Origin of the sequence: Paenibacillus sp. FJAT-26967 (assembly GCF_001541095.1) — a bacterium.
In the GTDB taxonomy this organism is placed as follows: Bacteria; Bacillota; Bacilli; order Paenibacillales; family NBRC-103111; genus Paenibacillus_F.
Window position 1 is genome coordinate 46847 of the sequence record NZ_LMXH01000002.1, and the last position, 57281, is coordinate 104127.

Consider the following 57281-nt stretch of genomic DNA (forward strand, 5'->3'; position numbering starts at 1 on the left):
CCAATGCAAAAACACCTCCAAAGTTGTCCTCCATATCTTACGACATGAAGCATTTTCTTGAAGGTGTTTTGTTTTGTCTCACATTACGGGGTCAGTCCCCTTCAACGAAGCAGGCGCCAAGTCTTTTTATTGAATCCATCCCGTCCCTTAAGAGGACCGTGATATGAGAATGATTATTTCAGAGATTCCATCTGCTTAACCGCTGTAGATTGGATCGGCAGGTTCTTCGAATCGATGACTTTTACTACAAAGTGATAAGGCTTCTCGGAATCCGATGCCAAGTCTTTAGGGATAACGGCACTGAGGGATTGCCGGTTCTCATAGGTTGTTTTGAGTGCTTTGTCGTTGAGATAAACGACACTGCTCGGTGCAAAATTCTTGCCTGAAATCTGTACGCTGGATTCTCCTCCGTTTCCGCCTGCCGTGTTCTGATGCAGAGGCGATACAGAATCGATAACCATCTCGCCGTACCCTAACGTGAATTTCGGGTTGATGATTTTATCCCGGAATCCGCCGAATGCGTATTGTTCTCCGAACAGGATATCATATTGCATCATCTGATATTCCTTGACATCCGCATCGCTAATGTTGAGCCGTTCATAATGATTGCGGGGCGGAATAACCGGGAATTTCTTGGACAAAGAGAAGAGATAGTCCGTATAAGGTGTCCCTTCACGTTTGGCCAGATCCAGAATATACGGTCCCAGGAATGCAGAACTGATATCAAGTTTATCTTGGTGCGCAGGCAAGTAATTATTCCATACAACGACCGGCAGTGTATACATTTTGTTCAGTACAGTTGCGGAGTCATCTGTGTCGCTTAAATATCCGGTATCTTTGTAGGCCTTAAAATTGTTGCCCATCGAGGGCAGATGATCTCCAAATAGGACAACGATCGTAGGCTCGCCCTTCTTCTCATAATGCTCGACCAGCATCTTGAGCGCTTCATCGGTATTACGGACTCCCTGAGCCAGAGATTCAAGCATTCCCTTGGTGTCTTCCGGGAAATCTCCGCTCACTTTGATCGAATTCTTAGCAAACTTGTCCGGTGTGAAAGGCGCATGGTTCTCCATCGTATTGGCGAAGACGAAATCAGGTCCGGCCGAAGTATCGGTCTGCTCGATGATCTTCTTCATGACGGCCTTATCCTGAAGATAGGGACCGTTATAATCCGCCTCGAAATATTCGCTGGAGATAAATTTCGAGAACCCGAAATTCTGATATACGTTCCGGCTGTTAAAGAACCAGTTGTGGAACGGGTTAACCGAGGCCGTCTGGTATCCTTGACGGGCGAGTATGCTCGCTAGAGAATCTACGCGACGGTTCATGTACTGGTTGTAAGCAATCGCGCCTTCCGGAAGGAAGCGGACTGTATTGCCTGATAAGACTTCGAACTCTACGTTCGCTGTACCGCCGCCGAACTGTGGCGACATCATATCCCCGCTTGAGTAATTCTTCTGCAGATGGTGGATGAACGGAACCGGATCTTCACTGAAGGTTACGTTCTTCATCCGTGTAGGATCCCAGAAAGCTTCACCCAGAATGACAATAATATTCGGTTTGACATTCGGGTCGATATTCGTGCGGCGTTCGACACGCTTCATGAAATTCTCCATGTTAGCCTGACTGTAGCCTTGGGGAGCATCGATAATAATCTGCTCAATGTTGAGAACGGTGGATAGCATGAAACCGTTCACTTTGTAGTTATCCGCCTGATTCCAAGGAATCGTCGAGATGTTCAGGGCTGATTTTACCGGGAATGGTTTATCCAGGTATACGCCTGCTGCAACAAGTACGGCAAGTACTCCAAGCACAATGTTCTCTTTCCAGCGGAAGCGGGCATGGGTCCAAGGAACAAAATAGAGCAGGGCCACGCTTGCCGCAAAGAATAGGACAATCCCGATGACTGTTTTAAAATCAAACAAGCCATTTAAATATTGAACGATATCGGTCGTTTCGCTGCTGAGGAACAAATCCCAGGGAAGCAGGGGAACACCGAGTATTTTAAATTTCACGCCGCTGATAAGACCGGCGACCAGGACGAACACGGACATAATCCAGAAAGAAATCCGGCTGCGGCCTGTCAAAGCGGTGAAAAACAGGAAAAGGCAGAAGATCACTACATAATTCAGCACCATTTCGCCTGGATTGCGTATGATCCATTCCAGAGTCGATGTTAAACTCCCCCGGTTTAAAAATTCAATAAAAATAACAAGTAGCACGGGCCAGACGAATAAGTGCAACCGACGGCTGATGATACGTACACCTTTCTGCATTACCAATCTCCTGTTCATGTAATTTACAAACATTTTACAACTGAATAACTATGCCATTATACCATGTAGGTCCCGGCCCTGAAAGAGATTTCCATGTAACAAAATCGTTACAATTTCATCATTCATTTGTGATTTTAATCACATGAGACCCCCATGCTCCAAGAGTAAGATAAAGCCAGTAAATACCTGTGATTGGAAAAGGGGGATGTAGGATGGCTGAGCTCATGCCTGCAAAGGGGAAACAGAAACCAAAAGCCCATGTGAAAGAGGGGGATACCGTTAAGGAGCCCGAACTGAAGGGTGCTTTTGCATCCGTAATGATCGTAGGTTTTTTCATTCTGATTACTTGGTTTGGCGTGTTTGCGCTGTTTCTGGCCCGCAATTAAGGAGTCCGCATACAGGCTGACTATTAAATGAAAGTTCACACTATTGTTGAAAAGAGGGAAGTCGCATGCACATTCATCGTCTCGAGAAAATATGGATCGGATTCGGGATTTCTATGCTGGTTGTCTTTTTATCCGTTATCGGGATTTCGGCATTTGCAATGGGGATGGACCCTCCAACGGGTCATTCGCACGGCATTGATCCGGCTAAAGTAGATTCGACAGCTCCATTCGACCAACCTGGACTGAAGCAGGTCGGCGAGAATGAATACGAGGCTGTCATGACGGCGTTCGCTTTCGGTTATGCACCGGATAATATGGAGATCCCCGCCGGGGCAACGGTTCATTTTACAATCACCAGTAAAGATGTCATTCACGGGTTCCAGATTCCGGGCACCAATGTCAACATGATGGTGCTTCCGGGAGAAATTAATCATCTGACGCATACGTTCGACAAACCGGGGACTTATCTCGTGCTCTGCAACGAATACTGCGGCGGAGCCCATGAATGGATGAAAACAACAATTATCGTGAAATAAAGGCTAGGCAGTCATGTCCGGTTGAAAGGATGATAGAGAAATGTCAACTACACAAACGGCCGCTTCGCCGGCCAAGGCCTATAGTCCCAAGGACGCCAAACTGGTGCTCGCCCATATCCTGTTCGCATTCGCTGCCCTGCTGCTCGGAGGGATCGCCGGTGTGCTTCAGGGTCTCGTACGCGGAGGGATGATCAAACTTCCTGCCGGAATCGGATATTACCAGCTGCTGACCGCACACGGTGTGCTGATGGCTTTAATATTTACGACTTTCTTCATTATAGGCTTCCTTTATTCCGGTATGTCAAAGACACTTGGAGGAGAGCTGCTGGCGCTGCCCCGCCGCCTCGGATGGCTCGGATTCGTGCTGATGGCGTCGGGTACGGTAATCGGAACGATTTTTATCCTGCTGAATAAAGCGACCGTCTTGTACACATTCTACGCGCCGCTCAAAGCCTCGCCGTATTTCTATATAGCCCTGACACTAATCGTGATCGGCAGCTGGATGAGCGGGCTTGGCATGTTTATGAACTACAGGTATTGGAAAAAAACTCACAAAGGCCAGATGTCTCCGCTGTTTTCCTTTATGGCCGTTATAGTGATGCTCCTGTGGCAGGTAGCGACAATAGGCGTAGCGGCCGAAGTTCTGCTGCAGCTGATACCTTGGTCGTTCGGATGGGTAGAAACCGTTAATGTGCTGCTCAGCCGTACACTGTTCTGGTATTTCGGCCATCCGCTGGTGTATTTCTGGCTGCTTCCCGCTTATATTTGCTGGTATGTCATTATTCCTAAAATCATCGGCGGCAAAATGTTCAGTGATGCGCTTGCCCGGTTGTCCTTTATTCTGTTCCTGCTGTTTTCGATTCCCGTCGGGTTCCATCATCAGCTTACGGAGCCGGGTATCAGCTCTTTCTGGAAGTACCTTCAGGTCGTGCTGACCTTCATGGTTATTGTGCCTTCCCTAATGACCGCGTTCTCGATGTTTGCCATGTTCGAGACGACAGGCCGCGCCAAGGGTGCCAAGGGGTTGTTCGGGTGGGTGAAGGTACTGCCTTGGAAGGATGTGCGTTTCTTCGCCCCCTTCATGGGTATGCTCATGTTCATTCCGGCCGGAGCTGGCGGTATCATTAATGCGAGTAATCAGATGAATCAAGTGGTTCACAATACGCTATGGGTAACCGGACATTTTCATCTGACCGTGGCCACCAGCGTGGCGCTGACCTTCTTCGGCATCACGTATTGGCTGATTCCTGCGATCACAGGCAGGCAGCTCACGCAGCGTCTGCACAAGCTTGGCATCTGGCAGACGGTAATCTGGAGCGCCGGCATGCTGGTGATGTCCGGTGCGATGCACGCAGTCGGACTTCTCGGCTCGCCGCGTCGTACTTCGTACACGACATACGATGATCATCCGGCTACTTTCCTGTGGATGCCGTATCATGTATCGATGGCGGTTGGGGGCATGATCGTTTTTGTCGCCGTCCTGCTTATGGTGTACAACATCATTGCCCTGCTCAGAGCGCCCAAAGGCGAGACGGAGTATCCGATCGCAGAGGTCCGGGATGCTTCCGAGCCTACACCGAAGCTATTCGAACGCTGGGGCTTATGGATCGGGGTTACCGTTGTCCTTATTCTGGTCGCTTATACGATTCCGGTTTCTCAGATGATCGGTGGAGATTCGCCTGGCTCTATCCCATTTGTGACTTGGTAATTGATCGGCCGAAAACGCGCTGCTTAGGCACAGGCGCCCAAATTAAGTCAGCAGCTAATCGTTAAGAAACCGTCCTCCATTATATGGAAGGCGGTTTTTTCCGTGTTGATAAAAGTTCAATAACGGGTAATGACCACTATCATTTACCTTACATAAAGGAGCCGAGTACGATGGATCTTGTTACTGGACATACCTATTGGCCACATACACTTGAGAAGAAACCCGTTTACCCTGCCGTAGAAGAAGATTTGGAGTGCGATGTTCTCGTCATAGGGGGAGGAATGGCTGGTGCCATGAGTTCGTATATGCTGCATAAGAGCGGCTTGGACACAATTCTGGTAGACGGGACTACAGTAGCGGGAGGAAGCTCTAGCGCCAATACGGGGCTGATTCAGTTTTTTAATGATAAAACGTTAACAAGCTGTATTCATACATATGGAGAACAGAACGGTGTTACTTTCTATAAACTGTGTGAAGAAGCAGTAAATACACTGGCGGATATTATGACGCTAGAGAATATCGAAGGGGCGGTCACCCGTAGAGAATCTCTCTATTTAGCTTCTTCTGATTCCGACTTGTCTATGTTAAAAGAAGAATACGATAACCTCCGGAAATACGGGTTTGATGTCGAGTTCTGGGAAGCGGCAGACTTAGCCGATAAATTTTCATTCACCAAGCCCGGGGCAATTTTTGCAAAAGGAGATGCGGCGCTTAATCCGTTCAGATGTGTTCATGGTCTCGTGTCGTCCTCCGCCTCCAGTGGGATGCGAGTCTACGAACATACCAGAATCGAATCAAGGAAGGATACGGAAGAAGGGATTGTATTCTATACGAAAGACCGTCACCGCATCCGTGCGAAGCATGCAGTCTACGCGACAGGGTATGAAACCCAGGAAATGAAACCGAATGCGAATGCTAAACTGCTTACCTCGTATGCCCTTGTGACGGAGCCGCTGCCGGAGATCACAAACTGGTACAGGGAATGTATGATTTGGGAGACCGCAAGACCTTATCTGTATATGCGCACAACGGATGACAACCGGATTGTGATCGGCGGAGAGGATGAGCCTATGATGGGGGAGCATGACCGGATAAATCGTCTTCCGGTGAAGCAGAAGCTTCTCCTGGATCAGGCAAGAGCTATGTTTCCCCATTTGGATCTGCGCGTCGCCTATGCGTGGTCCGCTGTTTTCGGTGAAACGCATGACGGGTATCCTCTGATCGGTAGCCAGCCTGAATTTCCGAACAGCACGTTTGCCTTAATATATGGCGGCAATGGCGCCGTTTACGCAACGATAGCGGCGGATATCATCAAACGTAAGCTGTGTGGAGAAGAGCCTCATCCTGCAGCCCATTATTTCCGGTTTAACCGGCCGAGCCGTACCCTCCCTTTCACAATTAGCAGAGAACGGAAGGAAGCACCTTCTGCAGCGGGGAAAGCTTAAAAAGTAAACTAGTTATTTGGGTCATGTTATGGTCGGCTCCAATCCGCTATAATAAAGGGGAGCTGCTGTCAGCCCAGATTCTTACTAGTGAGAGGAGTACCGGACATGAAAGTCGCCGTAATCGGCTGTGGAACAATGGGAACCGTGCATATTAGGGATCTCTATAAGCTTCCCGGCATAGAACTAACAGGAGTATGCGATCTCGATTTGAAAACGGCCCAATCCTTAGCCGAAGGTACCGATGCCCAAGCTTTCGCTTCATTCGAAGAAATGATGGCGGAAGTAGAGGCCGATGTGATCAACGTATGCCTCCCGACTTATCTTCACAAGGAATATGTAATGAAAGCTGCGGATCTAGGCAAGCATGTGATCTGTGAGAAACCGATTGCGTTGAATCTTGCGGATGCCGAAGAAATGATCGCGCACTGCGAGAGCAGAGGGGTCCGGTTATTTGTCGGACACGTGGTCCGGTTTTTCCCTGATTATGCGGATCTTCATGCCAAAATTGAAGCGGGTGTCATCGGAGAACCTGGAGTTGCACACTTTAAGCGTATCGGTTCTCACCCCGGTATGGCAAAAGCCTGGTACAACGACGAAGAGAAAAGCGGCGGAATCCTGATGGATCTGATGATTCATGACATTGATTTTGCCCGCTGGTCGTTTGGGGAAGTCAAGGAAGTGTACGCGATGAGCCACCGTTCGCAAGCGAAAGAGTATGCGCTGGTTACACTGCGCTTTGTAAACGGTACCATTGCGAACCTGGAAGCCCATTGGGGGTATCCGGGAGCTTTCACAACGTCGACAGAGTTCTCAGGTTCAGCGGGAATCCTGCGCTCGAACAGCCGCGATTCCGGCTCCCTTCAGCTTGTCCGGTCGACTATAAGCAGGAGTGCCCTGGCGGGTGTCCAGGTACCGGGAAGCCCTTCCTATCACGATCCATATTACTATGAACTGGAGCATTTCTTAACGAGTATCAAGAATAACAATCAGTCCGTTGTGACTGCACGCGATGCGTACCACGCGATTGAGATTGCGCTGGCAGCCAAAGAATCAGCACGCTCCGGCCGGCCTGTGCAAATCGCATCGAAAGGGGGCGTACCCGTATGAGTAAGCTCCGTATCGGTATGATTTCATTTGCACATAGTCATGCTTTTTCATACTTAAACGCACTTTTATCGATCCCTGAGGTTGAAGTAGCAGGGATAGCCGATGAAGAGAAGAACCGTGTCCAGAAGGTGCTGGACCAGCATGCCATTCCTTATTTTGCAGACTACCGCGATCTGCTGAAATCCGATCTGGATGCCGTTGTCATCTGCTCGGAGAATTCACGCCACGCGGAGCTGACGCTGGCCGCAGCCGAAGCAGGCAAGCATATCTTGTGCGAGAAGCCGCTTGGAATTAGCGTCTCCGAAATGGAAGCAATGATAGAGGGATGCAGACGCAGCGGCGTACAGCTCATGACCGCATTCCCCTGCCGGTATATACCGGCAGTCGTGCAGGCCAAAGAAGCGATAGACCGCGGCGAGATCGGAGAGATCATTGCGATCAAAGGAACGAACCGGGGCAGTATGCCCGGAGGCTGGTTTATCGACAAGAAGCTTTCAGGCGGCGGGGCGGTTTTTGATCACACGGTCCATGTGATGGATCTCATGCACTGGTTCCTTGGAGCGGAAGTAACGGAAGTTTTTGCGTATGCCGATACGAGGTTTAACGATATTGAGATTGATGATGCGGGAATGGTGCATGTTAAATTCGACAATGGCGTATTTGCGGTATTAGATCCAAGCTGGTCCCGCAAACCTGTGTTTCCTACCTGGGGAGATGTCACGATGGAAATTACAGGGACCAAGGGTGTCTTGAGCATTGATTCATTCGCACAGAAGAACGAGGTGTACAGCGTTCAAGCGGGCAAAGGCCAGTGGAGTTATTGGGGCGACAATATGGACAAGTATCTGGTCCGCGGTTTTGTCGATGCCCTGCTAAGAGGCGAGCCTGTACCGATTAGCGGCGAGGACGGTATGAAATCGGCTGCCGTGGGATTAGCGGCATACGAATCCGCCCGCAGAGGCGAGCCTGTGAAACTATAGTCCGAACAGAAATGCCTCCGGTTATAACTCGTCAAGCATGAACCCAATGCTTATCAGTACCGGAGGCTTTCTTTTACGTTAAAAAAAGAAAAAAGTTCTTGTTTTTTCCAACGGCCTATTCTGCTATCTCTTATATTTATTACGCGTTTTACAGGCAGCTGCGGGTTTGTGAACACTTTTCGACACTGCCGCTCATATGAACGGACTGTTTACTTTACGTGCTTGTAATAAAAATCACTGCTTGTTATGATAAAAGCGTTACGCTTTACCACGGTAACCTTTCAAGTACATATTGACTATGGAGGAATTCACATGTCAGACAAGTTGCTTAACATTTTTGTGCAGTCACATGCGGGATCATGGGCATTTATCGTTATCCTGTTTATCGTGAGTGCGATTTTCTACCGGCAAAAAATCACACCTATGATCCTGCGCCTGTTCTACTTAATCATGGTTGTATCCGGTGTTGGTATGCTGATCGGATATAGCTTCCCTGCAAAATATGTGGTCAAAGGAATTATTGCCATCGTTGTGATCGGTCTGATGGAAATGATTCTGGGACGCATGAAAAGAGGACAAGGAAGAGAATCTTCCACGAAGATCTTGTTTGCAGTCTGGGCCGTTCTAATTATCACCGTAATCATGATGGGCTTCGGAATATTCTAATCCGCGATTTTCGGGAACCGTCCTTGCTTGTGCAGAAGGGCGGTTTTGCCCTGTTAGAAGAAGGAGAAGAGGCAGATGTTGAAATCCATATTATTCCTGTTCTGGACCACGATGCTGGGTGGGGTTGTGCTGGGGCTTCTTACTTGGGGAGTAGGCAGAACCGTTTTCAGTGATTTTGTGTCAATGGACGTCGCGGTTAGCGGTGCGAGTGAGATCGGGATGATCATCCTGGCGACACTGACGATGTGTCTGATTAGTGTGGTCGGCTATGTCGGCTATTTAATGACGAATTACTATATGATTGGAATCCTCAGAAGCAGGAAAGGAGCATGGTCCGGACTGCAGCTGTTCTTTATCGCACTGGCGATCGCTAACTTATTCTTCCTGAGATACAAAGAATTTGCCGAAGGCCATGAAAGCCTGGGAATGTACCTGGGAATTCCGGTACTTATTATTGCAGCCGGTCTGATTATCTCTCAGATCAAAGTATCTCTTACAAATTCGCATGCAAGAATACCGACGCTATTCTTCATCATTGTCGTGACGAGCCTGGAAATGCTGCCTGCTTTCAGTATTTCGGATTTATCCTCGCTTCTTTATGTCGCCATCGTTCTGTTGGGCTGTAATGCTTGGCAAATCCTTATCTTCCATAAGCTTACAAACAAGACTGGTGCAGGGGCCAAGGCACCTGCGAATACATCGGCCAAGAACCCGTCCAAACGTCCTTCTGCTAAAAAGGCCTAGCCGATTTCTGAATAAACTGTTCAGCCCCGCCTGTTAAGGCGGGGCTTTTATTTAATGCAGGCGGATTGTCCGGTAGGCAACCGCGATGTATGCAGGTCTCTAAACGGAAGTTTCCTGGCTGCTGCGGGAATGGAGAAGCATGGAGAAGCGCAGTTATGGAGGAAGCGGCCTGGAAATTCCCCCGGCTGTTGACTTGCAGTCCCTAACATTCTTAGAATAGATAGATAATGAAATCCAGTATGCAGCGGCTTAAGGCAGGGCTGTTTTTCTGACAAAGGAGACAGGAGAGACACATGGGCAAATCACTCGTACTGGCCGAAAAACCGAGCGTCGCCAAAGAAATCGCGCGCGTTCTCGGTTGCGGGCAGAAGCATAAATCGTATTTTGAAGGACCCAAGCATGTTGTTACCTGGGCACTCGGCCATCTTGTAGGACTGGCGGAGCCCGAAGATTATGATACGAAGTACCAGAAATGGAACCTGGAGGATCTTCCGATTATTCCGGGACGCATGAAACTGAAAGTACTGAAGGAAACTTCACATCAATACCGGGCTATTGCCGATCTTGCCAAACGTAAAGATCTGAGCGAGCTTATCATTGCCACGGATTCGGCCCGTGAAGGAGAACTGGTAGCGCGCTGGATCATGGAGATGATCCGGTGGAATAAGCCTTATCACCGCCTGTGGATATCGTCTCAGACAGATAAGGCGATCCGTGATGGCTTCGCGAATCTGAAGCCCGGCAAGCAATACGACCGCCTGTACGAGTCGGCGGTTTGCCGTGCCGAGGCCGATTGGCTGATCGGCCTCAATGTGACACGCGCGCTGACGAGCAAGTATGAGGCGCAGCTGTCGGCCGGACGCGTCCAGACCCCGACGCTGGCTATGATCATGGACCGCGAGCAGGAAATCCGCAATTTCCGTTCGGCCGAGTACTGGACGGTACAAGCGGATTTCGGCGCGTTCCGCGGGACGTGGCGCCAGCGCTCCGGAGAGAGCCGGATCTTCGACCGTGACCGGGTGGATGCGCTCGTGCAGCAGGTCTCCGGCAAGAACGGCACCGTGTCTTCCGTTAAGAAGACGGAACGGACAGAGCCTCAGCCGCTCGCTTATGACTTGACGGAGCTGCAGCGTGACGCGAACCGTCGCTTCGATTTCTCGGCGAAGCATACGCTGTCCGTCCTGCAGCGGCTGTACGAGCAGTATAAACTCGTCACTTACCCGCGGACGGACTCCCGCCACCTGACGAGCGATATGGTGAGTACGCTCCAAGAGCGTGTGCAGTCGGTAGCGGTGGGGCCTTACGCTCCGCTGGCGAAACCGCTGCTCAGGGGTGCTCTGCCGGTATCCCGGCGGATTGTAGACGATGCGAAGGTGACGGATCACCACGCGATTATCCCGACCGATGAGTATGTAAATCTGTCGGCACTCTCCGCGGATGAGCGCAAACTGTACGATCTGATCGTCCGGCGTTTCCTGGCGCTGTTTTATCCGGCTGCCCGGTACGAGGTGACCTCGATGATCCTAGACGTCGAGGGGGAGCCGTTCCATGTGTCGGGACGGATCGTCAAGGAACTAGGCTGGCGCGGTGTCTACGGATCGGGTACAGCAGCTGATTCCGGCAGTGAGGACGGGGACGATGACTATGTGGATGAAGACGACCGGAAGGCCTCTCAGCAGGAACTGCCGGAACTCGCCGCCGGCGACCGTATCGAAGCCGTCCGCTGCCGGATCGGCAGTCATCGCACCCAGCCTCCGAAGCGTCACACGGAGGCTACGCTGCTCACCCAGATGGAGAAGCATCATCTGGGGACGCCTGCCACGCGCGCCGAGATTATCGAGAAGCTGGTCAGCTCGGATACGATCGAGCGGGAGGGCGGCGCTTTGCACCCGACAGGCAAGGGTACGCAGCTGATCGAGCTGGTCGCCAAGGAGCTGCGCTCACCCGAGCTGACGGCTAAATGGGAGCAGGAGCTGGAAGATATCGCGCGGGGACGCGGCAAGACCGAGACGTTCATCGGCGGGATCCGCGAGATGACCAAGCAGCTTGTCCAAGGGGTAAGATCCAATGAAGCGGAATACAAACCGCATAATCTGACGAACAGCCGGTGCCCGGAATGCGGCGAAAGACTTATGGAACGTAAAAGTAAACGCGGCAAAATGCTCGTATGCGCGAACCGCGAGTGTGAGTACAGACGCTCTGCCGAGAAACAGCTGACAAACCGCAGATGCCCGCAATGCCACAAGAAAATGGAAATGAAAACAGGGAAAGCTGGAAAATACGTTCAGTGTCTGCCCTGTAATGTCGTGGAGGTCCTCGGGGAAAGTACAGGCCGTGTTGCCAAACATCAGCAGCAGAAGCTGGTGAAGCAGTACAGCAAACAGGAGAATCTCGGTTCGAGCCTGGGGGATGCCCTCAAAGCCGCTCTTTCCAAACAGGACGGGGAGAGTTGACAGAATTGAAAGCCTGTATTGTAAATGGCTTTTTCGATAGAAATGTAAGCTTGGTAACAAAATACTGCATAGACGGCCGCATCCCGGCCAAAGAACGGAGATCCATGCGGATCTCCGTTCTTTGTTTGCTGCCGCGGATAAACAAGGGGAGAATTTCTTTCGCGACAGATGATCTGCCGGCAAACAATATGCGGTAAGGATGTGGAATAACAATATTTCCAGATTAGTGGGGGAGCGTTCGTCACACGAGGGGTTCAATACCAATCTATCTTATTTAGAATTATTATAAATTAGTATTGATTATAATTAAGCCGTCTGTTATAGTAAGTATATAAGAAATGAGCAATACAAGATGTGATCATTCATACACGGAGGTTGATCCACGATGACAACGATGACAACTATAACGACAAACCAACACTTAATTAAACTGACTGCCGACTGGAATCTATTCTCCATGAAACTACGCCATTATCACTGGAATGTAAAAGGTCCTCACTTTTATACGCTGCATGCGAAGTTTGAGGAATTATATAATGAAGCGGGCCAATATGTGGATGAATTCGCGGAGCGCGTTCTTGCACTGGGCGGTAAGCCGATCGGAACGTACGGCGAGACTCTCAAAGAAACCCGCCTGAAAGAAGCTTCCGGTAAGGAATCTTTCGAAGAAATGGTAGCTGCCATCCGTGAGGATTTCATTCAAATGGTTGCCTTTTTGCAAGAAGGCATTGAAACCGCGCAGCAGGATAATGACGAACCGACCGCAGATATGCTAATTGGAACTCAAGGTAACCTGCAGAAGCATATCTGGATGCTTGGAGCTTTTCTGGACGCCTAAAATCCAAGTCCGTTAATACTAGAGAATAGACAGATTCCGGAACGGGGTCTGTCTTTTTGTATGCTTATCTAGATGAAGACCGCCTCTTGAACCCCTTCTGCAGCGTAAGACTAGCAGCCGGCCTGAGACTCCGGGCCCTAGCTGTCTATTACGTTTATGTTATACTAGAAAGCGGAAGAAAAATATGGAACCGAATAGATTTCCATCTTCCTTACCATTATCATTCCGACTATATCATTACTACTATCAGGGGGATTCTATGAAGAAAATCTTGCCAGTATGGCGAACTGCTGCACTTGCCTCATTTTTGCTTGCTTCTCTAGCTCCTGCCGCACCCGCAGTTCTTGCGAATTCACCGGCAACGTTACAGTCTGCCGCTCATGCGGATTCAGCACTCGTGCCTCTGCGTCTTCTGAGTGAAACCGCAGGAGCAAGTGTGACCTGGAATCAGGATGACCGGACGGTTACGATCTCCAAGGGCAGTGACAAGATTATTTTGACGATTGATCAGAAAACCGCCGTTGTGAATGGCGAGAAGGTTGATTTGGACAATGCTGTACAAATCGTGAAAGACAAAACTGTCGTGCCGCTCGGGTTCTTTAAGAAAGTGTTACATACATCTGTATCGTGGGATCTACATAAGAATGAACTGGTTCTGCCGGCAGGGGATCTGGAGGCCAAAGCGAACGCTTTTGTCAGCTATTTGAACCAGGGGGAAAGCCAGCCGGCATACGCGATGTTTAATGAGGACCTCCGGAAAAGTCTGAATGAGAACAAACTTAGCTACTACTGGTCCTATTTTGCCAGCGTATATGGTGAAATGAAGGGGCAGAGCCAATCGGGCAAGGAAAAAAACTCCGTCCACGATAACGTGTACCTGACTTATGAAACGGAGAGCAGCTATCCTTTCCAGGTCACGGTCCGTTTCGACGACAACAGCCAGATCAATGATTTGTTTATTCCGCAGTACTATTTGCCGAGTAATTATGTCAAGCCGGCCTATGATAACCCAGCGGCCTATACCGAGAAGGAAGTGAAAATCGGAGAAGGCAAGCTGGCGCTTCCGGGGACGCTAACTCTGCCTAGCACTGCAGGTCCGCATCCGGTCATCGTGCTTGTGCATGGCTCAGGCTCTAATGACCGCGATGAGACGATGGGTTCATCGAAACTGTTCCGTGATCTTTCCGTCGGACTGGCCGCGCAAGGAATCGGAACTTTGCGTTATGAGAAAGTCACACGCGAACATCCGTTTAAATCGCAGAAACCTGATTTTACGGTACAGGATGAAACGGTAAACGATGCCGTTTACGCGATTAACATGCTCGCACAAACCGAAGGCATTGATCCTAGACAGATCTATGTAGCAGGTCACAGTCAAGGAGGGATGCTGGTTCCCCGTATCATTGAGTCGGACAAGGAGAATCATATAGCTGGCGCTGTCGTTCTGGCCGGTCCTACGAATTCGATAGAAGATGTCGTACTGGAGCAATCCAAGTATCAGCTGAAGATTGCCAAGGAACTGGGTACGGATACGGCTGCTCTGGAGCAGCAAGTAACTTTCTGGGAAAGTCAGGTTAAACTGATCAAAGATCCGAAGTACTCTACGACGAATCTTCCTGCAGAACTGCAGCTCGGCAACACTTACTGGTGGATGGACTTCCGCAACTATTCCGCATCCGCTATTGCCAAGAACCAGAAAACTCCAATGCTTATTCTGCAAGGGGATAATGATTCCCAGGTGTTGTCCTATCATCTGGATAAATGGAAAGAAGCTCTCAAAGAGCGTACGAACGTACAGTATAAAATGTATCCGAAAGTGAACCATGTCTTCACGGAGTACGATCAGAAATCAACGGGAGCGGAGTACAGCCTTCCGGCGAACGCTCCGGAAGTTCTTATCCATGATATTGCGGATTGGGTCAAAAAAAGTAAATAAGCCCGCGCAAGTTCCGTTCGTTTAAAAGTTGTGTGAGTTTTGTTTTTGTGAGGGAAGTTAGAAAAAAAGAAAAGCCGTCAGCCGCTATTATCGGGTCGACGGCTTTTTTGCCGTTTCAGTGGGTGGCGGATGTCCGGCAAATTGCCGGGCTTGTATCGAATCAGTTGAACTCAATCGGAGTCACGTTATGCTGGGCGAGACCGTATGATCCGTCTATGTGAAACGCTGCAAGCGGGATAGAACTTGATCCGCCTCGCCTATTAGCCGCGCTATCAATTCGGCGGCGGTGGTCTTCAGAGCTAACGGGGAGGCTTGGCCCGCCCACATAGCCATATAGTCCGGGTTGCCGGCTTTGGCCGCCGCGCGCCGAATCTCTTGGGTGAGTGCGTTCTGCGCCGGATAGCCCGGAAGCTGCCCGGCCAGCGGCTCCAGCTCCTCCAGCAGGCGGCTGCGAATGCCGCGGGCATACTTGCCGGAGACAGCGCGCGATAGCATCGTTGACTCATCGGACGATCCCAGGACCGCTGCCTTATGCGCGGGATGTGCGCCGCTCTCGGTACAGGTGAGGAAGGCCGTGCCGAACTGTACGCCTTCGGCGCCGAGTGCAAGGGCGGCAGCGATGCCCCGGCCGTCCATGATGCCGCCGGATGCGATGACGGGTACTTGTACGCTGTCGGCGATTTGCGGCACGAGCGCCATCGTGCCGATCAGCGGCGGCTCGCCCTCACCGGGGAAAGTACCCCGGTGGCCGCCCGCTTCCGCGCCTTGCGCGACGATGGCGTCAACGCCCGCCTGCTGAAGCAGCAGAGCTTCACGCACGGTGGTCGCGGTGCCGATAGTGCGGATGCCGAGTCTCGTACACTCGGCAAGAGTATCCGTACCCGGCGCGTCGAAGGTGGAGCTGAATACCGGTACCCGCTCGTCCAGCAGGACGGCGAGTTGATCCCGGTAGGATTCGCTCCACACGGCCGGCGGCCCGTCCTCGCGGACGTTCAGACGCTCACGCAGCGGTGCGAGAAGATGCCAAGCGCTGTCCGCTTGGGCTCTTTGCTGCGCTTCACCGGGAGCTCGCTCCGGCTCTTGCAGGATAAAAAGATTGACCGCAAAAGGTCGCGCGGTCAGCTCGCGTATGTCGCGGATCGCCTGGCGGATGGCTTCCGGAGACATGTATCCTGCGCCCAAGGTGCCAAGTCCTCCCGCTTCGGATACAGCCGCTACCAGAGCGGGTGTTGTTGTGCCGCCCGCCATACCGGCTTGGATAATCGGGTATTCTAATTGGAATAGCCGGCACAATCGGTTCGTTGATTTACTGGATGTCTGCATGAGAAGAAACCCTCTCTTTCATCTGGTAATTGAATTGAAACCTTCCGTCAGTTAGATTCATTATACGCCGAATCAGGGAATTAGACTTTTTCTATCCAGCTTATTATGCAGAAAATAGGAACGGTTAGCTGATTCCGGCAACGGACATCATAAAGGACTCAAAAGTCCGCTGAGCCTGCGCCGGCAAGCATTTGATACCTGCGCATGGTATACTAGTTCTTAATGTCTAGTTCTTAATGTTTATCAACCCAGAGGAGTGAGCCCGATGAAGGCGGTACATATCAAACAATTTGGCGGTACAGAGGAGCTGTATATCGGGGAAAGTCCAGAACCTGTCGCAGGTGACGGGGAATTACTTATACAGGTAAAAGCGGCCGGGCTCAACAGGGCCGATATCTTACAGCGATCAGGCAAATATCCGGCCGTTCCGGGTGAATCCGATATACTTGGCCTCGAAATAGCGGGTGTCGTGATAGGAGTCGGCTCCGGCGTAACCGGCTGGCGTGAAGGGGAGCGTATATGTGCGCTGCTTCCCGGAGGAGGTTATGCGGAGCGTGTGGCGATTCCCGCGGGGATGGCGATGCGTCTGCCCGCCGGCCTCAGCTATGCGGAAGGCGCGGCAATTCCTGAAGCTTTCCTGACCGCCTACTTGAACCTCGTGCAGCTTGGAGGTATCCAGGAGAAAGACTACGTGCTCATCCATGCGGGTGCGAGCGGAGTCGGTACGGCCGCCATCCAGCTGGCCCGTGAATATGGCGCTCGCGTGCTTGTGACAGCCGGTTCCGAGGAGAAGCTCCTGTACTGCCAGGAGCTGGGGGCAGATTCCGGCTGGAACTACCGCCAAGGCTCATTTGTGCCATGGCTTATGGAAACCACGCACGGTCACGGGAGTGACCTGGTGCTTGATCTCGTCGGCGCTTCTTATTTTGCCGATCATCTGGCCAGCGCGGCCGTCGGGGGCCGCATTATCCTGGTCGGGATGACCGGAGGCTCCAAAGTGCCGATGGATAAATTCGACCTGAATCCGCTGCTTATGAAGCGGATCTCGATCATCGGCTCCACGCTTCGCAGCCGGAGCCGGGAAGACAAAATCCGTCTGACTCAGCACTTCTGGCGGAGCATGGGTCCTAAGTTTGCGGATGGCAGCATTTACCCTGTCATTGACCGGATTTTCCCTTGGAGCCATGTGAGGGATGCGCATGAAATGATGGAGGCAAATGCCAACAAAGGCAAGATTATTCTGGATATTACCGCGGATGCGGAATAAATAAGAAAAAAGCAAACAACCAGATTATGTGGGGAATGAATCCCTAACGTGAGACCAATCACAACACTTTCAAGAGAATGTGCCCTATTAAAATAGGGGCACATTCTCTTGAAGGTGTTTTTACGTTGCCAACAAGAGCTAGTCTGGATGCGCTAAACAAAGTGGGATGAATTGGAAGTTAGTGGCTCCGGAAATTGTTATCCCATGGATGGACTCTAACCAGTGGCTGGTTGATTTGGGGCGAGTGGTTATTTAGACATGCAAGGTATTTTGATCCTTATCTCACAAATAGAAGTACACCTATAAGTGCTGGCTGCTATTTTTAGAGATTAATATTAATTTATAAATTAATATTATATTTCATTTGTTTTCATATATAAAATAAAATAACAAGACTTTTATATAGGTATATAGTATTATGTTTATGGAAATTAATTTAAAATGGAGGGAAAGAAATGAAATTAAGAAAGTTGAAATTGGCAATTTTTATTTTTGTGCTTATTTGTTATTCTATTATGTTAAGTAATACTGTTTTTGCCGCATCCAGCAAATACACGGGTGGTCTGCTAGATGGTATAAATCTACAGATGGGTTCTTCAATTAATCAACCCACAGGCTCAGGTGTAGCACAGCTTACGGATGGTAATCCGACGAATTATATAAGTATGTCGAATCAAATGGTTTGGCATACGTTCGCTTCACCCCAAGAAATTCGTGCGGTGATTGTAAAGTCTGATACTAGAGCTGTCGTGGAATTTTATGATGCAGCACAAAACCTGCTCTCTTCTTATACAACCGTAATGAACGATGGTGTTGAATCACTACCGACTCCGGTACAAAACGTTAGCACAGTGGTGCTTAAACAAGGTAAGTATGCTTACGAATGGAATGTCTTCAGTACTCCTATAACCCCTCCCCTACCGACAGTTATTAATTGGATTCAAGGAGGGGATAAGAGCGTCGATTTGGACTGGGACTCAACAGGAGCAAAATCCTATAATGTGAAGCGTTCCACATCTCCAGGAGGACCGTATGCTTTATTAGCAAATGTATCGGGTACGTCCTATACAGATAAAGATGTAAAAAATGATACGAATTATTACTATGTAGTTATGGCCGTCAACGAATCAGGCGAAAGTGCGCCTTCTCTAGAAAAACTCATTAGACCAGCGGCAACGAAATATACAGGTGGGCTGCTGGATCGAATAGTCTTAAAAGCAGGAACTGCAATAACCAATCCACTGACAACTGTTCGGCTACTAACGGATAATAACGGTTCTAATTATGTAGGTATGGCCAATCAAATAGTTTGGCATACGTTCTCGTCTCCAAAAGTGGTGGAGTCGGTAATTGTAAAGTCTGATGGCAAGGCTGTAATTGAATTTTATGATGCAGATAACAACTTGTTAGATTCCTATTCGCCGATAAAGAGTGATACAGTAGAGACCTTACCAGTTCCTATAGTCAATGTATCTACAGTCGTACTTAAACAAGGAACCTACGCTTATGAATGGAACGTCTTCGGCAAAGGGACCGAACCACCCGTTGCCACTCCGCTTAACCTAACGGCGGTTGCGGGAGATACCAAAGTAAACTTGGCATGGAATGCTTCAGCGAACGCCGTCAGCTACAACGTTAAGCGCAGCACAACAGCAGGAGGACCTTACGCTACGATCGGTACGGCTGCAGCCAGTGCCTACACAGATACGAACGTAGTAAATGGCACGACTTATTACTACGTCGTTACAGCTGTCAATGCTTCTGGAGAGAGCCTTCCTTCCAATGAAGCATCCGCGACTCCAAAAGCGGGAACCGTTGTTGTGCCTCCGGTTGAAGAACCATCCGGTGACAGCGCGATTCTGGTAATTACGCTGAATAACGGAACGGACAAAGAATATGATCTTTCAATGAACGAAGTTAATGCCTTTATCGCTTGGTACGAAGGCCGTGCAGCAGGCACGGGTCCCGTTATGTTTGCCATTGACAAGCACAATAACAACAAGGGACCTTTCAAGAACCGTAAGGATTATATCTTGTATGATAAAATTATTACGTTCGAAGTGAATGTTTACGACAGCGGTGAGGGCGAAGCTCCTGTAGAACCGACTATTCCGTTGTAACTTGCGCACCTGCTCCGGTAAAAATATAAGAAGCCCAAGATCCGTTTCTAACGGACCTTGGGCTTCTTACATTGCTTCTTACATATGCCAACATGCTGCTCATGACCCGCTTTTGGGTCCGGCATCAGGCGGTGGAGACTTGTACAACTCACTCAGTTTGACGAAGGAGAGAGTATCCTTTAACCGCGGCAGTGTATCCCGTAGCGCAGCTGCGGTGATGTCGCCCTTGGCGCCGACATGGCCGATAGCAATGCAGGGCTGATGCACTTTGTTGTGAGCTCCGATCAATTCAATTTGCCGGATCACTTTGCTCTTGGTATGGATATCATCCAGGAAAATATGATTTTCCAGACAAGGCACTCCTACTTTTTTGGCCTCGCGGCAGGCGATACTCCGGTAATTCGTATGGCTGTCCAGAAAGAAGAGACCTCTTTCGCGCAGGACTTCCATCACGATATGCATAACCCGCTCATCGGCTGTGGCTTTAGACCCCATATGGTTGTTAACTCCGATAGCGTGGGGGATATCATCTATGGCCGCATTGACGCGTTTGCGGATTTCTTCCTCGCTCAAATCGGTCGAGATTACACCGGGGCCCAGCCAGCTTTTTTTGCCGGTCATAGGTTCCATAGGCAGGTGCACGATGACTTCGCGGCCTTTGCGGAAGGCGTCTTGCGCATCGCTTTTAGAAGAGGAAAGAAAGGGCATGACAGCGACAGTCAGCGGGATGGGAAGATCAAGGATCGAATCCGTTCCTTTCATGTTATTGCCGAAATCATCGATAACAATGGCGGCTGATTTGGGAGCAGGACCGCCGAGTCCGGCAGCCTCGCTAATTGATGCGGCAGCAGCGGTAAGCGGATTAGCAGATGTCAGCAGGTTAACGCATATAATACCCATAGTAAGCGCGCGGGATAGGGCTGTTTTCCGGGAGCTTGTACGGTTCCGATTCATAAAGTTCTCCTTCCGGTTGCATGTTCTAATGTTGGCTTTTACTAATATGGAGTAAGAATCCCTCTGTTATGCAACCGTCCAAGGTTCGGCTTTATCAAAGGAAAGGCATAAAATCCAAGCATGCGGGAATACGTTGAAGTAAATCAATGAATGGATGGAGAGGAGGCCTTCAAACCCGCAGATCTTCTTCAAGAAGCGCACATCCTGTCTTTGACTGACTTTGACTCTTTATCGCTTTCGGGTCTATACTGTATAATAGGAGATTGTTCTATTCTCCAAATCTAATTTATGGACATAAAAGGAGGTGTACCTATCTGCTTCTATGAGGTAGATAGGAAATAATTGGATAGTGACCCCTTGCCAGTGTTACTTAGCCTTACCCTGATCGTGGTTCTTGTTCTACTCAGCGGCTCATTTGTATCAGCCGAATTTGCGATGGTGAAATTGCGGGGAAGCCGCATGGATGCACTTGTGTTAGAGGGTAACATGAAAGCGCGCATCGCAGGGAAGATAGCTGACAATATGAATGGGTATCTGTCTGCCAGCCGGCTCGGAATTATCCTAACGTCTTTGGCGCTTGGTTGGATCGGAGAGCCTATGGTGGTTAGAGTACTCGAACCTTTATCAGCCAACATTGGTATACCGGAAGGTATTATTCATGCCCTGTCTTTTGTACTTGCCTTTACGGTTATAACAGCGATTCACATTATGATTTCCAAAAAATATGCGGACCGTAAGTCGGAAGAAGTAAACCTCTGGGTTGCAGCTCCTGTACTGGTATTCTACAAATTAATGTTTCCCTTCTTCTGGGTATTGGATAAAATCTCGAACTGGCTTCTCCGCCGCTCGGGAACAGAAGTTGCGGGCAGACAGGACTCGGCGCATACAGAGGAAGATATTCGTTTACTGATGAAAGAAAGTCACAGGAACGGTCTTATTGATAATACAGAGCTTACGCTTGTCGACAATATTTTTGAATTTGCAGATACGAATGCGCGTGAAATTATGATACCCCGTACTGAAATCGTTTGTCTGCATGCCATTCATTCTTTTGAAGAGAACAAGGCGACGGCTATTAAGGAATTGTATACCCGTTACCCGGTTTGTGATCCGGACAAAGACAATATTATTGGATTCGTGCATATCAAAGATATTTTGACGGCAAGCGATGAGCTTGACGATATACGCAACATTATGCGTCCCCTAATGACGGTGCCCGAATCTATGCCCATCAGCATCCTGCTGAGATTGATGCAGAAACGCAAGACGGAAGTTGCCCTCCTCATTGACGAGTACGGCGGCACTTCGGGTCTTGTGACCGTCGAGGATATTCTGGAAGAGATCGTCGGCGAGCTGCAGGACGAATTCGATCATGAGCGTCCGGAGTTTGAGAAGAAAGACGAATACACGTATTCGATTGACGGCATGATGTTAATTGATCAGTTCAACCAGCATTTCGGTACGGCTATCGAAGCGGAACATTTTGATACCATCGGCGGCTGGATTTATTCACAGGTGGAAATTCCTCCGGTTAAGAACCAGCGGATTCATCATGAACAGCTGCAATTTATTATTGACGAGGTTGATAATATGAGAATTGTCAGGCTGCTGATCCGTAAGGATCAACCCCAGGAAATTCTCTCCCTCGAAGATGGATATATAGAACTTGATCTCGACCCGCAAGTAAAGCTGTCTTCCTAACATACAAAACCGCTGCATCTTGTGCAGCGGTTTTTGTTATTATGAGGTTTGAATTAGAATGTAGCTAAGATGATAACCAGAAGGATGTACAGAACAAGGATAATTGCAGTGCTCGTGCCAACAACTCCAATACCGTAACCGCCAGTTCCACAACCGGACATATTTGTTTCCTCCTCATGAAGTAGGATGTAGTTTACGTTAATATCCTATGTGCAGGAGTGTTTCTTGTTATGGACTTCTGTCCCGGTGTTGCAAAAAAAATCAGGATACCTGTCCAGTATGCTGGCAGATATCGTTTGTTTGATTCTCTTTTAAAAAGGCTAAACAATATAGAAAGGGCAGTGCCGCTACAAATAAACGGTACTGCCGGATTCGTATTTTCAAAAACCATTAGATATAGAGGAGTGTTGGGTTGATGGCTGACAAGAACAAGAAAGAGAACAAAGACAAGCGCGGGGAGCGGCTGATCCGTCAGATAGACCGCACATTTGTACCGGAGAATACCCTTGCACTGTGGCATCTGGGACAAGAGAGCATGGTATTTAAAGGGTCGGGGATGATTGCATACATAGATCCTTATCTGAGTAACGCTATTGACGAGCAATTCGGCAATTCACCGCGTAATTTCGAAACGCCGATATCTCCAGAACTGATCGGACATGCCGACCTTGTCCTCATAACCCACGATCATCCGGATCATCTGGATCCGGTTACTGTGCGGGCAATGGCGATTGCTTCACCTCATGCGACATGGATATGCCCGGCGCCTGTAGTTCCTCAGCTTGCTGAACTGGGTATTGTACCCGATGCGCTGATTGGAGCAAGAGCCGGTGATATGATTGATTTTAGAGACATGAGAATTACCCCGATTGCCAGCAAGCATGAAGAATTTGAAACCGATGAGAACGGTGATCATAAATTTCTCGGTTATGTGATCGAGCTTAATGGAGTGAAGCTGTACCACGCAGGAGATACGATTGGCTATGAGGGGCTGGTCGAGGCTCTGAGGCCGCACCGTATCGACATTGCGTGTATGCCGATTAACGGACGGGATTGGAAAAGATATCAGGACAACCTCATGGGTAACATGAATTTCCGGGAAGCGGCCGATCTCGGCGTTGCAATCGGGGCAGACCTTCTTATTCCGATGCATTACGATTTATTTGCGTTTAACACAGAGAATCCATCTTATTTTGTCGATTATATTCATCACACGTACCCGCATCAGAAGTTTAAATTGTTTGTTCCCGGAGAAAGATTAATCTATGCGGCGGAGGAGAGCGATGAGGAACTGGAGCTGGGGAATGAGGAATAGATCCGAGCGGCTCCATCCTTAAAGAAGCGCATCAGGCAGAGCCAGATGGCCGCGATTACGGCTTACGGACCACAGCTTTAAGAAATCGCTCCTGCTAGAAATATTGACGCTGCGGTCCATCATAAGGCATTATAAGGAGATAGATGCAGCATATGTGGGGGGACCGCAGTGAAAGCCGAAGAGATTACCCGGGCAATGGCCGAGCAAGGAATGCGGATTACCGATCAAAGACGCACGCTGGCGGAATTGTTCGCGAAGTCCGACGGGTACGTGACGCCTAAAGCCGTATACGACATTATGGGCAAAACGTACGGGGGTTTAAGTTTTGATACGGTCTATCGCAATCTGAGAATTATGCATGAAATGGGCGTGCTCGAGCAGTTTGTGTTCGAGGACGGAATCAAGTTCCGTGCGAGATGTTCAGAGACGCACCATCATCACCATCTGATTTGTCTGCAGTGTGAGAAGACCATTTCTTTTGTATTTTGTCCTATGGACGAAGTGGAAGGACTGCCGGAAGATTTTAAAGCCGTTAAGCATAAATTCGAGATATACGGATACTGCAAGGATTGTCAGAAATGAAGAAGCTCCTGCAGGCTCCGATTCATGTATACCGCAAATTCATCTCTCCTCTCAAACCGCCCACGTGCCGCTTCTATCCGACGTGTTCTCAATATGCGCTGGAAGCGATTGAACAGCATGGGCCCGCGAAGGGATCTTGGCTGGCGGTTAAACGAATCTGCAAGTGCCATCCTTTCAATCCCGGCGGGATCGATCATGTGCCCCCGCGTAAAGAGAGGTAGGCAGTCCTCCTGGGCAGTTGACAGCAGGACCGAGATTCGCTATATTGTTGGTTAAACGCGACAAACGCGACAATTGACAGGGAAATGACGAACTGGATATTACAATGTTCGATGAACGGATGTGTACGGGGGGAAACTGCAGCAGAGAGCCGGGTCAGGTGGAAGCCGGTGCAGGTAGAACCCCGGAGTATGGTCCCGGAGAACATGCTTTTGAGCGTCCTGATGTACCCGGATGTGCCTGGCACAGAGGTTTTTCACATCAGCGTAAGGAAGCATCGCTTTTCCGGCGTTAAAGGAACATGCCGCCTTGCGACAGGCGGCTGCCGAGCTTCGTTCTCGCAAGAGACGGAGGAATGTGGGTGGTACCGCGTGAGCCTAGCTCTCGTCCCAAGCTGGACGAGGGCTTTTTTGCGCTCATTCCAGGTTTCAGCATAGAAGAAACAAAATGCAGCACAATTCAATGGAGACGAAGAAAGGGAGCGCCGAACATGGACAACAACAAAACCTTTTATTTGACGACACCGATTTATTATCCGAGTGACAAACTGCATATCGGTCATGCATACACAACGGTTGTCGGTGATGCGTTAGCCCGTTACAAAAGGCTGCGCGGTTATGATGTGATGTATTTGACTGGAACCGACGAGCATGGTCAGAAGATTGAGCGCAAGGCAAAGGAAAAGGGTTTGACTCCGCAGGCTTTTGTCGATGAAATCGTAACCGGAATTAAGGAATTGTGGAGCCGTTTAGAGATTTCTTATGACGATTTTATCCGCACGACCGATAAGCGCCACACGGATGCCGTCCAGAAAATTTTTGCGCGCCTTCTTGAACAAGGGGATATTTATCTCGGTACCTACGAAGGCTGGTACTGTACACCTTGTGAAGCATTCTTCCTGGAAAACAAGCTGGAGAATGGAAACTGCCCGGACTGCGGTCGTCCCGTTGAGTGGGTGAAGGAAGAAAGCTATTTCTTCCGTATGAGCAAGTACGCTGACCGTCTACTCCAGTACTACGATGAGAATCCGGATTTTATTCAACCGGAGTCCCGCAAGAACGAAATGATCAACAACTTTATCAAGCCGGGATTAGAGGATCTGGCCGTATCCCGTACGACTTTTGACTGGGGCGTGAAGGTTCCGGGAGATCCGAAGCATGTGATTTATGTGTGGATTGATGCATTGAGCAACTATATTACGGCGCTTGGCTACGGCAGCGAAGATCCGTCTAAATATGAACGCTACTGGCCAGCGAATGTTCACCTGATGAGCAAGGAAATTGTCCGGTTCCATACGATTTACTGGCCGATCATGTTGATGGCTCTGGATCTGCCTTTGCCCAAGAAGGTATATGCACACGGCTGGCTGATGATGAAAGACGGCAAAATGTCCAAATCCAAGGGCAATGTAGTCGATCCGGTTACACTGATTGACCGTTACGGCCTGGATGCGCTGCGTTATTATCTGCTCCGCGAGGTGCCATTCGGATCGGATGGCACGTTCACGCCGGAATCATTCGTGGAAAGAATCAATTATGATCTTGCTAATGATCTCGGGAACCTGCTGAACCGTACCCTTGCCATGCTGGGTAAATATTTCGACGGCGTCATTCCTGCATTCGAGCAGGGAGCAACCGAATTTGATGCCGATTTGATCCAAACCGCTCAATGTACCGTGGATAACGTGGAAAAGCTGATGGAGAAAATGGAATTCAACAGCGCTCTCGCGGCCATCTGGGCGCTCGTCCGCCGCGCCAACAAATACATCGACGAGACGCAGCCATGGAATCTCGCCAAGGACGAAGCCCAGCGCGGCGCGCTCGGCTCCGTGATGTATGCGCTGCTGGAAGCGCAGCGCGTGGTCAGTGTGCTGCTGCAGCCGTTCCTGACGCGTACGCCTGCGAAGATCTGGGCCCAGCTCGGCATCGAAGCCGGCGAGCTGACGGCCTGGGACAGCGCCCGTACCTTCGGGCTGCTCCCGGCAGGCACGCAGACGGCCAAAGGCGACCCCATGTTCCCCCGTCTGGACATCGCCGAAGAAGTCGCCTTCATCGCCGCTGCGATGACAGGCGCAGCTCCGCAGGCAGAACCTGCGCCGGAGAGCGCACCTGCGGCTGAGCCCAAGGCCGCGCCGGAATCCAAGCCCGAAATCGCAATCGACGATTTCGGCAAGGTAGAGCTGCGCGTCGCGCAGGTGACGGCTTGCGAGCCGGTCAAAGGCGCCGACAAGCTGCTGCAGCTGCAGCTGGATCTCGGCTACGAGCAGCGGCAAGTGGTGTCCGGTATTGCGAAGCACTATAAGCCGGAAGAACTCGTCGGCCGCAAAGTGATTTGCGTGACGAATCTGAAGCCGGTGAAGCTTCGCGGGGTTATGTCGCAGGGCATGATTCTTGCGGCTTCCGAAGGCGACCAGCTTACGCTGGCTACAGTGCCTGATTCCATGCCTAACGGCGCTATTGTGAAGTAATCGATGAGAAACCCGGAAGAGTTGCGGTGAATCCGCGCTATTCCGGGTTTTGATATTTCGTGTTAAGCAATTTCTTAATCGTAATGATTATGATTAGTCTTGACAAGCTGCCCGGATTCTCCGTATAATCAGCTAGTAAATAAAAATCATTACGATTTACATGGATAGCGATGATAGATGGAGATTGCTTGTTGAGAGGAGTTATTTTATATGAATTACAGGCGTATACTTGGAGGTATGGCTCTTGTCTTTCTGGTGATAGTTGCAGGCTGCGGAGGCGGACAGAAGTCTACCGTTGTCGAAGGCAAAGTAAATGTAATGACAAGCTTCTATCCGCTTTATGACTTTGCGGTCCATATCGGCGGTGCCCATGTGAATGTCGTGAATCTCGTACCGGCGGGTGTGGAGCCGCATGACTGGACACCAAAGGGCAGAGATATTATGAACGTTGGCGATTCCGAACTGTTCTTATATCAGGGAGCTGGGTTTGAAGGCTGGGTTGACGATTTTATGAAAAGCGTAAAGGATAAGAAGGTGAAGGCGGTGGAAGCGAGTGCGGGTGCACATCTGCTGGAAGCAGCCGAAGGCGGCGACGGACACGATCATCAGCATGGAGAAGAGTCTCGCGGCAGCAGTCCCGGCGACCTGAAGAACACCGATCCTCATGCTTGGCTGAGTCCGCACAATGCGAAGAAGATGTCGGAGAATATCAAGAATGCATTAATAGAAGTAGATCCGGCACACCGCGAAGATTACGAGAATAATTACAAAGCTTATGCGGCTAAGCTGGACGGGCTGGATAAGCTGTATCATGATAGTCTGAAAGATTTGCCTAAGAAAGAAATTGCCGTGTCTCATCAGGCCTTCGCTTACTTGTGTCACGATTACGGATTGACTCAAATGGCGATTATGGGCCTATCGCCGGATTCGGAGCCGACGGCTCAAGATATGAAAAAAATGCGCGAATACATTCAGGAACATCAATTAAAATATGTGTTCTTCGAGGAGCTGGTCTCCGATAAACTGGCTAAGACACTCGCTAAGGATGCGGGTGTGGAGACCCTTGTGCTAAACCCTCTTGAAGGTTTAACGGAAGAACAGATTAAAGAAGGACAGAATTATATTTCGGTTATGGAAAATAATTTAAAAAATTTAGTGAAAGCTTTACAATAGATGGACAAGAACCTATTCGGGCTAGCGCAGATTTCGTGGAGATAAGACTCCTGAGCGCTAGCCCGTATAAGCGGTTGGAGGTTGAGAGAAAGTGCCAGGTACCAAGTCGGTTAACTGCCACAACAATATTGTGGAATTCGATGATATCTCGTTCTCTTACGGAACGAAGCAGGTGATTAAGAATTTGAACTTTAATGTTCTTGAGCGTGATTTTATAGGATTAATCGGATCTAACGGGGCCGGCAAGACAACCCTTCTGCGTATGCTTGTAGGGCTCGTTAAACCTACGGAGGGCGATATCCGCCTGTTCGGCGAACCTATCCGTCAATTCCGTGACTGGGAGCGCATCGGCTATGTCCCGCAGAAGAATTCGCTTAACCCGTTATTCCCGGCCACAGTCCGTGAAGTCGTGCTGTCAGGCCTGTATACCAAGAAGAAACTTTACCGGCGTCTGACGAAAGAAGATATGCGCCGCTGCGACGATGCGATGGAAGCGATGCGGATCACCGACCTTGCCAAGCGCAAAATCGGCGAGCTCTCGGGCGGACAGCAGCAGCGGGTGTTTCTGGCGCGGGCCATCGCCAACAGTCCGGAGCTGCTTATTCTGGATGAGCCGACAGTAGGCATAGACGCCGAGAGTCAAGCCGGTTTTTTCAATATGATCCGGCATATGCACCTGCATCACCACATGACATTCATTATGGTCTCCCACGATATGGAGATGATGAGAGCCTACCTCGGATCGGAGCCGCTTGCGAGCAGCGGCGGGCTTAAATTCTATGTCAAACATACGCATGAACCGGAGAACTGTGAAGAAACAGATTTGGCACATTCCACGTCAACAAGTCAGGAACGTGAATTAAGCGGCATTAAATAAATCCGAACCAGTTAAATGAAAGTTTGGTAGAGGTTAGGGGAGAACGGCTTGGATATTTTTACAGAACCATTTTTTGTACGGGCGCTAATCGGAGGAGTTCTGATCGGGCTTACAGCTCCGCTTATGGGCGTATTCCTGGTGCTGCGGAGATTGTCCATGATCGGAGATACACTCGCGCATGTCTCCATTGCGGGCGTGGCGCTGGGATTCCTTCTCGGCTTATATCCGACGGGTATGGGGCTTGTATTTGCGCTATTGGCTTCGTTCGCTATCGAGAAGCTGCGCAAAGCGTATAAGACTTATGCGGAGCTTTCGATCGCCATTATTATGTCCGGCGGCGTTGCCTTGGCAACATTGTTGTTTACACTTGGCAAAGGGTATAATATTAATGTGATGAGCTACTTCTTCGGAAGTATCTACACACTCGATTCCAGTGATATATGGGTTGTATTCGGTGTGTGTGTCGTTGTGCTGCTTGTCGTGGGCATTCATTTCAAAGAACTCTTCCTGATGTTCTTTGACGAAGAAGCGGCGGGCGTCAGCGGGCTGCCGCTGAGGCTGTACAACATCATGATCACGATTCTGACGGCTCTGGTCATCTCCGTGTCGATCAAAATCGTCGGAGCCTTGCTTGTATCGGCCTTGCTTACTATACCGGTTGCATGCAGCCTTCTAGTTGCGAGAAGCTTCCGCCATTCCGTGGCACTGTCTGTGCTGGTATCTGAAATAGGCGTAGTAGCGGGACTAGCCTTGTCCGCGTGGTATGATTTGGCTCCCGGAGCGACCATTGTCCTCTCTTTAATTACAATCCTGACCTTACAGATGGTCTGGAAATCATTGCGAAGATAACCAGGGATTATAGGAGGAAATTGCATTATGCAGCAAGTGAACATGTGGCTGGCGTTTTGGGCGGGTTTCGCCTCCTTCATTTCTCCATGCTGCCTGCCGCTTTACCCGTCTTACTTATCTTATATTACCGGCATTTCTGTAAGTGAGCTCAAATCCGGCGCGGCCAAAGGTTCTGCAAGATTGCGCACGATGGGGCACACGCTTGCTTTCATTATCGGGTTCTCGATCATTTTTTATAGTCTCGGTCTTGCAGCCAGTTCCGTTTCGGAGTTTTTTGTAAGCAATCGCACGCTGCTTCGTCAGATTGCCGCTATTTTAATTCTCGTCATGGGCCTTTTTCTGCTAGGAATTATTCAACCCCAGTGGATGATGAAAGAACGCAAATTTCAATTAAAATGGAAACCGGCCGGTTATCTGGGATCGGTGCTGATTGGCATGGGATTTGCAGCAGGCTGGTCTCCTTGTATCGGACCTATTCTCTCTTCCATGCTCGTCATGGCAGCGGCAGAGCCCGATTCCTGGCTGCCTTTGATTAGTGCTTACTCTTTGGGTTTTGCCGTGCCATTCTTCGTTCTGTCCTTCTTCATCGGCTCAACGAAATGGATCTTGAAATATTCCGGAATCATTATGAAAATAGGCGGAGGCGTTATGGTTCTTTTCGCCATCCTTCTGTACACGAACCAAATGTACAAAATTACGATCTGGCTCAACAGCATAACGCCTCCATGGCTTCAGTTTTGATCCCTTTCTTTTCTATGTGAAATATTCGATTTTGGCGGCAGGGAATTTATCGAATATATGCTCCGTTATAAATTCCCGGAGAGCTGCAGCCTGTTCATCGGGATATACATATTTGCCGCGGCCGTACCGGCCCCACTTGTATTTACGCTTGGCTTCGTCCATTTCGAGCTTGGATTTGGGGTAGCGTCTTTCAATGATATTTTTAGCTGTTTTGGTAAAGCGGTGCTGAATCAGCTCGAAAGTCAAATCTTCAAGCGCTTCTTTGGGAAGCGTATTATGAAGCTTTACAATAAGCTCCTCATATCCTTGCTCCCATCCTTCATACCAGATGATGGGGGCGATGATAAAGCCAAGCGGATATCCGGCGCGTGCAACTTTGCCCGCTGCTTCGATTCGCTCATGGAACCTGGATGTACCGGGTTCAAAATTTTTGATTACATAGTCCGAATTTACGCTGAAGCGGAACCGGGTATGCTTGTTATGATTGGCATCAAGTAGCGGGTCCACATGATGATATTTGGTTACAAAGCGAAGCCTCCCGAGAGGCTCTTTTCCCATAAATTCAATATATTCTTTCAGAGAACCCGTAATGTGCTCCAGTCCGACCGGATCTGAGGTGCAGGCTGCTTCAAAACGGGTCATTTCCGGCGCACGCTCTTCGATATAGTCCTTGGCCGCTTTGAGAATATCGTCCGTATTGACGTAAGCCCGTACGTAAGGCTTGTTGCCCAGGGTCGTCTGAAGATAACAATAATGACAATGGCCCATACAGCCGGTTGCGATCGGAATCGCATATTCCGCAGAGGGCTTGGAAGTATCGAATTTCAGCGTCTTCCGAATACCGACGACAAGCGTTCTTTTCGATATCCGGTATTTCTCCAGATCAGTCTCGCCCGGAAGATTGGTTATCCGGTTATGGGAAGTTGTCATATGGATAGGAAGGTCTTGGCTCTGAGCCCATTCGAGAATCCGTTTGCCTTTGGGATACAGCATTGCATCCGGTTCGAAATAGACGAGTTGAGGCACGAACAAGGCCGTACTTCTGCTGTGTATCAGTTGCTCTGTGCTCATGATGGCTCCTTTAATCCGCGTTGTAACGGAAGCAAATCCGTTCGCCAGATAGTGTGCATCGATTGCGTCTCAGGCACTCATGGGAAAAGCAGTGGATGTGAGGCAAACTTGCTTTCTTAGTTATTTAAAGGTATTATACTAAAACAATATTCTAGCAAAATCAGGGGGAACTCGGATGGCAACGCCCAGTATGGAAGATTATTTGGAACGGATCTACAAACTGATCGATGAGAAAGGCTACGCCCGCGTATCCGACATTGCCGAAGGTTTGGAAGTGCATCCTTCCTCCGTAACCAAAATGATTCAGAAGCTCGACAAGGATAAGTACCTTGTCTATGAGAAGTACCGAGGACTCATCCTTACTCCCAAAGGCAAGAAGATGGGGAAGCGCCTTGTTGACAGACACGCGCTGCTTGAGGAATTTCTGACGGTTATCGGTGTTCAAGAGGCTAATATTTACGGGGATGTAGAAGGAATTGAGCATCACTTAAGCTGGGATTCGATGACTTGTATCGAGACTCTTATTGAATATTTCAACCGCGATCCTAAGCGTCTTGAAGACCTTAGAGGTGTACGCGCCGAACTAGATAACAACTCCGGTCCGGAGTGAAATAAGAACGTTTGCCGGAAACTATAGGCGGACGTTTTTTCGTTGTGTGGTTTCATCCCATTTAATACGTCTAAGAATCCACGCCTTCGCATACATACCTAGGGAAAGCTTGCGGAGGTGGGTGAAGTGAAAATCAACGGCGTTTTTGAAGGCGGCGGGGTGAAAGGAATTGCTCTGGCCGGTGCGGTCAGTTCAGCGCTCGACAACGGGTTCAAGTTTCACGATGTGGCCGGGACTTCATCGGGGGCTATTATTGCTGCTTTTCTGGCCGCGGGTTACACAGGCAAAGAGATCAAAGAACTGATTATCGAAACACCGTTTCATAAGTTTTTGAAGCGTTCTCCGATTTTTGATACAGGTATTATCGGGTCTGCGGCTAGACTTCTTTTTAAGAAGGGGTTGTATTCGGGCGATGCTCTGGAAGATTGGGTGCGAGCGAAGCTGGAAGCCAAAGGAGTAAGGAACTTCGGGGATTTGCGCCGGAATCAGCTGCGGATTGTAGCTTCAGATATTTCCCAGGGCAAACTCCTGGTCCTTCCTGATGATATTGCCCATTACGGCATTGAGCCGGCCCGTTTCTCGATTGCCCGGGCAGTCAGGATGAGCACAGCTATCCCTTATTTCTTCGATCCGGTCATGATTCGTAAGCCGGCCCGGGTCGCCCGGCACGATGAACCTTTCCGCAATCAGTTCGTTTACATTGTGGATGGGGCTATTCTAAGTAACTTTCCTTTGTGGCTGTTTGACGAACCGGAGCAGCAGAGCCGTATCGCGACACTCGGCTTTAATCTCGTAGGCGACATTCCCAAGCAGATCCACAAGATCAATGGCATGATCTCAATGTTCCAGGCCTTGTTTACAACCATGATGGATGCCCATGATACCCGCTACATTGAAGAGAACAATTACTTCCGGACGGTAAAAATACCGGCGATGGGGGTTCAGACCACGCAATTTAACATTTCCGTAGAGGACAGCGAGAAATTATACGAAGCCGGGTACCGGGCGGCGGAAGCTTACTTCAAGCAGTGGTCTCTGCATATCTACGAATCCGCTTATGAGAAATACGTTTTACGCCGTCCGGTGTAGATTTACTCGATATGAATAACAAAAAGCGAACCCGAGGGTTCGCTTTTTGTTATTTCAGTGATACGGAGGCGGATCATCCGGCTCATCAGAGCGTTTGGATCCGTCAATGACACGGAACTTGGCACGGCGTCTGCGCTTGGCAGCGGACATCCGCTCGGGCTGCTTCTTGAACGAAGGGGCGCTGCCTCTTCGGTAGGATTGGCCCGATTGTCCTTGACGCGGCATCAGTTTGTACAGCAGGAAGATCAGGCCGAGTACAAGGATCGGTATGAGCAGATTACGGATGCTGACGGCAAGTCCGATCACGGCAAGAATCGCGATGACGACGGCAGGAACCGACCAGCGTCTTCTCATGCGCGGGCCTCTTGGATGCGGCTTTCCGCTTCACGCATACGGTTGAAAGAAGCAATGGATACTTCAACCTGATCATCGGTCGGCTCCTTCGTGGTCAGCTTCTGCAGCCACAGCCCCGGATAACCCAGATAGCGGAGGACGGGGACGTCACGCAGGGAATTCGTGAAGCGAAGCACCTCATAGGATACGCCGATAATAAGCGGCAGCAAAGCAAGTCGCAGTACCACGCGGTCGACAATGCCTTCATATTTGAAGAAGGAGTAAATTACGACCCCGACAATAACGGTGAATACCATAAAACTGCTGCCGCAGCGGTAATGCAGGGTGCTGAATTTTTGAACGTTGCGAACATTCAGCTCTACACCGGCTTCATATGCGCTAATGACTTTATGCTCTGCGCCATGGTATTGAAAGAGCCTTTTAATGACCGGAGTGAGTGAAATGAAATAAATGTAAGAGACCAGCAGGATAATCTTGATGAGACCTTCCATAAGATTGTGCAGAATCTGATTCTCAAAGACGTTTTGGAATAAATATTGCTCAATGATTGCCGGGATCGCCGTAAAAATAACTTTACCGAATATAAAAGAAAGAACCCCGACAACGGCAACGCCTAGAATCATGGAAAGGCTGAAGCCCGATTTCTCTTCTTTCACCGGTTCTTTTCCGTCATTCTCTTCTTCCGCAAAATTCTCTGCTGAGAAATTCAGATGTTGGGCACCTTTGGCACTGGATTCGACTATTCCGACTAATCCGCGGAGGAGAGGAATTTTCTTCAATGTATTGACCCAGCGGATCTCAGTCTTGGGCACTTCCAGATATTCGATGCTTTTATCCTTCTTGCGGACAGCCGTAACATGCACATTGCGGCCAGCGAACATAACGCCTTCAATTACGGCTTGACCGCCGTAAATACTCGAATTGGATTGGGACAATGTTTTTCCACCTTTTCCGAAATAAACTGTTTACTTACTATTTTAGCGAATTTCCCGGCAGAAAGCCACCGCTTTTGGACTGGGACCTCAGGCAGATTAAGAAGAGGAATATCGTACATACTATCTTAGACAGCCGGAACGGGAATAAAGTTATAGAGATGGAGGAAACAAGTATGCAGGTGAATGTTCAGGGCAGCGCAGTCATGGATAACGGAGCAACCTCAAGCGGTCAACATTCGGAAACAGACGCAAGGGCGGGCGGCAGGGGCGGGTCTCACGAAGCTAAGAAGACGAACCGTTTCTTTTTCGCTGTGAGTATCGGTTTTTTCGCCGGTGTACTATGGGGGGGAATCAAGATTGTCGAGTTCTACTTTCACTTTACGAGTGTGATTCCTTCTTTTCTTGCGGAACCTTTCTATAGAACAAATTTTTTGCTCACCTGGCAGGGAATGACTGTAGGCTGGTTATTCTTTATCGTATTTTCAATCATCGCCTCGGGTATTTATATGCTTCTCTTGTCGAAGATCAAAGGACCATGGATGGGAGTCGGCTATGGAATCGCCTGGTGGTGTCTCTTGTATCTTGCTATCGGGCCATGGACGGGAATGATGGGCTGGCTTTACTATAGCCCGTGGAATACGATTATTACGGATTTCTGCCTCTTCCTTCTATGGGGCCTTTTTATCGGGTATTCGATCGCCTTTGAATTTACACAAGAGAACAGCCGCAAGCCTTAGGATCTCTACCTTTTCTAAGCAACTTATGGTAAAATGTCACGGTAAAGCGAGAAGCCCGGCCAACTGGCGGGCTTTATGAAGGAGGCGCTTTTTTTCGTGAATAAAGTGCTCGTTCTCAGCGGCCCTAACTTGAATATGCTCGGTATACGTGAACCAGGTGTGTACGGCAGCCTCTCGTTGAAGGCTATTGAAGCAGGAATGTCCGAAACTGCGGAGCAGCTCGGACTCGAATTGACTTTTTATCAGTCTAATCACGAAGGCGATCTAATCGACCGGATCCATGAAGCTTATGGGACGATGGATGGCATACTGATTAATCCGGGTGCTTTTACCCATTACAGCTATGCGATCCGTGATGCGCTGTCATCCGTATCGCTTCCTACTGTAGAAGTGCATTTGTCCAATATTCACAAACGGGAGGAGTTCCGTCACCACTCTGTGATCGCTCCCGTTGTAATCGGTCAAATTGCCGGATTCGGGGCTATCGGTTATGAACTCGGGCTAAGGGCGCTTCATAAACAATTTTCGGAAGCAGGGTGATTCGCATGCAGGAAAGACGCTTGGAGAAGCTGCGGCAGACCATGCAGCAGAAGGGGCTTCCGGCTGTGCTTATTACAAGCAGTATCAACCGCAGGTATTTGACCGGATTCACGGGAAGTGCCGGTGTGGTAGTCGTAACGAAGGAAAGCGCCGTGCTGCTGACTGATTTTCGCTATATGGTACAAGCCCCGCAGGAAGCTGCAGGGTATGAAGTAACGGACCACAAAGGGAAAATCGGCCAGACGGTACTTGGGATTTTGAACAAGCAGGGAATCAAGGCGATTGGTTTTGAAGAAAATGACTTGACTTACGCCGGATACTCCAGCTATACTGACGATTTGCAAGGGGTTGAATTCATCCCTACCGGAGGAATTGTAGAGAAGCTTCGGGTGATCAAGGATGACACGGAGCTTGCGATTATGCAGGAAGCCGCGGATCTGGCTGATCGCACATTCTCATACATACTTACGAGAATAAGAGCGGGTGTGTCGGAGAAACAGATCGCCCTCGATATCGAGATGTTTATCCGTGAGAACGGAGGAACATCTTCCTCGTTCGATACGATCGTCGCTTCCGGCGAACGGTCGGCTCTGCCGCATGGCGTAGCAAGTGACCGGATTCTGCAGCAGGATGAATTCGTCAAATTGGATTTCGGTGCGCTGTACAAGGGGTATTGCTCCGATATTACCCGTACGGTCGTACTCGGGAAGCCATCGGAGAAGCACAAGGAAATTTATGGCATCGTGCTTGAGGCCCAGTTGAACTGTGTCGATAATCTGCGCGCCGGTATGACAGGTTCAGAGGGCGACGCCCTCTGCCGTGACATTATCGCTCAGCACGGTTACGCAGACAACTTCGGACACAGCACAGGCCACGGACTTGGCATGGAAGTGCACGAGAATCCACGCCTGGCCAAAGGCTACCCGGTTATCTTAGAACCGGGTATGGTGGTTACCGTTGAACCGGGCATTTACATTCCCGGCTTCGGGGGAGTCCGAATCGAAGATGACGTGATCATTGAACCGGAAGGAATCCGGCTGCTGACGCATTCTTCGAAAGAATTTATTACCATTTGATTTATTCCAGGAGGGAATTTTAGCGTGGTATCAGTAAATGATTTTAAAACAGGATTGACCATTGTAGTAGACAACGATTTGTTTACCGTTATTGATTTTCAGCACGTTAAGCCGGGTAAAGGAGCTGCCTTCGTCCGCTCCAAACTGAAGAATCTCCGTAACGGCAACGTTGTGGAGAAAACTTTCCGTGCAGGCGAGAACGTAGGCCGTGCTCATATCGAGAACCGTGAGATGCAGTATCTGTATGCAAGCGGATCTGAATACACGTTCATGGATACCGAGACGTATGACCAGATTTCCCTGGAAGAAAAACAGCTGAAATGGGAGCTGAACTTCCTTAAGGAAAACATGAACATCAACATCATGAGCTACCAGGGTGAAATTCTCGGAATCAACCTGCCGAACAGCGTTGAGCTCAAAGTTGTAGAAACCGAGCCAGGCGTAAAAGGCAACACGGCACAAGGTGCTACGAAAAGCGCGAAGGTCGAGACCGGCCTGAACGTACAAGTGCCTTTGTTCATTAATGAGAATGATGTCCTTCTGATCGATACTCGTGAAGGCAAGTACATCTCCCGCGCTTAAGCCTAAGCCGCGACATAGAATCCTCCGCTTCCATGATGGAAGCCGGGGGATTTTTTTGTAGAAAACCCTTATCTGGCAAGCCTTTCAGAATAAGTACATACCTATGAAACGTTTTCATTGACGTTCAGAAATCATGAGGTTAAAATGACAATAACGCTTTACAGGTTTCATGCTTTCGTGCAGTAAAACGTTAAATCAACCAATGGATAATTTTAGGGGGAAAAAGGAAATGAAAGCGAAATTCAAATCATTCGCGACTATTCTGCTTGCGGCATCGCTCGTAACGGCGGCTGGCTGCGGCAAGCAGGCGTCACCGGAAGCTTCCGGTACAGCGAACACGCCTGCCGGCGATGGCAAGAAGGTCAAAATCGGTATTATGCAAATCGTCGAACATGCGTCACTGGACGCTGCGCGCCAAGGCTTTATTGCAGCTCTGAAAGATAACGGCTATGAAGATAAAAAGAATGCCGAGATCGATTATCAGAATGCTCAGAATGATATGAATAACAATACGACCATTGCACAGAAATTTGCAGCGGATAAGAAAGATCTCGTACTCGGAGTAGCAACGCCGTCCGCCCTGGCTGCGGCGCAAACGTTGAAAGATACGCCTGTATTGTTTACCGCAGTGTCTGATCCGGTAGGAGCTAAACTGGTTAAGAGCATTGAGTCTCCGGGTGGCAATGTTACAGGTACATCCGATCTTGATCCGAAATCGGTTGATCAACTGACTGCATTCATCGCTAAGAACTTCCCTGCAATCAAGACAATCGGCATTGTTTCCAACGAAGGGGAGCAGAACTCCCAAGTCCAAGTGAAGCAGGCGGAAGCGGCTTTTGCCAAGAATAACATCAAGATGGTCAAAGCTTCTGCATCGAACAGCTCAGAAGTGAAGCAGGCCGCCGAATCACTGGTCGGCAAAGCGGATGCGCTGTATGTACCGCTGGACAACACGGTCGTATCGGCTCTGAAAGTTGTCGTTCAAGTGGCGGAGAAGAGCAAGAAGCCTTTGTTCGTAGGTGAGAATGATTCAGTCCAAGGCGGCGGATTCGCAGCATACGGCTCGAACTACTACGATCTTGGCTACACAACGGGCCTTCAGGCGGTAGAAATTCTGAAGAATGGCAAAAAGCCTGCGGATATCCCGGTCGGCTATCCGAAGAAGCTGGATCTGGCCATTAACTTAAAAGCTGCCAAGAACATGGGGGTTGAAGTCACGGATGCTATGAAAGCGGAAGTGAAGGAGAAAGCTAACCTGTTTGAATAAGAACAATGACGGGCGGCTTCAATTATGAAGCCGTCCGTCATTTTATAACGAAACGGAGGGAGTTACATGGAGATTGACTGGGGAACAGTGGCACAAGGATCTCTGGAACTCGGATTGTTCTTTGCCATTATGGCACTTGGCGTATATATTACTTTCAGAATCCTGGACTTTCCGGATCTGACCGTAGACGGGAGTTTTACGACGGGCGCTGCCATCTCGGCTGTCCTGATTACGGCAGGAGTTTCGCCGCTCTTGGCAACCCTTGCCGCTTTCGGCGGTGGTGCGGTTGCGGGCCTTCTGACAGGCCTTCTTCATACGAAAGGCAAAATCAATGCATTGTTGTCGGGAATTTTGATGATGATTGCTCTTCATTCCATAAATTTAAGGATCATGGGCAAGGCCAATATTTCGCTATTAGGCTCGGATGTTCTGCTAAGCAGCGAATCCATCCTCTATATCATGCCTTTTGTAGTAATACTAATCAAGCTAGCGCTCGACTGGTTTCTTCATACCGAAATGGGCCTTGCTCTTCGTGCAACGGGAGATAATAAGCGGATGATTCGCAGCTTTGGTGTGAACACAGACAATACCATTATACTTGGCGTGGCTCTCTCAAACGGACTCGTTGCATTATCGGGGGCACTAATTGCCCAGTATCAAGGGTTCTCAGATAGCCAGATGGGCGTGGGCATGATCGTAATCGGTCTGGCTTCCGTTATTATCGGTGAAGCTTTATTCGGTGCCCGTACTATTATTTGGGCTACTCTGGCTGTAGCATTGGGAGCCATATTGTATCGCTTTGTCGTTGCGATTGCCCTTCAGATCGGTGTGGAATCAACCGACATGAAGCTGATGACCGCTCTGATTGTAATTGTCGCATTGACGCTTCCGATGTTTCAGAGAACGTGGAAGCAGAAAGCGGTTATCCGCAAGCGCAAAGCTGAACTGGCCAAGAAAGGCGGGGGTATGAACCATGCTTCACATTGATGATGTAACCAAAATATTCAACCCCGCCACACCCGATGAGAAGGTTGCGCTGTCCGATATCCATCTTCATTTGAATCCGGGCGATTTCGTAACCGTGATCGGCAGTAACGGCGCGGGGAAATCGACGCTGATGAATATCATTTCTGGCGTCATGCAGCCTGACTACGGGGTAGTCCGTATCGAAGGCAACGATATTACGAACCTTCCGGAGCACAGAAGAAGCCGCTGGGTCGGCCGCGTTTTCCAAGATCCGATGGCAGGTACGGCGCCGTCCATGACCATCCAGGAGAACTTGGCGATGGCCTATTCACGCGCAGGCAAGCGGGGGTTTGGTCTCGGTGTGACGAAGCAGAGAAAGCTTGCGTTCAAAGAGCACCTGGAGCGGCTCGGTATCGGCCTGGAGAACCGTCTCACGGCCAAGGTCGGCCTTCTCTCGGGGGGAGAAAGGCAGGCGCTCAGTCTGCTTATGGCGACTTTCACACAGCCGAACATTCTGCTGCTGGATGAGCATACGGCGGCGCTCGATCCTGCAAGAGCCGAACTGATCACCAGGTTGACTCACCAGATCGTCAGCGAGTCCCGGTTGACTACACTGATGGTCACCCACAACATGGAGCAGGCGATTCGTCTGGGCAACCGGTTGATCATGATGGACAAAGGGCGCATCATTCTGGACATACCTGCAGAATCCAAACAGGATCTGACGGTAGAGAAACTTCTGCGTGAGTTCGAGAAAATTCGCGGAGAGAAATTTGTGGATGACCGGGTCGTATTGGGTTGACGGTAAATCTCTTCTTTCATGAAAATGAAGAAGATATGCCTCTAACAAGATCGATTTAATGAGAAAAACCTTCGTATTATAAGAAATTCAAGAGGAAAAGCCATGTTTACAACTAAAACACCTTTTCCTCTCCCACATTTCCGAACGTTTATGCTATAATGATCTACAATTATTCATTTGCAAGGATAGGGAGTGAACAGGGTTGTCTTTAATTGTGATGAAATTCGGCGGCAGCTCCGTAGGCGATGCCGAGCGGATGAAACGTGTAGCCAAGCGGATTGTAGACCGCAAAAGAGAAGGACACCAATGCGTCATCGTTGTTTCGGCAATGGGCGATACGACGGATGATCTGATTGATCTGTCCAAGCAGATTTACGATGGAACTCCCCCGGCCAGAGAGATGGATATGCTATTGAGTACGGGCGAGCAGGTATCGGTTTCCCTTCTGTCCATGGCGATACAAAGCCTCGGCGAGCCGGCTGTCTCTTATACCGGATGGCAGAGCGGTATGATTACCGAAGATGTACACGGCAAGGCGCGCATTACCGATATCCAGCCTCACCGTCTGCGCAAAGCTCTGGATCGCGATGCGGTTGTGATTGTAGCGGGCTTCCAGGGGATGACAGAGGACGGGGAAATTACTACGCTCGGACGCGGCGGCTCGGATACGACAGCTGTGGCTCTTGCGGCGGCTATTGAGGCCGACCTGTGCGAAATTTACACAGACGTGGACGGGATCTATTCCACGGATCCGCGTGTCGTTAAGAATGCCCGTAAATTGAAAGAAATTTCTTACGATGAAATGCTGGAGCTTGCCAACCTGGGAGCAGCGGTTCTTCATCCGAGAGCTGTAGAATATGCGAAAAATTACAATGTAGCACTTGTCGTTCGTTCAAGTTTTACGCTGAACGAAGGCACGTCTGTCAAGGAGGAAGCGGAGATGGAACAAGGAATCGTCGTACGTGGCATCGCATTCGATAAAAATGTCGCAAGAATTAGCATTTTGGGCGTACCGGACAAACCCGGCCAACTGGCGAAGGTATTTACTTCGCTTGCGGCAGAGCAAATCGATGTGGATATCATCGTACAGAGCGGCGTCCTCAATGGCCTGGCCGATTTCTCGTTCTCTGTGTCTCTCTCCGACCGTGACAGAGCGCTTCAAACGATCGAGAACATCAAAGGTGAAATCGGATACCGCGATGTGACTTCCGAGGGCGATCTCGTCAAAATCTCGATCGTCGGAGCCGGCATGGTCAGCACACCGGGTGTGGCGGCCAAAATGTTCGACGAGCTGTCAAAGATCGGTGTCAGCATTAACATGGTCTCGACTTCCGAGATTAAGATTTCCTGCGTCATTGACGGCAAGCAGCTGACTCAGGCTGTTCAGGTGCTTCACACTGCTTACGGCCTTGATACGCAGGAGCAGGTTTATGTCGGCGGTCCTCAAGACCGGCGCTAACTCAAGAAGTGCAGGCCATGCGCGGCCTGACAACCTATAGATTTAAAAGCGGTATAAAAGAAGTGCCGATCATGTCGTAATGACTGATCGGCACTTTTTTAATGGGAAGAATAGACAGGTGAGCGTCAGGAGATCCGGTCTGAAATAAACGTGAAGATTTTGAGAAGCACCGCCGTAATACCTGCCGCCATCAGGGGGCCGACCGGTATTCCGCGCATAAAAACGATGCCGATAATAGAGCCGATTACAAGCCCCACGATAAGCTGAGGGTCTATTTTGAGCAGATCGAGCCCTTTTCCGTTCATATAAGTAGCGATGGCGCCGCCGGATAAAGCGAGAATGCCGGGCCAGGTCGTGAAGACGGTCAGAACGTCCTTGTAGGAGATCCGTTCGCTTGCAAAAGGCACCAGAACCCCCATCGTCAGAAAAAGCAGACCGAGCTCAAGTCCCCTGCGCTCAATTGCGGGTAGAAAACGGTCAAGGTTGATCAGCTTGACGACCAGCAAAATACATGCGGCCGTTGTGATGATGGGGGAACGGCCGATCATTCCGACTATGATGAGAATAACGAGCAGCAAATCTCCGTTCATTTTCATGCCCCTTGTACCAGTCTTTCTTCATTGTATGAAGAGTTGGACGGGTTTTAGAACGGCATAGGCTGATGCTCGGCCAGCGGGACAAGTGCGGCTCCGGATAGCACCGGGACCAGGCGGCTTGTGTCAGCGCGGGCAGAGTATTCCAGATCTGCCCGGAAGCCAAGGCCGGCAAGCCGTCTGCCGTTATCGGAGTCCTCCAAGGCTTCGGCCAGTTGTCCGGCATGCCGCGTGTAGCAGGCCGCCATGGCCCTGCCGAAGTCGCAGATGCTTAGAGTGCTGCCGCTGCCGGATGAGAGCAGATGGGATACGATCTGACCGGCGCAGAGCCCATCCTCCAGGCAGAAGGCGCCCCGGGTGCCCGCGCACAGAATGACCACATCCCGCTGCCAAGCCAGGGCCGCCTCGGCGCAGGCGGCTCCGTTGAGCAAAGAGGCGGCCGCTACATGCCTGGCTTGCAAAGCTTTATGCAGCGCGAGAGTTCCGTTCGTGGTCGTCAGAATGACGCGTCTTCCTTCCACGGTAGCGGGAGTATATTCAAGCGGTGAATTGCCCAGATCAAAGCCTGCAATACGCTCGCATCCCCGTTCACCGCCAAGCACATCCCCCAGTGTATGAAGCTTCCAAGCCTCTTCTACGGTTTCCACCGGAACCACACAGCTGCTGCCGCTGCCGAGTGCAGCCAGCATTGTCGTGGTAGCTCTGAGTACGTCTATGACCAGAACGGTCTTGCCGGTAAGATCTTGCGGGTGCACCGAAGTGAGAACAGGAATGACGTCAATCCGCATGTACTTCGAACCCTTCGCCCTGGATTAACTTGCAGGGATCACACGGATGATCGCCCAATTGGAAGGTATCGGAACGAAGCCCCCTGCGCAGCGCCTCCAGAGAAATGATGTCGGCAGGGGCAATATTGCCCAAATGGACACCCGGTCCGAGGATTTCCAGCAGGCGGATTTGCTGGTTCTTAAGCGGAGCTTCCCATAGAAGGACTTCGGGCCCCGGAACCTTCTTCAGCACATGCAGGAGCTCTTGATCCTTGCACGAGCCCTCTTCGTCGAAGATGCCGACACCGACACCAGATTCCCTCGCTTCGATAGTTACCAGCTCCGCTCCCATCCCGATATCCCCGCTAATTGTCGTAACAAGTTCATCGACTTCAACAGAAGAACCCCAGCATTTTTTACCGTATTCCGTTACGACCTTCAAGCCCGCCTGAATTCCACGGACGATAAGTTCGCTTCGCTGGGTACGATCCATGTCGATCGTGCCGTCAGAAATTTCGACACAAGTAAATCCGAGAGAAGTAACCGTGTCGAAAAAAGAAGAAACAAGTCCGCTGCGCACAGCGACTTCGAGAAAGGTACCTCCCGGATAAATATCAATGCCATATTCCTTCGCCATTTCAATCTTTCGCCGGAGCATCTCCCCCGGATAGAGGGCCGAGGTTCCGAAGCCTAACTTAATATAATCTACATGTTCTCCCGCCGACTGAAGCAGGTCCTCGTATGCATGGAGTCCGAGGCCTTTGTCCATCACCATTGTTTTTCCGAGAGTTCTCGGCTTGGCCTGACGAATTCCCGTCGGATCGGCGAGAGTCGGATGCCACTTTTTGCAAGAAGTTCCTTCCATGTCGTCTCACCTCGATGTTGGTCCCTTAAGGGGTAAACTTCGTGTTCATCTTATGCGCTTACGCAGGGGTATGTGCGGAGTATGCCTAAAAACAGACAGGCCCGCATATGGTGAATCAACGGGCGATTTTCGAGGGAAGCGGGCTTAGATCGCGGGATGAATTGTAAAGAGGTGATCATATGCTGAATAAAATTGTCCTTACCATGGCGTCTCTGCGCTTGTTTTCCGGCACGCTGGAAATTGCGGCCGCTCTTATTATGCTGCGTTTTAATCAGATCGAGAAGGCGCTGCTCGTGAATACGGGGCTTGCTTTGGCTGGCCCGCTTATCTTGTTGTCTACAACTACCATTGGATTAGTCGGCATTGCAGAGAAGCTTTCTTTTGGCAAAATGCTGTGGGTAGTGGCCGGAGTCAGCTGTATTTTTATAGGGATTCTGAAGAAGTAAGGCGCATAAACGGGCAGGCTGGGCATACATATGGTTGTAGAAGACAGGACAACCCGGAGGAACGCTTATGCTGGATAACGTATTGGCCTATCTGCCTGCTGCCGTGCGCGCCGCTGTTGCTTCGCTTCCGGTTTCTCTTCTCCATGTTGTGGAAGAAATCAGGATCCGGGAAGAGCGGCCGCTCGAAATCGTGTACGACAAGGGCAGCGCGTTTGTTACAGCAGATGGCAGGCAGACGGCTGGAGCAGACGATGCCTACAGGCCGACTCACGAGGAATGCAGAGGATTGCTGGAGTTGTTGACCCGTCATTCGTTCTATTCGTTTGAGGAAGAGCTGAAAAGAGGGTATATTACGATGCCCGGCGGCCACCGGGTCGGCTTAGCCGGACAGGTGGTGCTTGAAGGCGGACAAGTTAAGCATATCCGGGAAGTCAGCTCATTCAATATCCGAATCGCCCGTGAGCTGAAAGGGGCAGGGAGCCCGCTGCTTCCCTATCTGATTCACACGGAATCAGGATGTATACACCATACGCTTGTTGTATCGCCGCCGCAGCAGGGCAAAACTACCTTGATCCGCGATTTGGCACGGCTTATCAGCAGCGGGGAAGGAATTTCTTCCGCGGCCGGGGGGATCGGCTATAAAGTCGGAGTTGTAGATGAGAGGTCGGAGATAGCGGCCGCCGTCAAAGGCGTGCCGAGGTTTGACCTCGGTCCCCGGACCGATGTGCTGGATGCCTGTCCGAAGGCCGAAGGAATGATGATGATGATCCGCTCTATGTCGCCGGAAGTATTGATCGTGGATGAGATCGGCCGTCCGGAAGACGCGGAAGCCATCCATGAGGCCGTCCATGCGGGCATTCGGGTTATTGCGACAGCCCACGGGCGTGACTTGGCCGATATCCGTCAGCGGCCCGTGCTTCGCGGCCTCTTGGCGGACGGTGTTTTCGGACGCTGTGCCGTGCTTGGCCGCTCCGGCGGCGGGCAGCGCAGCATGCGTGTCTATGATGCCGCAGGCAAGCTGGCGGCTGCACTTAGCCCGCCCAGCATCAGCTCGGCTTTAAGCGAGCTGAGAGGGCTTGGCAGCCGGGCGGCTATGGGCACACGGGGGCTCGTGCCTCCACCGGGCAAGCGTTGAAGAGAAGCGGCGGCGGGGAGGGATAAGTACATACGCTGCGGGGTATTCAAGCGCCGCGTGCGCTGCACGAAGCAGCCTCGCACCGCTGCGCGAAGCAGCTTCCGCAGGGCATCATCACACCACCCCTTAGCATGCTGGCGGGGACGAGGAGGAGTTCCGATGTGGGTCAAATTGGCGGGAGCAGCCCTCGTGCTGGCGGCGGGTGCAGGTTTCGGCTTTGCCAAAGCGCGGAGTTACCGCCGTCGTCCGCAGCAAATCCGAAGCATGATCCAAGCGCTTCAGCGGCTTGAGACGGAAATCGTGTACGGCTCGACACCCCTTCCCGAAGCGTTTCGTACGCTTAGCCGGCAGTCCGGCGAACCCTTCTGCGGCATATTCCGCCAAGCGGCAGAGCGCCTGTCGGAGCCGAAAGACGACACGCTTAGCACCATCTGGGGCGAAGCGGTGCAGGGAGGCTGGCGGCGCTCATCCATGAAGCCTGCCGAAATGCAGATTGTCCTGCGGCTCGGACAGACGCTGGGCTTAAGCGACCGTACCGACCAGGCGAAGCACTTGCGCTTGTCGGTCCTGCAGCTGCAGGCGGAGGAAACGAATGCGGCGGAAGAACAGAAGCGTTATGAAGCGATGTGGAGAAGCTTGGGTGTGCTGGTCGGAGCATTGATCGTCATTTTGATGTATTAAGTGGGGTGCCTAGCATGAACGTAGATGTCAATGCCATTTTTCAGATCGCCGGCATCGGAATTATTATCGCGATGATCCATACGGTTCTGAAGCAGATGGGAAAAGAAGACATGGCGCATTGGGTGACGGTCATCGGTTTCGTCGTCGTTCTCTTTATGGTGGTGAGGCTGCTGGATACCCTGTTCCAGGAAATCAAAACGATCTTTCTGTTCCAGTAGGGGGCTGCCGTGGAGATCATTCAGATCGTTGGGCTCGGGTTAATCGCCACCGTCCTCACTCTCATTATCAAAGAGCAGAAACCGATGTTTGCCTTCCTGCTTGCGGCGTTTACAGGCATTCTTATTTTTCTTTTTCTGGTGGGTAAAATTGCTTCCGTTATTGAAGTGCTGGAAAATCTGGCTCAGCGCTCGGGAGTTAATATGATTTTTCTGAAAACCATTCTCAAGATTATCGGCATTGCTTATATCGCTGAATTCGGCGCTCAAATCGTCCGCGATGCAGGCCAGGAGTCGGTTGCTTCCAAGATTGAATTAGCCGGCAAAATTCTTATTATGGTGATGGCAATTCCCATTATTACCGTCATTATCGAAACAGTGGTCAAGCTTATTCCCGGATAAAAAGTGGACAGGCAGCCGGAACACCCTCGGACACCTGGACTGGACAGGAGGGAACACATTGCCGCAGCAGATATCGCACCGCAATTGGACAACGCTCGTACTTATATCCGCACTCTTCGTCAGCTTCCTCGGACAGATCTGGGCGCAGAACCCGATAGATAGTCTGGTGCAGCAGCAAGCCAGCCATCTCGATACGAATTCAGTCGAAACGTTCTGGAACAAGCTAATCAAGGATTACGGAGGGTACTTCCCGGAAAACAGGCCGCCGACCTTCGCCGATCTGCTCTCAGGTGCGAAATCCCTCGACATGACGGGGATTTTGAAAGGCGCTCTGCGCTATTTCTTTCATGAGATTGTCGTTAACGGCAAGCTGCTTGTGTCTATCGTCATTCTGACGGTATTCTCCATGCTGCTGGAAACGCTGCAAAGCTCCTTTGAACGTAATAACGTGAGTAAAGTCGCATTTATTATTTCGTATCTGGTTCTGCTGATTATTGCTGTCAACAGTTTTCAGGTCGCCATTGATTATGCCAAATCGGCTATATCTTCGATGATTCATTTTATGATTGCGCTCATGCCGCTGCTGCTATCCCTGCTGGCTTCGACGGGCGGGATCACCTCTGTAGCTGTGCTGCACCCGCTGATCGTATTTATGATCCATGCGGTGGGTACGGTTATTTACCTGTTCGTATTCCCCCTCCTGTTTATTTCGGCTGTTCTGCATATCGTCAGCTCCATGTCGGACAAGTATAAAGTGACCCAACTCGCGAATTTGCTTCAGAAAATCAGTCTGGGAGTGCTTGGCGTGTTCCTGACCGTTTTTCTGGGTGTGATTTCCGTGCAGGGAAGCATGGGAGCCATAACGGACGGCGTAACGCTGCGAACCGCCAAGTACATAGCCGGGAACTTCGTTCCGGTTGTGGGCCGGTTGTTCTCGGATGCGACAGAGACCGTGCTGGGCGCATCACTGCTGGTCAAGAATGCGGTAGGGCTTGTCGGTGTGGTGATCGTCATCGTGATCTGCGCTTTTCCGGCAATCAAAATTTTGGCGCTGGCGCTAATCTATCATGTCTGCGCAGCGGTTATGCAGCCTCTGGGCAACAGCCCGATTATCGGGTGCCTGTCCACGATCGGCAAGAGCATGATCTACGTCTTTGCGTCGCTGGCAGCGGTTGGGCTGATGTTTTTCCTGGCTTTGACGATTATGATTGCGGCAGGCAATATGGCCGTTATGGTGCGATAATGGATAACTTTTCAAAAAAAACCGGCATATTTGTTTCCGAAAGCAAATATATACAAGCATAGGCGAACAAGCTCAGGCAGCCTGCCGGGATCATCAGAGGCTGTTCGCCTGGAAGGAGGCTTCTGCCGTGGACTGGCTGAGCGGCTGGCTCAAGACGATCGTTGCGCTTATCCTTCTCGCGACGTTTATCGAATTGATGCTCCCGACGAGCAAAATGCAGCGTTACGTAAGGACGGCGATGAGCCTGTTCATTCTTCTGACGCTGCTGTCCCCCGTGCTGGAAATAACCCGCAAAGGATGGGACCCCGGCAAGCTGCTTGCTGCTGCGCAGCTGGAGCAGAATCAGCAGGGGATCCAGGCGGTGGGGGCCAGCGGGTCATCCGGACTTAAGTCCGGCCTCCCGGCCGCCGAGCCGGCCTCTCTGGAAGCGGTCCTGCAGCAGTCGGACCGGTTGAAGGCGGAGAATCAGCGGCAGGCACAGCGCCTGCTGGAGGAAGATCTTGCTGCGGGGATGAAACAAGAACTGCAGCAGCAGACGGTCTATCCCATCCGTGAGCTGCGGGTCACGACAGAACTCGGCGGCAAGGTGAATCCTTCCGTTACCCGCGTGCAAATCCTGCTGGATGAACCGGATTCACCTGCCGGCAGTCCGTCCCGCAGCTCCGGCGGATCCGGCAGTGCTGCGGCGGATGCAGGCGGCAGTGGCGCAGGAAGTACCGGCGCCGGCGATTTGCCGCAGAACGGCCCAATCGCGGAGATGGAGCCGGTCGCACCTGTGGCCCGGGTGGAGATTTCCACCGAGCCTATAGGGGGGGCCGCCAGCTTGCCCGCAGCCCCGGTAGAAGCATCCGCAGCTGCGGGCAGGCTTACCGCAGCGCAGCAAGAAGCGGCAGCCCGGCTGGTTACAGCTGTTCAGCTCGGCTGGCAGGTAGATCCCACTCACATTTCGGTGCAATGGACGAAGGAGCGAATGAAGCTTTAGAACCACCAGAATATGCGGCAGGGAGCGATGGTGAGGTGAGCGGATGGGCTTTTGGAAGCAGTGGAAAAGCAAACTATTCGGGGCAGGCGAGGATGGCAAACGTTCCAGTTCTTTTCTATGGATTATACTGCTTGGTCTGGTCGGTGCCGCCCTGATGATTATGAGCTCGTTTCTGAACTTTAAAGAAATCGATCCTTCAGGCGACAGCAGGGCCTCTCCGGCTTCGCAGCCGAGCAGCGAGACATTCATAGGCGGAGCGGCCAAGGAGAAGACGCCTTTCCGGGATTATGAGCTGGCATACGAATCCCGGCTCCGGGACATTCTCCGTAAAATAGTCGGCGTAGGCGATGTGGAAGTACTCGTTACGATCGAATCCACCGAAGAAATCGTCGTGGAGAAAGATACGAAAGACTCGGAGCAGGTAACGACGGAAAAAGACACCAATGGAGCCTCGCGTAACATTTCACAGATCACCAAAGAAGGCAAAGTGGTTCTGTATCAGGTATCCAGTGACCAGCAGCCGCTTGTGGTCAAGACGATTAAACCCAAGGTAAGCGGCGTACTTGTCGTAGCCAAGGGGGTCGAAGACATGACAGTCAAAAAAATGATGACAGAAGCCGTTGCCCGTGGTATTGATGTGCCGGTTCACCGCATTTCTGTCCTTCCGCGAAAGCAGGCAGAATAGCAGCAAATTGCTCGTTCATCAACCATTATCCGCAAGGAGGAATATCAAATGAATGCCAAAAGACAAACAATTTGGCTCGTTTCCATGCTGAGCCTGATGGTCGTACTTTCCGCTTATTACCTTTTTACAGAGGATGTAGACAAAATGGATTTGGCCTCTAATGCGCCCAAAACAGAAGAGGTTAAAATCGACTTGAGTCAGGTGACGCCGGATCAGGCCGCAGCCATGCAAACAGGCAAAACGACTGCCGCGGATGCTAAAACGGGCGACAAGGCTTCAGATGCAGCCAAGACGGACCCGGCGAAATCGGCCGATGCCAAAGCTGCGGACCCCAAAGCCGCAGATCCGAAAGCAGCAGATCCGAAATCCGGAGAGAAGACGCCAGCCGATAAATCTGCAGCCAAGGATGGCAAAGAAGAAGCGGCTCCGGTATCGGCTGACGCGAAAGTACTTCAGCAAATGCAGGCCAGCAGCAAATCCGGACGTGATTATTTGACCAAGCTCCAGCTTGAGCGCAACGATCAATTGGCCGCACAAACGGAGAAACTGCTGACGACAATTACAGATAATAAACAGTCGGCCGAAGCGGTCAGCAAAGCGCAGCAGCAGCTTCAGCAGATTGAAGATACGGTAACGCGCGTCACGAATGTCGAGGATGTGCTGTCTAAAGATTACCCGAATGCTGTGCTGACTCAGGAAGGAAGCAAATGGAAAGTTACCGTTCAAGCCGAGAAGCTGGAAAAAAGCCAGGCTGTATCCATCGTAGAAACCGTGATGAAGGAACTGAACGTTGGGCCTGAAGTTGCCGTTCAATACATTAAGTAATCTGTAAAAATTTAGAAAATTTCTAAATTACCTGACAAGTAAAGAGGATTTAAGCGGTGGCGAATCGAATAAGGAATAAAGATCAGTGGAAAAGAGTCCGGATAACTGGACTCTTTCCATTTCTTGAGGTTGTGATATAATACATACGTCGTATTACGGCATCGGTTCACCATTTTTGAAGGAGTGACATGGATGTTCAAGTTGAGTGAAATTAAAGAATTGATGAAACTAATGGACCAGACGTCCCTGCAGGAACTCGAAATCGAGAATGAGGGTACGCGTCTCCTTATACGCAAACCCAATAAAACCGAGTCCGTGGTTGTGACGAGCGCACCGCTGCAGCAGACATACGCGCCGGTTAACCCGCAGACAGCTGCACCTGCACTATCTGTACAGGCGTCTGTACCGGTTGGTTCAAATGTGGACGAGCAGAAGGAATCGGATTCCGGATTACATAAAATCGTGTCACCTATGGTCGGAACATTCTACGAAGCAGCATCCCCCGGCTCCGCCCCGTTTGTGTCCAAAGGATCTAAAGTCAGCGATAAGACCGCTGTGTGCATTATCGAAGCGATGAAGCTGATGAATGAGATTGAGGCGGAAATCAAAGGCGAAATCGTCGAAGTGCTGGTTCAGAACGGCCAGTTAGTGGAATACGGCCAGCCTCTGTTCTTGGTGAAGCCGGAGTGATTGAACGGAGGGAAGCTATGCGTTTTCAGAAAGTCTTAATTGCTAACCGTGGTGAAATTGCTGTACGCATTATCCGTGCCTGCCGTGAACTGGGCATTCAGTCCATTGCCGTGTATTCGGAAGCCGACCGTGATGCACTGCATGTAAGAATGGCAGACGAAGCTTACTGCATCGGACCGACAGCATCCAAAGACAGCTATCTTAATTTTACAAATATTATGAGTGTGGCTACACTTACGGATGCAGATGCCATCCATCCCGGTTATGGCTTCCTTGCAGAGAATGCCGATTTTGCCGAGATTTGTGAGAGCTGCAATATTACTTTTATCGGTCCTTCTCCGGAAGCCATTACGAGAATGGGGGACAAGGCCGTCGCGAAGCAGACCATGAAAGACGCGGGCGTACCGGTTATTCCGGGTTCCGACGGTCTGATTGAAGATCTGGATGAAGCGATCCGCCTTGGACGTGAAATCGGCTATCCGGTCATTATCAAGGCTACTGCAGGCGGAGGCGGTAAAGGCATCCGTATTGCGGAGAGCGAAGACATGCTCGTCCAGCACATCACAACTGCCCAGCAGGAAGCGGAACTGAACTTCGGTAATTCCGGCGTTTATCTGGAGAAATACTTAACCGGCATGAAACATGTCGAGATTCAAATCATTGCGGACAAGCATGGCAATGCCGTTCACCTCGGAGAGCGCGATTGTTCCGTGCAGCGCCGGAGACAGAAGCTTGTGGAGGAAGCTCCATGCCCGACCCTCTCTCCGGAAACCCGCCAGGCTATGGGGGATGCGGCTGTCCGCGCCGCCAAGGCTGTTAATTACTCCGGAGCAGGTACACTGGAGTTTCTGCTCGGACCGGATGGGAATTTTTACTTTATGGAAATGAACACCCGGATTCAAGTCGAACACCCGGTGACCGAGTACGTAACGGGGGTTGACCTGATTAAAGAAATGATCCGCGCGGCCGAAGGCCATCCACTGCCGTTTACGCAGGAAGATATTCAGATTAACGGGTGGGCAATTGAATGCCGGATTAACGCTGAGGACTCCGAGCGGAATTTTATGCCCTCACCTGGCCGCGTTGACTTCTATCTGCCTCCGGGCGGAATTGGTGTCCGTGTAGACAGCGCCGCTTATCCGGGCTACGTCATTCCTCCGCATTATGACTCCATGATCGCCAAACTGATCGTTTGGGGAGCGACTCGTGAAGAAGCCGTTAACCGTATGAAACGCGCGCTTGCCGAATTTGCAATCGATGGCGTTCATACGACGATACCGTTTCATTTGAAACTTCTTAATCATCGTAAATTCCTTAGCGGGGATTTCGATATTAAGTTCCTCGAAGACCATGACGTGAACGATCCGGAGTCCTAGACCCGGATTCGTTGTCATAAATTTGGCGGAATGGTATAGTATTAAATTAATGGGCTTATCCCAAACGTGCAGGAGGTGTGCATAAGAATGACGATGATTGCAGCGGATTATGAGAAGACAGATATGGGCACCATTCAAATCGCGCCGGAAGTGATTGAAGTGATCGCAGGTCTTGCGACTGTTGAAGTTGAAGGTGTTGCGGGCATGAGCGGCGGTTTTGTCAACGGGATCACCGAACTCTTGGGCCGCAAAAATTTTGCCAAAGGTATTAAGGTTGAAGTAGGCCAGCGTGAAGCGGCTATCGATGTTTCGATCGTAATGGAATTTGGCCACCGCATTCCGGAAGTGGCAGGCAAGATCCAGCAGAACGTCAAGCAGGCGATCGAGTCCATGACGGGTCTGAGCGTGGTGGAAGTGAACGTACACATTCACGACGTCCAGTTCAAAGCGGCGGAGAAGCCTGTAGAAGAAGAAACAGCGGTAAACCGTGTCAAATAATAAATAGCAGCGGCTACATCTAACCCCCAACCGCGAAGGACGGGGGTTCCTCACTTATTTCGGAAGGAGCCAACAGCTGTGGTCAAAATACTAGACAGACTCCTGTTATTTCTATACAGCCTCGCAATATTGATAATATCCGCCATTGCCGTGCTCGCAGCTTTCCAGCTCATTCCGGTAAGAACGACCGAATACTACCTGGGGTATGTGTTCGACAGAGGATTTACTTGGGAGAAAGTCGCTGTTATCACAGGCGGTATTATTATTTTCCTGCTCAGCCTCCGGTTTTTCTATATATCGGTACGCAGGAGCCGCACACAAGCCCCTTCGATCGACCAGAGATCCGAGATTGGCGACATTCGTATTTCCGTTGAAACTGTTGAGAATTTATCTTTAAAGGCGGCCGGCAGAACACGCGGTGTCCGCGACTTGCGCGCAAGGGTTAAAGTGAGTGAAGCCGGGCTTGATATCAACATCCGCACGGTGGTAGACGGGGAAAGTTCTATTCCGGAAATTACGGAAGAAATGCAGAACGCCGTCAAGAACCATGTGGAAGAAATTACGGGCATTCCCGTTGCGCATGTATCGGTTTATGTAGCCAATATCGTGCAAAGCGCCCCTACGTTTAAAAGCCGGGTAGAATAGAGGTGAACCTGCACATGTTAAAACGATTATGGCAGGAACATCCGGGAACGATTGCTGGCGCAGCGGGCGGTCTGCTGCTCGGGCTGGTGTACCTGATCGCCGGATTCTGGGACATGCTGATTTTTGCATTTATCGTGTTTTTGGGATATTATATCGGCAAAAAGCTGGATCAAGGAGAGGATCTTCTTCTTCCTTTTCAGACCCTCTGGCAATTCCTTTCGCAAAAATGGAGAATGTTTCGATGAAATCCTTGGTTCATCCTTGGATTTTTTTGTTTGGGTTGGATTTAAAATGACGTATACTAGACGTATGTAAATGACTAGCGGTTTTTAAGATTTGGGAGGATTACAGGTATGAGGCGTAGAGTAGCCAGAGAAATTGCATTACAGAGTTTGTACCAGATCGACATGAATGGCGTATCGGCTCACGAGGCTGTGGAAGTGGCTGTGCACGAAGCAGAGAATGATAATGAAGCGCAGGTTGACGGTAAGGAGAAAATCATGCCGGAATACATCCGTGAGCTGGTGACTGGAACGCTAAACAACCGTGATCGTATTGATCAGCTGCTTTCCGGATATCTCAAAGGCTGGCAGATAGACCGACTGTCCCGTGTGGATCGTGAAGTTCTTAGACTGGCTGCTTTTGAAATGCTGTTCCAGGAAGATGTGCCGCCCAAGGTTGTCGTAAACGAAGCGATTGATCTTGCCAAGCATTTCGGTACGGATGATTCAGGCAAGTTCGTTAACGGAGTATTGGGTAAGATGATCAAAGATGCGGATGCGCTTAGAGATGAAGTCCGCAAGGGTAAAGAATAACAGAGATACCAATGGGTAGAGGAGAGGAGAACCGTCATGGCAGCAGAAGTGATTAACGGCAAAGAAATCGTAAGTTCGATTCGCGGAGAGATCAAGCAGGAAGTGGCGGAACTTATTTCTAGCGGGACAACGCCGGGTCTGGTCGTCATTATTGTTGGAGACGATCAGGCTTCGCATGTCTATGTCAATAACAAGGAAAAGGCTTGCGCGCAGGTCGGAATCAAGTCTCATGTTCACCGTCTTCCGGCAGATACGTCTCAAGAGAATTTAGTGAAGCTGATCCATGAGTATAACGAAAATCCGGAGTTTCATGGGATTCTGGTGCAATCTCCACTGCCTAAACATATTAACGAAGAACAGGTTGTTGACGAAATTACTCCGAGTAAAGACGTGGACTGTTTTCATCCCGTTAACGTAGGGAATCTCATGATCGGCAAAGAAGGAATGCTTCCGTGCACTCCGGCCGGTGTTATGGAAGTTCTGAAAAGGATTGGCGTATCGCCTGCAGGCAAACATGCAGTTGTTGTCGGACGGAGTAACATTGTCGGCAAGCCTATGGCTATGCTGCTTCTCCGCGAGCATGCAACGGTGACAATCTGTCATTCCCGTACACCTAATTTGCAGGACATTACCCGGCAGGCGGATATTCTGGTTGCCGCAGTGGGTAAAGCGAATGTTATCGAAGATAAGCACGTGAAACCGGGTGCTGTCGTCATTGACGTGGGCATGAACCGTAATGCCGAAGGCAAGCTGTGCGGTGACGTTGATTTTGATGCGGTCAAAGACATCGCAGGCTATATCACGCCGGTTCCCGGCTGCGTAGGTCCGATGACGATCACCATGCTGCTCAAGAACACGCTGAGTTCCGCTCGCCGTGCGTCGCAATCAGGTACGGCAGCGGGCATATAGAGCGATGAGTGAACGCGCGGTTCTATCGATTAAGGATCTCAACCGTTATATCAAAATGAAGCTCGAAGGCGACAACCGGCTTCAGGATGTATGGGTACGCGGCGAGATTTCCAACTTCACCCATCACTCGAGCGGGCATATGTACTTTACGCTGAAAGATAAAGACAGCCGGCTGAAAAGCATTATGTTCGCTTCCTATAACCAGCGGCTGCCTTTCCGGCCCAAGGAAGGGACCATGGTCATCGCAAGAGGCAATGTGTCGGTGTATGAACGGGACGGGCAGTACCAGTTCTACGTCACGCAAATGCAGCCGGACGGCATCGGCGGCCTCTATCTGGCTTTCGAGCAGCTCAAAAAGAAGCTCGAAGAGGAAGGGCTCTTCCGCGTCGAGCGGAAGAAGTCAATCCCGCGGATGCCCAAAGCGGTCGGCGTCATAACATCGCCGACCGGAGCGGCTGTCCGCGATATCATTATCACCCTGCAGCGCCGCTATCCGAACGTACCGATCCTGCTGTATCCGGTACTTGTTCAAGGCGCGCAGGCGGCCCCTTCCATCGTCAAGGCGATCGAGACGATGAACAGGCTCGGTGAAGTGGACGTGCTGATCGTCGGCCGGGGCGGTGGATCGCTGGAGGAGCTGTGGGCGTTCAACGAAGAAGTCGTTGCACGCTCAATCTTCGCTTCCGCGATCCCGGTCATATCGGCCGTCGGTCACGAGACCGACTTCACCATCGCAGATTTCGTCGCCGATCTCCGTGCGGCGACGCCAACCGCTGCAGCAGAGCTGGCGGTGCCTCACCATCTGGAGCTGAAGCAGCAGATGGCTCATCTCCGCCAGCGTCTGCACCAGGGTCTCTTGCAGCAGCTGCAGCGGCGTCAGGACAGGCTGGAACGGCTCCGCCGTTCACCGTACCTGACCAATCCGCATCGCCAGCTGCTTCAGCACCCCGCCCAGCGGCTGGACCGACTGGGCGAGCAGCTGAACTTCCGGATGCGGCAGCAGCTTACACGGGCGAACGACCGCCGCATGCGGCTTGAACGCATCTTGTCGGGTTTCAATCCGCAGGAGCAGGTCCGGTTTGCCCGCAGGCGTACGGAGGGCTCGCAGAAGGCGCTGACGCTTGCTATGCAGAGTATCGCGCGCGGCCGTAAGCAGCAGTTGATGTCTACACTTCGGCATCTCGATGCACTCAGCCCGCTGAAAGTGATGCAGCGCGGATATAGTCTTGTGTATGATGAACAAGAGAAACGGCTTGTCAATTCAATCGAGCAGGTGCAACTCGGCGATATGGTAAGCGTGCAGTTGACGGATGGCCGGTTGAGTTGTCATGTCTGGGCAATGGAGGAGAAAAAAGATG

61 protein-coding genes (2 of these 61 running past the window's edge) are annotated in these 57281 nt (G+C 50.5%); 51 read left to right on the forward strand and 10 right to left on the reverse strand.

Going from position 1 to position 57281, the window contains the following annotated elements; all coding sequences use genetic code 11:
• Positions 1–173 precede the first annotated feature (173 nt).
• Complete coding sequence (locus tag AR333_RS10055) at positions 174–2276, reverse strand: sulfatase-like hydrolase/transferase (protein WP_068775241.1); 2103 nt, start codon at positions 2274–2276, stop codon at positions 174–176.
• A 212-nt stretch (positions 2277–2488) separates the two neighbouring features.
• Between AR333_RS10055 and AR333_RS10060 the strand changes: the two genes are divergently transcribed.
• The 12 genes from AR333_RS10060 to AR333_RS24600 all read left to right on the forward strand — a co-directional run bounded on the left by AR333_RS10060 (position 2489) and on the right by AR333_RS24600 (position 15296).
• On the forward strand, positions 2489–2662 hold the full coding sequence (locus AR333_RS10060) for a cytochrome c oxidase subunit 2A (RefSeq protein ID WP_068775242.1): 174 nt from the start codon (positions 2489–2491) through the stop codon (positions 2660–2662).
• 65 nt (positions 2663–2727) lie between these two features.
• Positions 2728–3198, forward strand: a complete 471-nt coding sequence (locus AR333_RS10065; protein WP_068775243.1) for a cytochrome c oxidase subunit II — start codon at positions 2728–2730, stop codon at positions 3196–3198.
• A gap of 40 nt (positions 3199–3238) precedes the next feature.
• Positions 3239–4906: a b(o/a)3-type cytochrome-c oxidase subunit 1 gene (locus tag AR333_RS10070; protein ID WP_068775244.1), complete on the forward strand. Its 1668-nt coding sequence runs from the start codon at positions 3239–3241 to the stop codon at positions 4904–4906.
• A 170-nt stretch (positions 4907–5076) separates the two neighbouring features.
• Positions 5077–6351, forward strand: coding sequence for an FAD-binding oxidoreductase (locus tag AR333_RS10075; RefSeq protein WP_068775245.1), 1275 nt, complete (start codon positions 5077–5079; stop codon positions 6349–6351).
• A gap of 105 nt (positions 6352–6456) precedes the next feature.
• A complete protein-coding gene (locus tag AR333_RS10080) occupies positions 6457–7458 on the forward strand; it encodes a Gfo/Idh/MocA family protein (protein WP_068775246.1) in 1002 nt (333 codons plus the stop codon).
• The gene (locus AR333_RS10085) at positions 7455–8438 is read left to right on the forward strand and encodes a Gfo/Idh/MocA family protein (protein WP_068775247.1); all 984 of its coding nucleotides are present in this window, start codon (positions 7455–7457) and stop codon (positions 8436–8438) included. Before AR333_RS10080 ends, AR333_RS10085 begins: the two co-directional genes overlap by 4 nt.
• 312 nt (positions 8439–8750) lie before the next feature.
• Positions 8751–9104 carry a DUF1516 family protein gene (locus tag AR333_RS10090; protein ID WP_068775248.1) on the forward strand — a complete coding sequence of 118 codons (354 nt, stop codon included), beginning with the start codon at positions 8751–8753 and terminating at the stop codon, positions 9102–9104.
• A 75-nt stretch (positions 9105–9179) separates the two neighbouring features.
• Positions 9180–9848 (forward strand): KinB-signaling pathway activation protein, encoded by a 669-nt coding sequence (locus AR333_RS10095; RefSeq protein ID WP_084783592.1) that lies wholly within the window; start codon positions 9180–9182, stop codon positions 9846–9848.
• Positions 9849–10141: 293 nt separating this feature from the next.
• A complete protein-coding gene (locus tag AR333_RS10100; protein WP_068775249.1) occupies positions 10142–12301 on the forward strand; it encodes a DNA topoisomerase III in 2160 nt (719 codons plus the stop codon).
• Between the two features lie 385 nt (positions 12302–12686).
• On the forward strand, positions 12687–13139 hold the full coding sequence (locus AR333_RS10110; protein ID WP_068775251.1) for a DNA starvation/stationary phase protection protein: 453 nt from the start codon (positions 12687–12689) through the stop codon (positions 13137–13139).
• A gap of 259 nt (positions 13140–13398) precedes the next feature.
• On the forward strand, positions 13399–15075 hold the full coding sequence (locus AR333_RS10115) for an alpha/beta fold hydrolase (protein WP_068775252.1): 1677 nt from the start codon (positions 13399–13401) through the stop codon (positions 15073–15075).
• Positions 15076–15122: 47 nt separating this feature from the next.
• Positions 15123–15296: a hypothetical protein gene (locus AR333_RS24600; RefSeq protein WP_172798835.1), complete on the forward strand. Its 174-nt coding sequence runs from the start codon at positions 15123–15125 to the stop codon at positions 15294–15296.
• Here AR333_RS24600 and AR333_RS10120 read toward each other — a convergent pair.
• Entirely contained in the window at positions 15289–16398 is a 1110-nt protein-coding gene (locus AR333_RS10120; protein WP_068775253.1) for a nitronate monooxygenase family protein, read from the reverse strand. The two genes, AR333_RS24600 and AR333_RS10120, sit on opposite strands and share 8 nt — an antisense overlap.
• A 265-nt stretch (positions 16399–16663) precedes the next feature.
• Between AR333_RS10120 and AR333_RS10125 the strand changes: the two genes are divergently transcribed.
• Both AR333_RS10125 and AR333_RS10130 read left to right on the forward strand, forming a co-directional pair.
• Entirely contained in the window at positions 16664–17665 is a 1002-nt protein-coding gene (locus AR333_RS10125) for an NAD(P)H-quinone oxidoreductase (protein ID WP_068775254.1), read from the forward strand.
• A gap of 455 nt (positions 17666–18120) precedes the next feature.
• Positions 18121–19785: a fibronectin type III domain-containing protein gene (locus tag AR333_RS10130; protein WP_068775255.1), complete on the forward strand. Its 1665-nt coding sequence runs from the start codon at positions 18121–18123 to the stop codon at positions 19783–19785.
• 99 nt (positions 19786–19884) lie between these two features.
• On the opposite strand, the gene AR333_RS10135 is transcribed toward AR333_RS10130, so the two are convergent.
• A complete protein-coding gene (locus AR333_RS10135) occupies positions 19885–20739 on the reverse strand; it encodes a divergent polysaccharide deacetylase family protein (RefSeq protein WP_253735801.1) in 855 nt (284 codons plus the stop codon).
• 363 nt (positions 20740–21102) lie between these two features.
• Between AR333_RS10135 and AR333_RS10140 the strand changes: the two genes are divergently transcribed.
• Positions 21103–22440 carry a hemolysin family protein gene (locus AR333_RS10140; RefSeq protein WP_084783593.1) on the forward strand — a complete coding sequence of 446 codons (1338 nt, stop codon included), beginning with the start codon at positions 21103–21105 and terminating at the stop codon, positions 22438–22440.
• Positions 22441–22493: 53 nt separating this feature from the next.
• Here AR333_RS10140 and AR333_RS25370 read toward each other — a convergent pair whose 3' ends face one another.
• Positions 22494–22601 (reverse strand): sporulation protein YjcZ, encoded by a 108-nt coding sequence (locus AR333_RS25370; RefSeq protein WP_201280779.1) that lies wholly within the window; start codon positions 22599–22601, stop codon positions 22494–22496.
• Between the two features lie 254 nt (positions 22602–22855).
• Between AR333_RS25370 and AR333_RS10150 the strand changes: the two genes are divergently transcribed.
• From AR333_RS10150 to AR333_RS10185, 8 genes are all read left to right on the forward strand, one after another.
• Entirely contained in the window at positions 22856–23755 is a 900-nt protein-coding gene (locus tag AR333_RS10150) for an MBL fold metallo-hydrolase (protein ID WP_068775258.1), read from the forward strand.
• Positions 23756–23923: 168 nt separating this feature from the next.
• Positions 23924–24337 (forward strand): Fur family transcriptional regulator, encoded by a 414-nt coding sequence (locus AR333_RS10155; RefSeq protein ID WP_068775259.1) that lies wholly within the window; start codon positions 23924–23926, stop codon positions 24335–24337.
• Positions 24334–24558 (forward strand): membrane protein insertion efficiency factor YidD, encoded by a 225-nt coding sequence (yidD, locus tag AR333_RS10160; RefSeq protein ID WP_068775260.1) that lies wholly within the window; start codon positions 24334–24336, stop codon positions 24556–24558. Before AR333_RS10155 ends, yidD begins: the two co-directional genes overlap by 4 nt.
• Positions 24559–25046: 488 nt before the next feature.
• Positions 25047–27023, forward strand: a complete 1977-nt coding sequence (gene metG / locus AR333_RS10165; RefSeq protein WP_068775261.1) for a methionine--tRNA ligase — start codon at positions 25047–25049, stop codon at positions 27021–27023.
• A 210-nt stretch (positions 27024–27233) separates the two neighbouring features.
• A complete protein-coding gene (locus AR333_RS10170) occupies positions 27234–28196 on the forward strand; it encodes a metal ABC transporter substrate-binding protein (RefSeq protein ID WP_068775262.1) in 963 nt (320 codons plus the stop codon).
• 91 nt (positions 28197–28287) lie between these two features.
• Entirely contained in the window at positions 28288–29073 is a 786-nt protein-coding gene (locus AR333_RS10175; RefSeq protein WP_068775263.1) for a metal ABC transporter ATP-binding protein, read from the forward strand.
• 48 nt (positions 29074–29121) lie between these two features.
• Entirely contained in the window at positions 29122–29922 is an 801-nt protein-coding gene (locus AR333_RS10180; RefSeq protein WP_068775264.1) for a metal ABC transporter permease, read from the forward strand.
• A gap of 27 nt (positions 29923–29949) precedes the next feature.
• On the forward strand, positions 29950–30663 hold the full coding sequence (locus tag AR333_RS10185; RefSeq protein ID WP_068775265.1) for a cytochrome c biogenesis CcdA family protein: 714 nt from the start codon (positions 29950–29952) through the stop codon (positions 30661–30663).
• 12 nt (positions 30664–30675) lie between these two features.
• Here AR333_RS10185 and splB read toward each other — a convergent pair whose 3' ends face one another.
• Positions 30676–31734 (reverse strand): spore photoproduct lyase, encoded by a 1059-nt coding sequence (gene splB, locus AR333_RS10190; RefSeq protein ID WP_068775266.1) that lies wholly within the window; start codon positions 31732–31734, stop codon positions 30676–30678.
• 175 nt (positions 31735–31909) lie between these two features.
• Between splB and mntR the strand changes: the two genes are divergently transcribed.
• Both mntR and AR333_RS10200 read left to right on the forward strand, forming a co-directional pair.
• The gene (gene mntR, locus AR333_RS10195; protein WP_068775267.1) at positions 31910–32344 is read left to right on the forward strand and encodes a transcriptional regulator MntR; all 435 of its coding nucleotides are present in this window, start codon (positions 31910–31912) and stop codon (positions 32342–32344) included.
• Positions 32345–32470: 126 nt separating this feature from the next.
• Positions 32471–33433: a patatin-like phospholipase family protein gene (locus AR333_RS10200; protein WP_068775268.1), complete on the forward strand. Its 963-nt coding sequence runs from the start codon at positions 32471–32473 to the stop codon at positions 33431–33433.
• A gap of 54 nt (positions 33434–33487) precedes the next feature.
• Here the strand turns inward: AR333_RS10200 and AR333_RS10205 are convergent, their stop codons facing one another.
• A complete protein-coding gene (locus tag AR333_RS10205; protein WP_068775269.1) occupies positions 33488–33787 on the reverse strand; it encodes a hypothetical protein in 300 nt (99 codons plus the stop codon).
• Positions 33784–34722, reverse strand: a complete 939-nt coding sequence (locus AR333_RS10210; protein ID WP_068775270.1) for a DUF1385 domain-containing protein — start codon at positions 34720–34722, stop codon at positions 33784–33786. The genes AR333_RS10205 and AR333_RS10210 overlap by 4 nt, the downstream gene beginning before the upstream one ends.
• Before the next feature lie 173 nt (positions 34723–34895).
• Here AR333_RS10210 and AR333_RS10215 point away from each other — a divergent pair, with 173 nt between their 5' ends.
• From AR333_RS10215 to AR333_RS10250, 8 genes are all read left to right on the forward strand, one after another.
• Positions 34896–35459: a YqhR family membrane protein gene (locus AR333_RS10215; protein WP_068775271.1), complete on the forward strand. Its 564-nt coding sequence runs from the start codon at positions 34896–34898 to the stop codon at positions 35457–35459.
• A gap of 96 nt (positions 35460–35555) precedes the next feature.
• Positions 35556–35999: a type II 3-dehydroquinate dehydratase gene (gene aroQ, locus AR333_RS10220; RefSeq protein ID WP_068775272.1), complete on the forward strand. Its 444-nt coding sequence runs from the start codon at positions 35556–35558 to the stop codon at positions 35997–35999.
• Between the two features lie 5 nt (positions 36000–36004).
• Entirely contained in the window at positions 36005–37075 is a 1071-nt protein-coding gene (locus tag AR333_RS10225; protein ID WP_068775273.1) for a Xaa-Pro peptidase family protein, read from the forward strand.
• A gap of 24 nt (positions 37076–37099) precedes the next feature.
• Positions 37100–37657: an elongation factor P gene (efp, locus tag AR333_RS10230; protein WP_068775274.1), complete on the forward strand. Its 558-nt coding sequence runs from the start codon at positions 37100–37102 to the stop codon at positions 37655–37657.
• A gap of 229 nt (positions 37658–37886) precedes the next feature.
• Positions 37887–38924, forward strand: coding sequence for an ABC transporter substrate-binding protein (locus tag AR333_RS10235; protein ID WP_068775275.1), 1038 nt, complete (start codon positions 37887–37889; stop codon positions 38922–38924).
• 66 nt (positions 38925–38990) lie between these two features.
• Positions 38991–39911 carry an ABC transporter permease gene (locus AR333_RS10240; protein WP_068775276.1) on the forward strand — a complete coding sequence of 307 codons (921 nt, stop codon included), beginning with the start codon at positions 38991–38993 and terminating at the stop codon, positions 39909–39911.
• The gene (locus AR333_RS10245) at positions 39898–40692 is read left to right on the forward strand and encodes an ABC transporter ATP-binding protein (RefSeq protein WP_068775277.1); all 795 of its coding nucleotides are present in this window, start codon (positions 39898–39900) and stop codon (positions 40690–40692) included. The genes AR333_RS10240 and AR333_RS10245 overlap by 14 nt, the downstream gene beginning before the upstream one ends.
• Positions 40693–40894: 202 nt before the next feature.
• Positions 40895–42151, forward strand: a complete 1257-nt coding sequence (locus AR333_RS10250) for an aspartate kinase (protein WP_068775278.1) — start codon at positions 40895–40897, stop codon at positions 42149–42151.
• Between the two features lie 125 nt (positions 42152–42276).
• On the opposite strand, the gene AR333_RS10255 is transcribed toward AR333_RS10250, so the two are convergent.
• The 3 genes from AR333_RS10255 to AR333_RS10265 are packed head-to-tail and all read right to left on the reverse strand — an operon-like array spanning position 42277 to position 44376.
• Positions 42277–42741 carry a DUF441 domain-containing protein gene (locus tag AR333_RS10255; protein ID WP_068775279.1) on the reverse strand — a complete coding sequence of 155 codons (465 nt, stop codon included), beginning with the start codon at positions 42739–42741 and terminating at the stop codon, positions 42277–42279.
• Positions 42742–42794: 53 nt separating this feature from the next.
• Entirely contained in the window at positions 42795–43532 is a 738-nt protein-coding gene (locus tag AR333_RS10260) for a 2-phosphosulfolactate phosphatase (protein ID WP_068775280.1), read from the reverse strand.
• The gene (locus AR333_RS10265) at positions 43522–44376 is read right to left on the reverse strand and encodes a phosphosulfolactate synthase (protein WP_068775281.1); all 855 of its coding nucleotides are present in this window, start codon (positions 44374–44376) and stop codon (positions 43522–43524) included. The genes AR333_RS10260 and AR333_RS10265 overlap by 11 nt, the downstream gene beginning before the upstream one ends.
• Before the next feature lie 179 nt (positions 44377–44555).
• Between AR333_RS10265 and AR333_RS10270 the strand changes: the two genes are divergently transcribed.
• Positions 44556–44822: a YqhV family protein gene (locus AR333_RS10270; RefSeq protein WP_068775282.1), complete on the forward strand. Its 267-nt coding sequence runs from the start codon at positions 44556–44558 to the stop codon at positions 44820–44822.
• 67 nt (positions 44823–44889) lie between these two features.
• Positions 44890–45957: a stage III sporulation protein AA gene (spoIIIAA, locus tag AR333_RS10275; RefSeq protein ID WP_084783596.1), complete on the forward strand. Its 1068-nt coding sequence runs from the start codon at positions 44890–44892 to the stop codon at positions 45955–45957.
• A gap of 159 nt (positions 45958–46116) precedes the next feature.
• The gene (gene spoIIIAB, locus AR333_RS10280) at positions 46117–46638 is read left to right on the forward strand and encodes a stage III sporulation protein SpoIIIAB (RefSeq protein ID WP_068775283.1); all 522 of its coding nucleotides are present in this window, start codon (positions 46117–46119) and stop codon (positions 46636–46638) included.
• Positions 46639–46652: 14 nt separating this feature from the next.
• The gene (gene spoIIIAC, locus AR333_RS10285) at positions 46653–46856 is read left to right on the forward strand and encodes a stage III sporulation protein AC (RefSeq protein ID WP_068775284.1); all 204 of its coding nucleotides are present in this window, start codon (positions 46653–46655) and stop codon (positions 46854–46856) included.
• Between the two features lie 9 nt (positions 46857–46865).
• Complete coding sequence (spoIIIAD, locus tag AR333_RS10290) at positions 46866–47255, forward strand: stage III sporulation protein AD (RefSeq protein WP_068775285.1); 390 nt, start codon at positions 46866–46868, stop codon at positions 47253–47255.
• A gap of 58 nt (positions 47256–47313) precedes the next feature.
• Entirely contained in the window at positions 47314–48498 is a 1185-nt protein-coding gene (gene spoIIIAE / locus AR333_RS10295) for a stage III sporulation protein AE (protein ID WP_068775286.1), read from the forward strand.
• Between the two features lie 127 nt (positions 48499–48625).
• Positions 48626–49480 carry a stage III sporulation protein AF gene (locus tag AR333_RS10300; RefSeq protein WP_068775287.1) on the forward strand — a complete coding sequence of 285 codons (855 nt, stop codon included), beginning with the start codon at positions 48626–48628 and terminating at the stop codon, positions 49478–49480.
• Positions 49481–49523: 43 nt separating this feature from the next.
• The gene (gene spoIIIAG / locus AR333_RS10305) at positions 49524–50165 is read left to right on the forward strand and encodes a stage III sporulation protein AG (RefSeq protein ID WP_068775288.1); all 642 of its coding nucleotides are present in this window, start codon (positions 49524–49526) and stop codon (positions 50163–50165) included.
• A gap of 48 nt (positions 50166–50213) precedes the next feature.
• Complete coding sequence (locus tag AR333_RS10310) at positions 50214–50990, forward strand: SpoIIIAH-like family protein (protein WP_068775289.1); 777 nt, start codon at positions 50214–50216, stop codon at positions 50988–50990.
• Positions 50991–51182: 192 nt separating this feature from the next.
• Positions 51183–51680, forward strand: coding sequence for an acetyl-CoA carboxylase biotin carboxyl carrier protein (gene accB, locus AR333_RS10315; protein WP_068775290.1), 498 nt, complete (start codon positions 51183–51185; stop codon positions 51678–51680).
• Positions 51681–51697: 17 nt separating this feature from the next.
• The gene (accC, locus tag AR333_RS10320; RefSeq protein ID WP_068775291.1) at positions 51698–53056 is read left to right on the forward strand and encodes an acetyl-CoA carboxylase biotin carboxylase subunit; all 1359 of its coding nucleotides are present in this window, start codon (positions 51698–51700) and stop codon (positions 53054–53056) included.
• Between the two features lie 87 nt (positions 53057–53143).
• On the forward strand, positions 53144–53554 hold the full coding sequence (locus tag AR333_RS10325; protein ID WP_068775292.1) for an Asp23/Gls24 family envelope stress response protein: 411 nt from the start codon (positions 53144–53146) through the stop codon (positions 53552–53554).
• A 78-nt stretch (positions 53555–53632) separates the two neighbouring features.
• Positions 53633–54199: an alkaline shock response membrane anchor protein AmaP gene (gene amaP, locus AR333_RS10330; protein ID WP_068775293.1), complete on the forward strand. Its 567-nt coding sequence runs from the start codon at positions 53633–53635 to the stop codon at positions 54197–54199.
• A 14-nt stretch (positions 54200–54213) separates the two neighbouring features.
• The gene (locus AR333_RS10335; RefSeq protein ID WP_068775294.1) at positions 54214–54444 is read left to right on the forward strand and encodes a DUF2273 domain-containing protein; all 231 of its coding nucleotides are present in this window, start codon (positions 54214–54216) and stop codon (positions 54442–54444) included.
• Between the two features lie 108 nt (positions 54445–54552).
• Positions 54553–55014 (forward strand): transcription antitermination factor NusB, encoded by a 462-nt coding sequence (gene nusB / locus AR333_RS10340; protein ID WP_068775295.1) that lies wholly within the window; start codon positions 54553–54555, stop codon positions 55012–55014.
• A gap of 36 nt (positions 55015–55050) precedes the next feature.
• The gene (folD, locus tag AR333_RS10345) at positions 55051–55923 is read left to right on the forward strand and encodes a bifunctional methylenetetrahydrofolate dehydrogenase/methenyltetrahydrofolate cyclohydrolase FolD (protein WP_068775296.1); all 873 of its coding nucleotides are present in this window, start codon (positions 55051–55053) and stop codon (positions 55921–55923) included.
• A gap of 4 nt (positions 55924–55927) precedes the next feature.
• Positions 55928–57281 carry the 5' portion of an exodeoxyribonuclease VII large subunit gene (gene xseA, locus AR333_RS10350; protein ID WP_068775297.1) on the forward strand. Its footprint extends 5 nt past the window's final position, so only the first 1354 of its 1359 coding nucleotides appear in the window; it begins with the start codon at positions 55928–55930; the stop codon falls past the right edge of the window.
• Positions 57279–57281: the beginning of an exodeoxyribonuclease VII small subunit gene (gene xseB / locus AR333_RS10355; protein WP_068775298.1), read on the forward strand. Its footprint extends 273 nt past the window's final position; 3 of the gene's 276 nt are visible here — the first part of the coding sequence; its start codon is at positions 57279–57281; the stop codon falls past the right edge of the window. The genes xseA and xseB overlap by 8 nt, the downstream gene beginning before the upstream one ends.

Bases quoted from the DNA above. Each gene is read 5' to 3' on its own strand.
- AR333_RS10055 (WP_068775241.1), bottom strand. From the start codon at position 2,276: ATGCAGAAAGGTGTACGTATCATCAGCCGTCGGTTGCACTTATTCGTC.
- AR333_RS10060 (WP_068775242.1), top strand. From the start codon at position 2,489: ATGGCTGAGCTCATGCCTGCAAAGGGGAAACAGAAACCAAAAGCCCAT.
- AR333_RS10065 (WP_068775243.1), top strand. From the start codon at position 2,728: ATGCACATTCATCGTCTCGAGAAAATATGGATCGGATTCGGGATTTCT.
- AR333_RS10070 (WP_068775244.1), top strand. From the start codon at position 3,239: ATGTCAACTACACAAACGGCCGCTTCGCCGGCCAAGGCCTATAGTCCC.
- AR333_RS10075 (WP_068775245.1), top strand. From the start codon at position 5,077: ATGGATCTTGTTACTGGACATACCTATTGGCCACATACACTTGAGAAG.
- AR333_RS10080 (WP_068775246.1), top strand. From the start codon at position 6,457: ATGAAAGTCGCCGTAATCGGCTGTGGAACAATGGGAACCGTGCATATT.
- AR333_RS10085 (WP_068775247.1), top strand. From the start codon at position 7,455: ATGAGTAAGCTCCGTATCGGTATGATTTCATTTGCACATAGTCATGCT.
- AR333_RS10090 (WP_068775248.1), top strand. From the start codon at position 8,751: ATGTCAGACAAGTTGCTTAACATTTTTGTGCAGTCACATGCGGGATCA.
- AR333_RS10095 (WP_084783592.1), top strand. From the start codon at position 9,180: ATGTTGAAATCCATATTATTCCTGTTCTGGACCACGATGCTGGGTGGG.
- AR333_RS10100 (WP_068775249.1), top strand. From the start codon at position 10,142: ATGGGCAAATCACTCGTACTGGCCGAAAAACCGAGCGTCGCCAAAGAA.
- AR333_RS10110 (WP_068775251.1), top strand. From the start codon at position 12,687: ATGACAACGATGACAACTATAACGACAAACCAACACTTAATTAAACTG.
- AR333_RS10115 (WP_068775252.1), top strand. From the start codon at position 13,399: ATGAAGAAAATCTTGCCAGTATGGCGAACTGCTGCACTTGCCTCATTT.
- AR333_RS10120 (WP_068775253.1), bottom strand. From the start codon at position 16,398: ATGCAGACATCCAGTAAATCAACGAACCGATTGTGCCGGCTATTCCAA.
- AR333_RS10125 (WP_068775254.1), top strand. From the start codon at position 16,664: ATGAAGGCGGTACATATCAAACAATTTGGCGGTACAGAGGAGCTGTAT.
- AR333_RS10130 (WP_068775255.1), top strand. From the start codon at position 18,121: ATGAAATTAAGAAAGTTGAAATTGGCAATTTTTATTTTTGTGCTTATT.
- AR333_RS10135 (WP_253735801.1), bottom strand. From the start codon at position 20,739: ATGAATCGGAACCGTACAAGCTCCCGGAAAACAGCCCTATCCCGCGCG.
- AR333_RS25370 (WP_201280779.1), bottom strand. From the start codon at position 22,601: ATGTCCGGTTGTGGAACTGGCGGTTACGGTATTGGAGTTGTTGGCACG.
- AR333_RS10150 (WP_068775258.1), top strand. From the start codon at position 22,856: ATGGCTGACAAGAACAAGAAAGAGAACAAAGACAAGCGCGGGGAGCGG.
- yidD (WP_068775260.1), top strand. From the start codon at position 24,334: ATGAAGAAGCTCCTGCAGGCTCCGATTCATGTATACCGCAAATTCATC.
- metG (WP_068775261.1), top strand. From the start codon at position 25,047: ATGGACAACAACAAAACCTTTTATTTGACGACACCGATTTATTATCCG.
- AR333_RS10170 (WP_068775262.1), top strand. From the start codon at position 27,234: ATGAATTACAGGCGTATACTTGGAGGTATGGCTCTTGTCTTTCTGGTG.
- AR333_RS10185 (WP_068775265.1), top strand. From the start codon at position 29,950: ATGCAGCAAGTGAACATGTGGCTGGCGTTTTGGGCGGGTTTCGCCTCC.
- splB (WP_068775266.1), bottom strand. From the start codon at position 31,734: ATGAGCACAGAGCAACTGATACACAGCAGAAGTACGGCCTTGTTCGTG.
- mntR (WP_068775267.1), top strand. From the start codon at position 31,910: ATGGCAACGCCCAGTATGGAAGATTATTTGGAACGGATCTACAAACTG.
- AR333_RS10205 (WP_068775269.1), bottom strand. From the start codon at position 33,787: ATGAGAAGACGCTGGTCGGTTCCTGCCGTCGTCATCGCGATTCTTGCC.
- AR333_RS10215 (WP_068775271.1), top strand. From the start codon at position 34,896: ATGCAGGTGAATGTTCAGGGCAGCGCAGTCATGGATAACGGAGCAACC.
- AR333_RS10225 (WP_068775273.1), top strand. From the start codon at position 36,005: ATGCAGGAAAGACGCTTGGAGAAGCTGCGGCAGACCATGCAGCAGAAG.
- AR333_RS10235 (WP_068775275.1), top strand. From the start codon at position 37,887: ATGAAAGCGAAATTCAAATCATTCGCGACTATTCTGCTTGCGGCATCG.
- AR333_RS10240 (WP_068775276.1), top strand. From the start codon at position 38,991: ATGGAGATTGACTGGGGAACAGTGGCACAAGGATCTCTGGAACTCGGA.
- AR333_RS10245 (WP_068775277.1), top strand. From the start codon at position 39,898: ATGCTTCACATTGATGATGTAACCAAAATATTCAACCCCGCCACACCC.
- AR333_RS10255 (WP_068775279.1), bottom strand. From the start codon at position 42,741: ATGAACGGAGATTTGCTGCTCGTTATTCTCATCATAGTCGGAATGATC.
- AR333_RS10260 (WP_068775280.1), bottom strand. From the start codon at position 43,532: ATGCGGATTGACGTCATTCCTGTTCTCACTTCGGTGCACCCGCAAGAT.
- AR333_RS10265 (WP_068775281.1), bottom strand. From the start codon at position 44,376: ATGGAAGGAACTTCTTGCAAAAAGTGGCATCCGACTCTCGCCGATCCG.
- AR333_RS10270 (WP_068775282.1), top strand. From the start codon at position 44,556: ATGCTGAATAAAATTGTCCTTACCATGGCGTCTCTGCGCTTGTTTTCC.
- spoIIIAA (WP_084783596.1), top strand. From the start codon at position 44,890: ATGCTGGATAACGTATTGGCCTATCTGCCTGCTGCCGTGCGCGCCGCT.
- spoIIIAB (WP_068775283.1), top strand. From the start codon at position 46,117: ATGTGGGTCAAATTGGCGGGAGCAGCCCTCGTGCTGGCGGCGGGTGCA.
- spoIIIAC (WP_068775284.1), top strand. From the start codon at position 46,653: ATGAACGTAGATGTCAATGCCATTTTTCAGATCGCCGGCATCGGAATT.
- spoIIIAG (WP_068775288.1), top strand. From the start codon at position 49,524: ATGGGCTTTTGGAAGCAGTGGAAAAGCAAACTATTCGGGGCAGGCGAG.
- AR333_RS10310 (WP_068775289.1), top strand. From the start codon at position 50,214: ATGAATGCCAAAAGACAAACAATTTGGCTCGTTTCCATGCTGAGCCTG.
- accB (WP_068775290.1), top strand. From the start codon at position 51,183: ATGTTCAAGTTGAGTGAAATTAAAGAATTGATGAAACTAATGGACCAG.
- accC (WP_068775291.1), top strand. From the start codon at position 51,698: ATGCGTTTTCAGAAAGTCTTAATTGCTAACCGTGGTGAAATTGCTGTA.
- AR333_RS10325 (WP_068775292.1), top strand. From the start codon at position 53,144: ATGACGATGATTGCAGCGGATTATGAGAAGACAGATATGGGCACCATT.
- AR333_RS10335 (WP_068775294.1), top strand. From the start codon at position 54,214: ATGTTAAAACGATTATGGCAGGAACATCCGGGAACGATTGCTGGCGCA.
- nusB (WP_068775295.1), top strand. From the start codon at position 54,553: ATGAGGCGTAGAGTAGCCAGAGAAATTGCATTACAGAGTTTGTACCAG.
- folD (WP_068775296.1), top strand. From the start codon at position 55,051: ATGGCAGCAGAAGTGATTAACGGCAAAGAAATCGTAAGTTCGATTCGC.